Raw genomic sequence first — 57,671 nt, 5'->3', positions numbered from 1 at the left:
TATGCACATGGACGGGTCAGTTCATCCATTGATCAGGGTGATATTGACTATCTGCGCCGGATTGAGGGCAGCGATACCTATGCGCTCGTTGAAGCCGGGAAGGCGGCGATTGAAGGCTCAGATGAGATAACCAAACACCTCAACTCGACGGCATCGGGACGCGCGGCAATTGTTTCAGATTATGGTATCGCCGTTGCCCGACAGTTTACGTTCGGCGATGTGCCGGTGTCGATTGGCGTTACGCCAAAATTGCAAAAAACCTGGCTCTACAATTACACCACCTCTATCTATAACTACGACAGCAGCGACTGGAACAGTAGTCGTTATCGTAATGATGACACTGGTTTTAACGTCGACGCCGGGATTGCGGCGGACTTTGGTGAACACTGGACGGTGGGGATAAGCGGGCAGAACCTCATTTCACGCGATCTGGATACCAAATCGATCACTATCACCCACGGCATGACGGGTGAAACGCGAAACTACAAAGACACGTACCAGATTCGCCCGCTGGTCACCGCCGGTGTGGCGTGGCAAAACGAGCTGCTGACGCTGAGTGCAGACGGTGATTTGACCGAAACCAAAGGTTTCAAAAGCGAGGAAAACTCACAGTATGTCGGCGTTGGTGCTGAAGTCCGGCCGCTCGACTGGCTGGCCGTGCGTGCCGGTTATCGTGCTGACGTGAAAGATAACGACAGCAACGTCTTTACCGGCGGCGTCGGGTTTGCCCCGTTCAACCGCGTACATCTTGACTTGATGGGACTGTATGGCGAGGACGAAACCTGGGGCGCAGGCGCGCAGGTCAGCGTGACGTTCTGATGGGGATAACCGGAGACATTACGTCTCCGGTTTTGCCTGTGCTATAGTAGCGCCCCCAATTTACAGGATGCTCAAAAAACCACCATGTCACCAGAATCACAATCTGCCTTTCCCGCTCACCGTTTTTCCATCGCGCCTATGCTCGACTGGACGGACAGACACTGCCGCTACTTCCTGCGCTTATTGTCTCGCCAGACGCTGCTCTATACCGAGATGGTGACGACGGGGGCGATTATTCATGGCAAAGGCGATTATCTGGCATACAGCGAAGAAGAGCATCCGGTCGCTCTGCAGCTAGGCGGCAGCGATCCGGCAGCGTTGGCGCACTGCGCGAAGCTGGCTGAAGCGCGCGGCTACGACGAGATCAACCTCAACGTCGGCTGTCCGTCCGATCGTGTACAAAATGGCATGTTTGGCGCCTGTCTGATGGGCAATGCACAATTGGTGGCAGACTGCGTGAAGGCGATGCGTGACGTGGTGTCGATTCCGGTGACCGTGAAAACCCGCATTGGTATTGACGACCAGGATAGCTATGAATTTCTTTGCGATTTTATCAATACGGTGTCTGGCCGCGGTGAGTGCGAGATGTTCATCATCCACGCCCGTAAGGCCTGGCTCTCCGGGTTAAGTCCGAAGGAAAACCGTGAAATCCCGCCGCTGGATTATCCGCGTGTATATCAACTGAAACGCGATTTCCCGCAGCTGACGATGTCCATTAATGGCGGCATTACGTCGCTGGAACAGGCGAAGGCGCATCTTGAACATATGGACGGCGTGATGGTCGGGCGCGAAGCCTATCAGAACCCTGGCATTCTGGCCGCTGTCGATCGCGAAATATTTGGCTCCTCAACTGCTGATGCCGATCCGGTTACGGTGGTGCGGGCCATGTATCCTTATATCGAACGTGAACTGAGCAAGGGCACGTATCTTGGTCATATTACGCGCCACATGCTGGGGCTGTTTCAGGGGATCCCGGGGGCGCGCCAGTGGCGTCGCTACCTGAGCGAAAACGCCCATAAAGCCGGTGCCGATGTTAATGTGCTGGAGCATGCGCTGAAGCTGGTGGCCGATAAGCGTTAGATTTTCACTAAAAAGTAGTCAATTTCACCACGCCCTGCAAAGTTTTGCGGGGCATTTTGCTGAAAAATCAAGAAATTAAGTTTGGCATGATTTTTGTAATGGTCTGGGCAGGAATTCATTATGGGAGAGCATCATGCTGGAACTACTTTTTGTGCTTGGCTTCTTTATCATGCTGATGGTCACCGGCGTCTCGCTATTGGGCATTCTGGCCGCGCTGGTTGTTGCCGCGTTCGTGATGTTCCTTGGCGGCATGTTTGCACTGATGATCAAACTCTTGCCGTGGCTGCTGTTGGCTGTTGCGGTGGTGTGGGTGATTAAAGCGATTAAGTCGCCAAAAATCCCACAATATCAGCGCAATAACCGTTGGCGTTACTAAAGATGTGAGGGATGCGTCACAACCTGTAACTTTGGCGTCAGAACCAAATAGGAATTGACTACCAAATCTGTCAGTATTGCGCGACTAACAGATTCATCGAGCTGTACCCTACATACAGCCGAACTAAAAAAGAAAGGGCTTCCCAATGGGAAGCCCAATTTCTTTCAGGAGCAAGGGAATCAAGGGATCAGCAAACTCGAACCCTGCGTTGCCCGACTCTCCAGCACTTCATGCGCGCGCCGTGCCTCTTTCAGCGGATATTTCTGACGGTCTGGCACATCCACTTTGATCACGCCGCTGGCGATCAGCGAAAACAGTTCGTTACTGGCTTCGGTCAACTCTTCCGCGTTGGTGATGTAGGCCTGAAGAGAAGGGCGCGTGGCGTATAGCGAACCTTTCTGATTCAGAATCCCCAGGTTCACGCCGGTCACCGGGCCTGACGCGTTGCCAAAACTGACCATCAGCCCCCGACGCTGCAGACAGTCCAGTGAGGCTTCCCAGGTATCCTTACCGACCGAGTCATACACCACGCGGACTTTTTTGCCGCCGGTTATCTCTTTAACCCGTTCGACAATGTTCTCTTCGCGATAGTTAATCACCTGCCATGCGCCGGCATCCAGCGCTCGCTGTGCCTTTTGCGCGCTGCCAACGGTGCCAATCAGTTTCGCGCCCAGCGCTTTCGCCCACTGACAGGCAATCAGCCCTACGCCGCCAGCGGCCGCATGGAACAGGAACGGTTCGTCGGGCTTGATTTCGTAAGTTTTGCGCAGCAGATAAAAAACGGTTAGTCCCTTCAGGAAAGAGGCGGCAGCCTGCTCGTAAGAGATGGCGTCAGGCAGGATAGCGGCTTTATCGGCCGGTACGTTGTGAACCGAACTGTAGGCGCCGAGTGCGGACTGCGCATACACCACGCGATCGCCTGCTTTAATATGACGGACGCCGTTGCCGACTTTGCTGACGATGCCAGCAGCTTCGGTCCCTAAACCGCTGGGCAGCGCGGGGGGCGGATAGAGCCCACTGCGAATATAGGTATCAATAAAGTTAATGCCGATCGCTTTGTTTTCGACCTGGATTTCGTTTGCTGCGGGATCGGCAGGGGTAAAGTCCACGGCCTGAAGCACCTCAGGGCCACCATGCTTGTGAAATTCAATTCGTGTTGCCATGATTTCTCCAGTATCATCGGAAGATTAGCGTCAACTCACTTTTATCTCGGTAACTCCATTCACTATGGCAGGAAATAAACCCTTCAACAAACAACAGACTGATGTCCGTGATCGCGACCCACAGGTTGCCGGACTGAAAGTACCGCCGCACTCGATTGAAGCGGAACAGTCGGTGTTGGGCGGTTTAATGCTGGATAACGAGCGCTGGGACGATGTCGCCGAGCGCGTGGTAGCGGAAGATTTTTATACCCGCCCACATCGTCACATCTTCACAGAAATGGGGCGGTTGCAGGAAACCGGCAGTCCGATAGACCTGATTACGCTCGCGGAATCGCTGGAGCGGCAAGGGCAACTGGACAGCGTCGGCGGTTTTGCGTATCTGGCTGAACTCTCCAAAAATACGCCAAGTGCCGCGAATATCAGCGCCTATGCGGATATTGTTCGCGAACGTGCGGTGGTGCGCGACATGATTGCCGTCGCCCATGAAATTGCGGATGCGGGTTTTGATCCGCAGGGGCGCACCAGTGAGGATCTGCTCGATCTCGCCGAGTCCCGCGTCTTTAAAATCGCGGAAAGCCGCGCCAATAAAGACGAAGGCCCGAAAAACATTGCCGATGTGCTCGACGCGACCGTTGCGCGTATCGAACAACTGTTCCAGCAACCGCACGACGGGGTGACGGGGGTTAACACCGGCTATGACGATCTCAACAAAAAGACCGCAGGCCTGCAGCCTTCGGATCTGATAATCGTCGCGGCGCGTCCGTCAATGGGTAAAACCACATTTGCGATGAACCTCGTCGAAAATGCGGCGATGTTGCAGGATAAACCGGTTCTTATCTTCAGTCTTGAGATGCCCTCAGAACAGATTATGATGCGTTCTCTGGCCTCGCTGTCCCGCGTGGATCAGACCCGTATTCGTACCGGGCAACTGGACGATGAGGACTGGGCGCGCATTTCCGGCACGATGGGCATTCTGCTGGAAAAACGTAACATCTATATTGATGACTCCTCCGGTCTGACGCCAACGGAAGTGCGCTCCCGCGCGCGCCGTATCGCTCGCGAACATGGCGGTATCGGGCTGATTATGATTGACTACCTGCAATTGATGCGCGTGCCGTCGCTGTCCGACAACCGTACGCTGGAGATTGCTGAAATTTCCCGCTCGCTGAAAGCGCTGGCAAAAGAACTGCATGTGCCGGTCGTGGCGCTGTCGCAGCTTAACCGCTCGCTGGAACAACGTGCTGATAAGCGCCCGGTCAACTCCGACCTGCGTGAATCCGGCTCCATTGAACAGGATGCCGACTTGATCATGTTTATCTATCGTGACGAGGTTTATCACGAGAACAGCGACCTGAAAGGGATTGCGGAAATCATCATTGGTAAGCAGCGTAACGGCCCCATCGGGACGGTGCGACTGACCTTTAACGGACAATGGTCGCGCTTCGATAATTATGCGGGACCGCAGTACGACGACGAGTAAATCCTCGTCATCCTTTGTGCCGCAGCGGCGTTGACCGTCTTGCTGTGACGCAAATGATTGAGAAGATTATTTCTTTATTAAGGCAAGGAATGACAATGCAAGCGGCAACTGTAGTTATTAACCGCCGCGCTCTGCGACACAACCTGCAACGTCTGCGTGAACTGGCGCCTGCCAGCAAGCTGGTTGCGGTCGTGAAAGCGAACGCTTACGGACACGGTCTGTTAGAGACCGCGCGAACGCTCCCCGATGCTGACGCTTTTGGTGTGGCGCGTCTCGAAGAAGCTTTACGTCTGCGAGCAGGGGGGATCACGCAACCCATCCTGCTGCTGGAAGGCTTTTTTGAGGCATCCGATCTGCCCACCATTTCCGCACAACACCTGCATACGGCGGTCCATAACCGGGAACAACTGGCCGCGCTGGAAGCCGCCGAACTGGATGAACCGGTGACCGTGTGGATGAAACTCGACACCGGCATGCATCGTCTGGGCGTGCTTCCTGAAGAAGCGGACGCCTTCTGGCAGCGCCTGACGCAATGTAAAAACGTGCGCCAACCAGTTAATATCGTCAGCCATTTTGCCCGTGCGGACGAGCCGGAATGTGGAGCGACCGAACGGCAGCTTGATGTGTTCAATACTTTTTGTGAAGGCAAAGCGGGTCAACGCTCGATTGCCGCCTCCGGCGGGATTTTACTCTGGCCGCAGTCGCATTTTGACTGGGTTCGTCCTGGCATTATTCTCTACGGCGTGTCGCCGCTGGAAAACCAGTCCACAGGGGCCGATTTTGGCTGCCAGCCGGTCATGTCGCTGACTTCCAGCCTGATTGCCGTGCGCGAGCATAAAGCGGGCGAGCCGGTAGGCTATGGCGGAACATGGATCAGCGAACGTGATACACGTCTTGGCGTCGTGGCGATGGGCTATGGCGATGGTTATCCGCGCGCTGCGCCATCCGGTACGCCGGTGTTGGTGAACGGTCGCGAAGTACCGATTGTGGGTCGCGTAGCGATGGACATGATTTGCGTTGATCTCGGGCCGCAGGCGACAGACCTGGCCGGTGACCCGGTGATTTTATGGGGAGAGGGACTCCCGGTGGAACGCATTGCGGCGATGACTAAAGTCAGTGCTTACGAGCTGATTACCCGCCTGACTTCACGGGTGGCAATGAAGTATATCGATTAAGCGGGCGTGTGGAGTGCCGGATGGCGATGTAAACGCCTTATCCGGCAATATTCCCACCAGGCGCTCGATCTTCCTCTCCATCCGGTTTATTGTGTCTTAACCTCTGCCTGTAAACCTGGAGAACCATCGCGTGTTTCAAAAAGTTGACGCCTACGCCGGCGACCCGATTCTGTCGCTCATGGAGCGGTTCAAAGAAGATCCGCGTAGTGACAAAGTGAATCTGAGTATCGGTCTGTATTACAACGAAGACGGGATTATCCCGCAGTTGAAAGCGGTGGCGGAAGCCGAAGCGCGTCTTAACGCGCAGCCGCACGGCGCTTCGCTGTATCTGCCGATGGAAGGGTTGAATACCTATCGTCATACTATCGCGCCATTGCTGTTTGGGGCTGATCATCCGGTTCTCCAGCAGCAGCGTGTGGCGACGATCCAGACATTGGGCGGTTCTGGCGCGCTGAAAGTGGGGGCCGATTTCCTCAAGCGCTATTTCCCGGATTCCGGCGTGTGGGTCAGCGATCCGACGTGGGAAAACCATATCGCGATTTTTGAAGGTGCTGGATTTACCGTCAGCACCTATCCCTGGTACGACAATGCCACCAACGGCGTGCGTTTCAACGATCTGCTGGCGACCCTGAAAACGCTGCCTGCGCGCAGTATCGTCCTGTTGCATCCTTGCTGCCATAACCCGACGGGTGCGGATTTAACGCACGCGCAATGGGATGCGGTGATTGAGATCCTGAAAGCGAATGATCTGATCCCGTTCCTCGACATTGCTTATCAGGGCTTTGGCGCTGGTATGGATGATGATGCTTATGCTATCCGTGCGATTGCCAGCGCCGGACTGCCTGCCCTGGTCAGCAACTCATTCTCGAAAATCTTCTCTCTGTACGGCGAGCGTGTCGGTGGGCTTTCTGTCGTCTGTGAAGATGCCTCCACCGCAGGCCGCGTACTGGGGCAACTGAAGGCGACCGTACGTCGTAATTACTCCAGCCCGCCGAACTTTGGGGCGCAGGTGGTCGCGACGGTGCTCGGCGATGACGCGCTGAAAGCCAGTTGGCTGGCGGAAGTGGAGGCAATGCGAACCCGTATTCTGGCCATGCGTCAGGAGCTGGTGAACGTGCTAACCGCCACCATTCCGGGCCGTAATTTCGACTATCTGCTGCAACAGCGCGGCATGTTCAGCTACACCGGGCTAAGCGCGGCTCAGGTCGATCGCCTGCGCGACGAGTTTGGCGTCTATCTGATCGCCAGCGGGCGTATGTGCGTGGCCGGTCTGAACGTGGCGAATGTGCAGCGTGTAGCGAAGGCCTTTGCTGCGGTCATGTAATTCCTCTCAGGCCGGTTGAACCGGCCTTTTTCCTTCTATATGTGATCCTCCTCTTTTTCCAGGGTTAAACCGCAGAAAATCCTTCCTTTCATCTGCCGCTGGGGTTATGGTCAGAGAGTTTGTCGAATAGTCGTACTAATAAAATCATAACTAAATGACTTAAAAGGGAAAAATATGCGAAAGATCACACTGGCGTTGAGCGCCATCTGCTTACTTTTCACGTTGAACCATCCTGCCAGCGCGCTGGCTTCTTCACCTTCCCCATTAAATCCCGGTACTAACGTTGCGAAACTCGCGGAACAAGCTCCTGTTCACTGGGTTTCCGTGGCGCAGATCGAAAACACGCTGACCGGTCGTCCGCCAATGGCCGTCGGTTTTGATATTGATGATACTGTGCTGTTTTCCAGTCCTGGTTTCTGGCGTGGAAAGAAAACCTGGTCCCCGGACAGCGAGGCGTATCTGAAGAACCCGGCATTCTGGGAGAAAATGAACAACGGCTGGGATGAGTTCAGTATTCCAAAAGAGGTCGCGCGTCAGTTGATCGACATGCACGTCCGTCGTGGCGACAGCATCTTTTTTATCACCGGTCGTTCGCCGACCAAAACCGAGACCGTATCGAAAACGCTGGCAGATAACTTCCACATTCCGGCGGCAAATATGAATCCGGTGATTTTTGCCGGAGACAAGCCGGGTCAGAACACCAAAACGCAGTGGCTGCAGGATAAAAATATCCGCATGTTCTATGGCGACTCGGATAACGACATTACCGCCGCGCGTGATGCGGGCATCCGTGGGATCCGTATTCTGCGCGCCTCAAACTCGACCTACAGACCGTTGCCGCAGGCTGGTGCGTATGGTGAAGAGGTGATCGTAAATTCGGAGTATTAACCGGCGGCTGAGCGTCTGCTGTTTTTTTAAACAAAATTGATCTGCCAGCTTTTACCTTTTGCTGTCTTGCTGCACACTGAATAGATGACATTTCAGTGGAGTATTACGCTTGCGAGGGGATTAACGATGACCAATTCGGAGTTACTGCAATACTGCATGGCGAAAATCGGCGCGGAGCAGAGTGTGCACAGTGACTGGAAAGCCACACAAATCAAAGTTGAAGATGTGCTCTTTGCCATGGTGAAAGAGGTGGAAGGTCGCCCGGCGGTATCTCTGAAAACCAGCCCCGAACTGGCGGAATTGTTACGCCAGCAGCACAGTGATGTGCGTCCGAGCCGACATCTCAATAAGGCACACTGGAGCACCGTCTACCTCGACGGCTCGCTGCCGGATTCACAAATTTATTATCTGGTGGATGCTTCGTACCAACAGGCGGTGAATACGCTGCCGGAAGAGAAACGCAAGCTGCTGGTACAGCCGTAAAAAACGCCGTTCAGTGTGGAAGATGAACGGCGTTTTGTCTTTTACAGCATCGGTTTCAGGAAGCGGGCCGTGTGTGAGGCTTCACATTCCGCCACGGTTTCCGGCGTACCGGAGACGAGGATTTCCCCACCGCCGCTACCGCCTTCTGGACCGAGATCCACGATCCAGTCCGCCGTTTTGATGACGTCCAGGTTGTGCTCAATCACTACGATGGTATTGCCCTGATCGCGTAACTGATGGAGCACGTCCAGCAATTGCTGGATATCGGCAAAATGCAGACCCGTAGTCGGTTCATCCAGAATATAGAGCGTCTGGCCGGTGCCGCGTTTCGACAGTTCGCGCGCCAGCTTCACACGCTGGGCTTCACCGCCGGAGAGCGTTGTCGCCGACTGGCCGAGACGAATGTAGGTCAAACCGACATCCATCAGGGTTTGCAGCTTACGTGCCAGCGCCGGGACGGCATCAAAGAATTCACGTGCTTCTTCGATAGTCATATCCAGCACTTCGTGGATGGTTTTGCCCTTGTACTTAATCTCCAGCGTTTCGCGGTTATAGCGCTTGCCTTTGCACTGGTCGCACGGCACGTAAATATCTGGCAGGAAGTGCATTTCGACTTTAATTACGCCATCGCCCTGACAGGCTTCGCAACGCCCGCCGCGAACGTTAAAACTGAAACGCCCCGGCGTATAGCCGCGTGAACGTGATTCCGGTACGCCAGCAAACAGCTCACGTACTGGCGTAAACACGCCCGTGTACGTTGCCGGGTTGGAACGCGGTGTGCGTCCAATCGGGCTCTGATCGATGTCGATGACCTTATCGAAATGTTCCAGCCCCTGCACATCGCGGTACGGCGCCGGTTCGGCGATCGTCGCACCGTTCAACTGGCGCTGTGCAATCGGGAACAGCGTATCGTTAATCAGGGTCGACTTACCGGAACCGGACACGCCGGTGATGCAGGTGAACAGGCCGACCGGCAGCGTTAACGTCACGTCTTTCAGGTTGTTGCCGCGCGCGCCGGTCAGTTTCAGCACTTTCTCCGGGTTTGCGGGAACGCGCTGTTTCGGCACTTCAATCTTGCGTTTGCCGCTCATGTACTGGCCGGTCAGGGACTCCGGCACCGCCATAATCGCTTCCAGCGGACCTTCGGCAACCACTTCGCCGCCGTGGACGCCGGCACCCGGACCGATATCAATCACGTGGTCGGCGGCGCGAATCGCATCTTCATCGTGCTCCACCACAATTACGGTATTGCCGAGATTGCGCAGGTGGATCAGCGTCCCCAGCAGACGTTCGTTATCGCGCTGGTGAAGGCCTATGGACGGCTCATCCAGCACGTACATCACGCCGACCAGACCGGCGCCAATCTGACTTGCCAGTCGAATACGCTGGGCTTCGCCGCCGGAGAGCGTTTCCGCAGAACGGGACAGCGTCAGATAGTTGAGGCCAACGTTGACCAGGAACTTGAGGCGGTCGCCAATCTCTTTGAGGATTTTCTCTGCAATCTTCGCCCGCTGACCGGCGAGTTTGAGATTGTTGAAGAAGTCCATCGCATGGCCGATGCTCATGTCGGAAATGGTCGGCAGCGGTGTATTTTCAACGAAGACGTGGCGCGCTTCGCGCTTAAGACGGGTTCCTTCACAACTGGCGCACGGGCGGTTGCTGATGAACTTGGCTAACTCTTCACGAACGGCGCTGGATTCCGTCTCTTTATAGCGGCGTTCCATGTTGTGCAGTACGCCTTCAAACGGATGGCGACGCACGGAGGTATCGCCACGATCGTTCATGTATTTGAATTCAATACTCTCTTTACCAGAACCGTACAGCACCACTTTGTGTACGTTTGCGCTCAGGCTGGCCCACGGGGCTTCAACATCAAACTTGTAGTGTTCTGCCAGCGATTTCAGCATCTGGAAGTAATAGAAGTTCCGGCGATCCCAACCGCGAATGGCCCCGCCCGCTAGCGACAGCTCAGGGTTCTGGATCACGCGATCGGGGTCGAAATATTGCTGTACGCCGAGCCCATCGCAGGTCGGGCAGGCGCCCGCCGGGTTGTTAAAGGAGAACAGGCGCGGTTCCAGTTCGCGCATGCTGTAACCGCAGATTGGGCAGGCGAAGTTGGCGGAAAAGAGCAGTTCTTCTGCTTTTTCGTCGTCCATATCGGCAACCACCGCCGTCCCGCCGGACAGCTCCAGCGCGGTCTCAAACGATTCCGCCAGACGAGTGCTGAGATCGTCACGCACTTTGAAACGATCGATCACCACCTCGATAGTGTGTTTCTTCTGCAATTCCAGCTTTGGCGGATCGGAGAGGTCACACACTTCGCCATCGATACGGGCGCGGATATAACCCTGGCTTGCCAGGTTTTCCAGCGTTTTGGTGTGCTCGCCCTTACGCTCTTTAATCACCGGGGCCAGCAGCATCAGGCGTTTGCCCTCCGGCTGCGACAGAACGTTATCCACCATCTGGCTTACGGTCTGCGCCGCCAGCGGAACATCGTGATCCGGGCAGCGCGGTTCGCCAACGCGGGCAAACAGCAGACGCAGGTAGTCGTGGATTTCGGTAATGGTGCCGACCGTCGAGCGCGGGTTATGGGACGTCGATTTCTGTTCAATTGAGATGGCGGGAGACAGCCCCTCAATATGATCGACATCCGGCTTTTCCATTAACGACAGAAACTGACGCGCATAGGCAGAAAGGGATTCAACGTAACGACGCTGCCCTTCGGCATACAAGGTGTCGAAAGCGAGCGAGGATTTGCCTGACCCCGAAAGCCCGGTCACGACAATCAGTTTGTCGCGGGGGATGACGAGGTTGATGTTTTTGAGATTATGGGTGCGGGCGCCCCGAACTTCGATCTTATCCATTCACCTTTCCCGGATTAAACGCTTTTTTGCCCGGCGCAGCAGGGTGCTACCGGCGATCACAAACGGTTAATTATGACACAATAAAACCTGAATGGATATACAGTATTGGAATGCAAAACGCAGAGTCTTATGTAACAATGTCCGGCTGAGGTTGTTTCGCGGAATCCGCGTCGCAACATAGTAAATTCGCTATTGGTAATGCTACAATCGCGCGTTTACACTTATTAAGAAACGTTTTCAGGAGACTCGATCATGGCCAGCAGAGGCGTAAATAAGGTTATTCTCGTGGGTAATCTGGGCCAGGACCCGGAAGTACGCTACATGCCGAATGGTGGCGCAGTTGCCAACATCACGCTGGCTACTTCCGAATCCTGGCGTGACAAGCAGACCGGTGAAATGAAAGAGCAGACAGAATGGCACCGTGTTGTGCTGTTCGGCAAACTGGCGGAAGTAGCCAGCGAATATCTGCGTAAAGGTTCTCAGGTCTACATTGAAGGTCAGTTGCGTACCCGTAAATGGACCGATCAGTCCGGCGTAGAGAAATACACCACGGAAGTGGTGGTGAACGTTGGCGGTACCATGCAGATGCTGGGTGGTCGTCAGGGTGGTGGCGCACCGGCAGGCGGTCAGCAGCAACAGGGTGGTTGGGGTCAACCTCAGCAGCCACAGGGTGGCAACCAGTTCAGCGGCGGCGCGCAGTCTCGCCCGCAGCAGCAGTCTGCCCCGGCAGCACCGTCTAATGAACCACCAATGGATTTCGACGACGATATCCCGTTCTGATCAAGCCAGTTTAGCGCTGTGCTAAATAAAAATAGAAAAGCCCCGTTTCTGACGGGGCTTTTTTGTACGCATAAAACCCCAGCCAGGCTGGAGGTTCCGGAAAGCTTTCAATTTTGAGACAGTTATTAAAACCCCTTTTGATTTGTTAAAACCCCTTGCGGTCTGGCAACTGCAAAAGTTAAACAAGAAATCAAAAGGGGATCCCAATGAGGGACGAAAAGAGCTTAGCGCACACCCGATGGAACTGTAAATATCATATAGTTTTTGCGCCAAAATACCGAAGACAAGCGTTCTACGGAGAGAAACGCAGGGCGGTAGGCAGCATCTTAAGAAAGCTGTGTGAGTGGAAAAACGTACGAATCCTGGAAGCGGAATGCTGTGCAGATCATATCCATATGCTTGTGGAGATCCCACCCAAAATGAGCGTATACGGCTTTATGGCGTATCTGAAAGGGAAAAGTAGTCTGATGCAAATGTCAGATCGTATGCGCCTGTTAGGGCGCGGCTAGTAACAGAGCCTTATCGGCGCATCAGAAAAACCTCCGGCTATGCCGGAGGATATTTTTTTGTCAGTTTTTCTCACGCTACGTAAATAAATCTGCAGAGTTATCAGGAAGATAAATAAACTGCCTGAGATCAAATCGTGACGACGATTATCGATTATCCTGCGTTCGCAACTTTCACCCATTAAGACTGAACCTTGCCGGGCTTTTCAGGGAAACACGATCAGCCTGTCAGCGAACATAAGGAAATTAGAATGAACAAATCCATTTTAATGCCGGTTGATATTCTGGCGATGGACCTTTCTGACAAAGCGATTGCCTGGGCCGATCACATGCTCAATAAAGAAGAGGGCGTGCTACATCTGCTGCACGTTTTCCCTAAGCTGCAGGCGTCGCCAATGCGCGGCTTTGCTTCGGATATCAAAAAATACGAAGAGTACATGACCAACGATGCGCAGGAGAAAATGCTCGCGCTGGCGAGAAAATTCAAAACGCCGCTGGAGAGGATTCGCTTTGAAGTCCGACACGGCAATATTCGCGATGAGGTGAATGACGCGGCAGCGGCGCATAATGCCGAAATGATTATTATCGGCTCACGCAAACCGGGGATTGCCACCCATCTGCTGGGCTCGGCAGCCGCTAATATTTTGCGTTACGCAAAGGTGCCGGTAATGGTTGTTCGTTAATCCGTCATCGTAGACGAAAAAGGCCTCCGGTTTTGGGAGGCCTTTTTATTGCCGGATACCGCCGGTTAGTTCCGGCGGTATTTGCGGGTGAGGGGTTTCTCAATCTCAACAATGAAGAACAGCGCGATGCCGATGGCAAAGGTAATTCCCCAGTAGCGCAGCGGCAGAGCTTCAGTACCAAACAACATCTGCAGGAACGGCACGTAGATAATCGCCAACTGCAGCAGTAACAGAATACCGCTGACCAGCCAGATGCCTTTATTCATCAGCAGACCGCGACCCAGCGAGAAGCCATCGGAAACGCGGCAGTTGAGCATGTACACCCACTGCGCTGTCACCAGCGTTTGCAACAGGACGGTGCGGATGAATTCCGGGCTGTGACCGCGCGGCTGCAGCCAGGCTTCCAGCATAAAGGCACAGGCGGCAATTAGCGTACCGACAAATCCTACGCGCCAGATAGCAAAGCCATCCATCACGTTCTCATTACTCTGGCGCGGTGGGCGGCGCATGATGTTGCGCTCACCGGCTTCAAACGCCAGACCGAATGACAGCGTGGCGGAGGTTGCCATGTTCATCCACAGGATCAGCACTGGCGTCAGCGGGATCAGATTACCCGCCAGCAGCGCGACGATGATCAGCAGACCCTGCGCCAGGTTAGTGGGCATGATAAACAGGATGGTTTTCTTCAGGTTGTCGTAGACGCGGCGCCCTTCCTGTACCGCGCTGGCAATGGTCGCGAAGTTATCATCCGTCAGCACCATGTCGGCGGCCTCTTTCGTCACTTCGGTACCTTTAATACCCATCGCGATGCCTACATCGGCCTGCTTCAGCGCCGGCGCGTCGTTGACACCATCCCCGGTCATACCGACGATCTCGCCTTTTTCTTGCAGGGCTTTTACCAGACGCAGCTTATGCTCCGGGCTGGTACGGGCAAAGATATCGTAGGTGACGGCCGCTTCGGCAAGTTCAGCCTCATCCATCTGCTCGAGTTCATAGCCCGTCACCGCATGTGTGCTGTTATGGATACCCAACATGCCGCCAATGCTCATGGCGGTTTGCGGGTGATCGCCGGTGATCATTTTGACGCGGATCCCGGCTTGCTGGCAGGCACCGATCGCCGCAATGGCTTCCGGGCGCGGCGGATCCATCATCCCGGCGATGCCGAGGAAAATGAGCCCCTCACTCAGACAGTCATGGGTCAGCGCATCGGCATCAGCATGCGCAGGCTTCCAGGCGGCAGCCACCATCCGCAAACCTTCTTTGGCATAGCGGGCGATTTCGGCCTCCCAGTGCGGCTGGGTAAAGGCTTCCGTGCCGTTCGCGGTTTGTTGCAACCGGCAGAGTTTAAACAGCACATCCGGTGCCCCGGTCACCAGTACGCGCTCGTCGTTGCCGATGCGATAGTGCGTCGCCATATATTTGTACTGGGAATCGAACGGGATTTTACTGCGCAGTTCGCTCTCGACGGCAGGCAGCATGGCCTTGGCGGCCAGCACTTTCAGCGCCCCTTCCGTTGGTCCGCCGGTAATTCCCCAGTGCCCCTGTTCATCGCGAATCAACTGGCTGTCGTTGCACAGATCAATAGTACGCAGATAGCTTTCAAGCAGGCTGCCAGGCGCAATCTCTGCCTGCGCGTCGTTTTCCTCGACGTGGATCTCGCCCGTTGGTTCGTAGCTGTTGCCCTGCACGCGATAATTTTTATCCGCCGTGATGATGGCTTTAACCGTCATCTCGTTCATGGTCAGCGTGCCGGTTTTGTCGGAACAAATCACCGACATGGCACCCAACGTTTCAACGGTAGGCAGTTTGCGGATGATGGCGCGTTTGCGGGCCATGGTCTGTACGCCCAGCGACAGGATGATCGAGATAATCGCCGGTAAACCTTCCGGAACGGCCGCGACAGCCAGGCTAATTAACGAAAGCAGCAGTTCACCCATCGGCATATCGCGCAGCAGCAGACTGAAGATAAACAGCCCGAGCATCATGGCGAGAATAAGGGCGAAAATCGCTTTACCGAGTTTATCCATCTGCACCAGTAGTGGCGTACGGTGCTTTTCGATCTCCGTCATCATCTGGTTGATATGGCCCAGTTCCGTCGCCTCGCCGGTGGCGATTACCACGCCAAGCCCCGCCCCGGCGCTGATGGTGGTGCCAGAGAACAGCAGGTTTTTGCGATCGCCCAGCGGCAGTTCGCCACTCAGCGCCTCTGCCGTTTTGTCCACAACGGTGGATTCACCGGTCAGGATAGCCTCTTCAACCCGCAGGTTATGGGCTTCCATGACACGAAGATCGGCGGGAATACGGTCACCCGCACGCAGTACCACGATATCGCCGACAACCAGATCGGTCGTCGCGACCGTCTCATGTTGTCCGTTACGGACCACGACAGCGGATGCGGAGAGCATATTGCGGATGCTTTTCAGCGATTTTTCCGCGTTGTTTTCCTGAATATGGCCAATCAGGGCGTTGATCACCGCGACGCCGAGGATGACGGCTGTATCCACCCAGTGCCCCATTACGGCGGTGAGGGCCGCTGCGGCGATCAGGACGTAGATCAGAACATCGTGAAAATGGGCCAGAAAGCGTAGCCAGGCGGGTTTACCCGCTTTTTCCGGTAGTGCGTTAAGGCCATCTCTGGCAAGACGTGCGCTGGCCTCATTGTGAGTCAGCCCGGAAGGTTGGCTCTGCTGATTTTTCAGAACCTCCTCAACGGTTAGCTGGTACGGCTTTTTTCCAGCGCATGGCGCAGAATGGAGACGATTGCTGTTCGGCATTCTGGTCAAAGTAAATTTCCTCAAAGAATAAAATTTTAATATTTTGAAACACGCGCATACTATTTGAATAATGCCTTAAGATGTTTGATATTAATCAATGGTATTTCGGTAAATATTATTTTATCTTTGAGTGAAGATGATATTTTCCCTTGTTTTTTATGAGGGTAAATGGAAGTGTAAATTTAGGAAAGGAGGTGTTTATGTTTGGAATATACAATGCCAAGAGATTGATTTTATTGATTATGTTTGCAATCGCTGTGGCGGCGATTAGTGGTATTTCAACCTATTTCTTTGTAAAATATCTGGGGTGAGAATAATAAAAACAGTCTTCCTTACATAACTTTTAAATCCTGAAAAATAATGACATTAGGGAAATCAGAGACAACGGGAAATATATTATGAAACGCAGCCTGCCGAATAAATGGGCCGCGCCATATAAGCGAATAATCGAGGCGGGCTTGCTGAAATCGAAGGGGAATCGAGTGTGTCCACAACAAACACCGACGGGATTATCTGGAAACAATAAAAAAGCCTCCGTCAGGGAGGCTTAGGTGAAATCAGGTCAATACCATCGGCCATTCCGGCGGCGTCTGGCTCATTACTTCAACCATCACGGATTCAATGTTGTTCCAGATGGCGGAGAGATCCATCAGGGTGATGCCGAGTAATCCCGTCGCAAACCAACAGGCGGCGACAACCCCGAGCCCACTGCTGATCACTGCCAGACCAATGTAATCTGAGCGACGAAAGCGAATATTCAATGTGCTGGCGAGAAACATGAGCACAGCGCTCAGCAGCTGCCAGCGTAGAAGAACCACGCCAGTGGTTAGGGTAGCCATGAAAGATTTCCTCTGAGAATAGCAGGTGCCCTGGACAGCGCGGCGTTTTCACGGGAGGCGTGGCGCACTCTGGCTATCGATGGGCATTCACATCAACACCGAATGAAACATTGTTTTTGTTTCATAATATTTGTGAACTATATCACGGTTAGGCGACCGTTCGCCAGCCTGTCGACTTCTTTTTTGCCTGCTTTATAACCTTAATAAAAACATGGTTATTGATTCAATGATCGACACACTTTCACCGTGGTGCAACCGAAAAGCGCGACGTAATAAAGAGGCAATGGCTTTACCTTGTTTGTATTGTCAAAAAATAAGCAGACGAAGAAATTTAACTTAATTTCATTTTGCGAATGAGCCAACAAAACTTTCATAAAACACGACTCCTTTCGCTGAATGGATTACCCTTAATAAAATTAATCGTCACTGCGGGTTTGCTTTATGGTCGAATATTATCACCATCCTGCAATATCAGACTTTTGCTAATAAAAGTCTGTTGCTAATATTGATAGATTCATGCAACGTAACCACCTGTGTAATTTAGCATCCTGTCTTGATGATAACAGGCATATGAAATGCAGGGATATAGGGCTGAAATGAATCATCGGGTGCGACGCAAGGTGCTGAGGTTCCTCGGGATAATCATGGTGGTTTTGCTCCCCGTGATGCTGGCGCTATGGTTTGCCCACCTGCAAGCAATGTCTCAAACCAGTAAGCAACTGAGCATTTTTGCTCATCTGGCTTTAGATAAAACAGAACTGGTCGTTTTACAGGCAGACTTAGCCCGCGATGCCGCTGAACAGTATCAGGGACAAGCGTGTACGCCGGCGCATCAACAACGAATGTTGAATATTATCCGAGGGCGCCTGTATATCAACGAGTTAATTTATGCGCAAGGCGATCGTTTTTTATGCTCAACGGTAATGGCACCGTCAGCGCCCTATATTATGCCAACGGCAAACTATAAACGAAAACCCAATATCGCTATTTATTACTTTCGCGATACGCCTTTTTTCACCGGTTATAAAATGACGTATATGCAACGCGGAAACTATGTTGCCGTGATCAATCCATTGTCATATAGCGAAGTGATGTCCGAAGACCCCGAGCTGGCCTGGGGGGTCTATGACACGGTAACCAACACCTTTTTCTCCCTTAGCGAACAGGCCTGGGCGGCTCAACTGTTGCCACTGGTCCAGCGTAATCAGTCTGTCTTCCGGCAGGACGACCGTTTTTATACCGTCGTCCAATCGGATAAACGCCCCATAGCGGTCATTGTGTCGACCTCGATGCAGCGGTTTTATCAGAATCTGTATCAGCAATTGCTGATCGCGCTTCCGTTGGCGGTCATCAGCAGTATTTTGCTATTAATGTTCTGGTCTCGGGCGCGTCGGCAATACTACTCGCCGCGGCGCATGCTCCAGCGCGCGCTTAAACAGCGTCAGCTTTGCCTGCACTATCAGCCGATCATTGATATCAAAAACGAGAAATGCGTGGGGGCGGAAGCGCTGCTGCGCTGGCCGGGTTGTAAAGATCAGGTGATGAGTCCGGCGGAGTTTATCCCGCTGGCGGAAAAAGAGGGGATGATCGCGCAGATTACCGACTACGTGGTGGAAGAAGTGTTCAGTGATATGGGGACGTTTCTGGCTGCAAATCCACAGTTGTATATCTCTATCAACCTTTCCGCATCGGATTTCCACTCTTCACGATTGATTGCCATGATCGCGGATAAAGCGCGCGAACATGGCGTGCTTGCGCAACAAATAAAAGTCGAAGTGACCGAGCGAGGATTTATCGATGTGCCGAAAACCACGCCGGTGATCCAGGCATTTCGTCAGGCAGGCTATGAAGTGGCGATTGATGATTTCGGCACCGGCTACTCTAACCTGCACAACCTCTATTCCCTTAACGTTGATATTCTTAAGATCGACAAGTCCTTTATCGATACGCTGACCACCAACAGTACCAGCCATCTGATTGCGGAACATATCATTGAGATGGCGCAAAGCCTGCGTCTGAAAACCATCGCAGAAGGCGTGGAGACGGCGGATCAGGTGAGCTGGCTGCTTAAACGCGGGGTGCAGTACTGTCAGGGGTGGCACTTTGCGAAGGCGCTGCCGCCGCAGGACTTCATTCACTGGCTGCAACAACCGCCCGCACTCCTGATGCAGCGCGGGCAGTAATACTACAGGCGGTGGCGGTAGTCGCTGGGGGTGCGATCAAATTCCCGGCGAAACACGCGGGAAAATGTCTGTTGCGACACATAACCTAAATCCATCGCAATATCGAATATCGGTCGCTCGGTGTTGCGCAGCTCAACGGCGGCCAACAGCAGTCGGCGCTGACGGATATAGTCACCCAACGTCTGGCGCATTACTGTGCGGAACATCCTCTGTAAATACCACTTTGAATAACCTGATTTTTTCGCGACCACATCAATGTTCAGCGGTTGGTCGATATGTTCATCAATCCATTCAATAAGGGTCTGAATAATTTGCTGATGGGACATATTGCTGCTTCCTTCTCAGTGTTCGATTCGTCTATTTGTCTGCGGGCGAGTATAATTCCTCAAGTTAACTTGAGGTAAAGCGATTTATGGAAAAGAAATTACCGCGTATAAAAGCGATGCTCACGCCGGGCGAAGTGGCAAAGCGTAGCGGCGTGGCGGTGTCCGCATTGCATTTCTATGAAAGCAAGGGGCTTATCAGCAGTATCCGCAACAGCGGCAATCAGCGCAGATACCGGCGTGACGTGTTGCGTTATGTCGCGATTATCAAGATTGCTCAGCGGATCGGCATCCCACTGGCGACTATCAGTGAAGCGCTGGGCGTGCTGCCGGAAGGTCATACCCTCAGCGCTAAAGAGTGGAAGCAACTCTCCTCGCAATGGCGCGAAGAGCTGGACCGTCGCATTCATACGCTGGTGGCGCTGCGTGATGAGCTGGATGGTTGCATCGGCTGTGGCTGCTTGTCGCGCAAAGACTGTCCGTTACGTAACCCCGGAGATCGGCTGGGCGAAGAGGGTACGGGCGCGCGTCTGCTGGAAGATGAACAAAACTAAAGCGCCGCAAGGGCGCTTTAGTTTGTTTTCCGGTCTTTGTCTTTCTCTCTATCCCGCTGGTTCACGGGAGGGTTTCCCCCGACGTCAACACCCCTCATTCGAGCACGTGGTGGAGGTTCCGGTTTGTGTTGATACTGTAAGTGTAAGCCGCGTTATCCCGTTTGCCAGTGTATCTGGCGACTTTTTAGGCGAATTTTTTTCGCCATCTCCCATAATTTACTAGAGTGAGTATGAGGAAATGACGGGAGAACATCATGCTGACGGTGCATCATTTAAACCAGTCCCGCTCACAGCGCATTCTCTGGGCGCTGGAGGAGCTATCGCTGCCTTACCAGATTGTGCGTTACCAGCGTGAAAAGAACATGCTCGCTTCGCCGGCACTGAAGAAAATTCATCCGCTGGGGAAATCCCCCGTAGTGGAAGATAACGGCGCGATCCTCGCGGAGTCAGGGGCGATTCTCGACTATTTGCAGGACACCTATGACAGCGAAGGGAAGTTTAAACCGGCTGATGCACAATCCGTTCTCCAGTATCGCTTCTGGTTGCATTACGCCGAGGGTTCGCTGATGCCGTTGCTGTTAATGAAGCTGGTCTTCACCAGTCTGGGGAAACCGCCGATGCCTTTTGGTTTGCGCACGCTGGGCGGCGCGCTGGGGCAGGGCGTACAAAAAGCGTATCTCAATCCGCAACTGGAAACCCACGCGCGCTTTATTGACGCGCACCTCGCTGAGCGTCCGTGGTTTGCCGGAGACCATCTCAGCATGGCGGATATCCAGATGAGTTTTCCTCTTTTTGCGCTACTGGCGCGCGGTGGTATTGCCGATCTTACCCATATCAGCGCGTGGAAAAAACGCGTGGAAATGCGTCCTGCCTGGCAACGTGCCATTCAGCAGGGAGGACCTTTTGCCATTCCCGGTGGTTGATGGCGGTTTTTTAACCGTCTTGCCTCCTGCATTTGCGACGCGATCCGGCTAACTATGTTGCCGGATTGCGCATTGACGATAACGTTTGCGCATCAGTTGGTGATTTCTTCAGCGTTAGTGCAAGAAATGAGTAAAAAGCGGCAAAGTTCAGTTGAAAATCCTCGTATGATCGCTGGATAATCGTTTGCTTTTTTTACAACCCGTTTTTTTATGCGCGGAGCTAAACGTTTGCTTTTTGCGACACCCCTCTTTGTCGCGATCAGAGCACAGGGAGTTGACGTTGCGCTGGCAGTGGATTGTCCACCACGCATAAGAACGAATAATAAACTCTCAGGGGATGTTTTCTATGTCTACGCCTTCAGCGCGTACCGGCGGTTCGCTCGACGCCTGGTTTAAAATTTCACAACGTGGAAGCACTGTCCGTCAGGAAGTGGTGGCAGGTTTAACAACGTTTCTGGCGATGGTGTACTCCGTTATCGTCGTGCCTGGCATGCTGGGTAAAGCCGGATTCCCGCCCGCGGCGGTGTTCGTCGCGACCTGTCTGGTGGCCGGTCTGGGCTCTATCGTCATGGGGTTGTGGGCCAACCTGCCGCTGGCGATTGGTTGCGCCATCTCGCTGACCGCCTTCACCGCGTTCAGTCTGGTTCTGGGCCAGCAGATTAGCGTTCCGGTCGCACTGGGTGCGGTATTCCTGATGGGTGTACTGTTTACCATTATCTCCGCCACCGGGATCCGTAGCTGGATCCTGCGTAATTTGCCGCAGGGCATCGCGCACGGTACCGGCATCGGTATCGGTCTGTTTTTACTGCTGATTGCGGCGAACGGCGTGGGTCTGGTTATCAAGAACCCGCTGGATGGTCTGCCCGTAGCGCTTGGTCACTTCGCTACCTTCCCGGTGATTATGTCGCTGGTGGGTCTGGCGGTAATTATCGGTCTGGAGAAACTGAAAGTGCCGGGCGGTATTCTGCTGACTATTATCGGCATTTCTGTCGTTGGTCTGATTTTCGATCCGGCGGTGAAATTCTCCGGCATTTTTGCCATGCCGTCGCTGAGCGATGAAACCGGTAAATCACTGATTGGCAGCCTGGATATCATGGGCGCGCTGAACCCGGTTGTTCTGCCAAGCGTTCTGGCGCTGGTAATGACCGCTGTGTTTGATGCCACCGGCACCATCCGTGCCGTGGCGGGTCAGGCGAATCTGCTGGATAAAGACGGGCAGATTATTGACGGCGGTAAAGCACTGACCACAGACTCCCTGAGCAGCGTGTTCTCCGGTCTGGTGGGTGCGGCGCCGGCAGCAGTCTACATTGAGTCGGCAGCCGGTACGGCGGCGGGGGGTAAAACTGGCCTGACCGCCATTACCGTTGGCGTGCTGTTCCTGCTGATCCTGTTCCTTTCCCCGCTCTCTTACCTCGTTCCGGTGTATGCCACGGCGCCTGCGCTGATGTACGTCGGTCTGCTGATGCTGAGCAACGTGGCGAAAATCGATTTCGCTGACTTTGTCGATGCGATGGCGGGTCTGGTGACGGCGGTATTCATTGTACTGACTTGTAACATCGTGACCGGCATCATGATTGGTTTTGCCACGCTGGTGATTGGCCGTGTGGTGTCGGGTGAATGGCGCAAGCTGAACATCGGCACCGTAGTGATCGCCGTGGCGCTGGTGGCGTTCTATGCCGGTGGCTGGGCCATTTGATTCCGAAAGTGATTCCGAAAAACGGGTGGCGTTTGCCGCCCGTTTTTATTTTCAGCACACACTCGTTGTCTTTTGCGATACTCTGAGAAAGGTAAAATTGAGGCACGACGCCTCTCAAACACATAAGAAACATCGCAAACAGGGAACGCATGGAAATCTTCTTCACAATACTCATCATGACCCTTGTGGTCTCGCTGTCCGGGGTATTTACGCGCGTATTGCCCTTCCAGCTCCCCTTACCCCTCATGCAGATTGCTATCGGCGCGCTGTTGGCGTGGCCCACGTTTGGTCTGCACGTAGAATTTGACCCCGAACTGTTTCTGGTCCTGTTTATCCCGCCGCTGCTGTTTGCGGATGGCTGGAAGACGCCAACGCGAGAATTTCTTGAACATGGGCGAGAGATTTTCGGTCTGGCGCTGGCGCTGGTGCTGGTCACCGTGGTCGGGATTGGTTTTCTGATTTACTGGCTGGTGCCGGGCATTCCGTTGATTCCGGCCTTTGCGCTGGCTGCCGTGCTGTCGCCAACCGATGCGGTTGCGCTTTCCGGTATTGTCGGTGAAGGGCGGATCCCGAAGAAAATCATGGGTATCCTGCAAGGTGAGGCGCTGATGAATGACGCCTCCGGTCTGGTATCTTTGAAATTTGCCGTTGCGGTGGCGATGGGCACGATGGTGTTTACCGTCGGCGGCGCGACGGTGGAGTTCTTTAAGGTGGCGATCGGCGGTATCCTCGCGGGCTTTGTGGTCAGTTGGCTGTACGGTCGCTCGCTGCGCTTTCTCAGCCGCTGGGGCGGCGATGAGCCAGCGACGCAAATCGTCCTGCTGTTCCTGCTGCCGTTCGCATCGTACCTGATCGCAGAACATATCGGCGTCTCCGGGATCCTCGCGGCGGTCGCCGCCGGGATGACCATCACCCGCTCCGGGGTGATGCGCCGTGCGCCGCTGGCGATGCGTCTGCGCGCCAACAGCACCTGGGCGATGCTTGAGTTTGTGTTTAACGGCATGGTCTTTTTGCTGTTGGGCCTGCAACTGCCGGGCATTCTCGAGTCGTCGCTGGTGGCAGCGGAGGCCGATCCGAACGTGGAAATCTGGATGCTATTTACCGATATCATTCTGATTTATGTGGCGCTGATGCTGGTGCGTTTCGGCTGGCTGTGGACGATGAAAAACTTCAGCATGCGTTTCCTGAAAAAGAAACCGATGGAGTTTGGCTCCTGGACGATACGGGAAATTTTGATCGCCTCCTTTGCGGGCGTTCGCGGGGCTATCACCCTCGCGGGTGTCCTGTCTATCCCGCTGCTGCTGCCAGATGGCAACGTCTTCCCGGCGCGCTACGAACTGGTCTTCCTGGCCGCTGGCGTGATTCTGTTCTCGCTGTTTGTCGGCGTGATTATGCTGCCGATTCTGCTGCAACATCTGGAAGTGGCCGATCATTCTCAGCAACTGAAAGAGGAGCGGATTGCCCGCGCGGCGACGGCGGAGGTGGCGATTGTCGCCATTCAGAAGATGGAAGAGCGTCTGGCGGCGGATACCGAAGAGAACATTGATAATCAGCTGCTGACCGAGGTGAGTTCCCGCGTCATCGGTAACCTGCGGCGTCGTGCCGACGGGCGTAACGATGTTGAGAGTTCGCTCCAGGAAGAGAATCTGGAACGCCGCTTCCGTCTCGCGGCGCTGCGTTCAGAGCGGGCGGAGCTGTATCACTTGCGCGCCACGCGTGAAATCAGCAATGAAACGCTGCAAAAACTGCTGCACGATCTCGACCTGCTGGAAGCGTTACTGATCGAAAATCAGTAACACCGTCATGTTGCCCGGTGGCGCTACGCTTACCGGGCATCGACCCGGGCGGCAGATTCAGCGGACCGTCGAATCCCTGACGGATATGTCCTGGAATCGCCTGGTGAGCGAAACGACGTCATTCTGAGCCATACTGATTTTCAGTCTGTAGAAAAGTAGTCAGGTCATGCGTATCCCGCGTAGTGTATGGCAACAACAGGACCGGGAGACGGCAGATTTTAAATTTGCAGCCTTCAGGCTGCTTAGTTCTATCCCGCTATGATTGGTGCATGGTAGGGCAGGATTAGGTGCTGATAGCAGCGATCGTGACGTCGATAATTAATGATGTCTTTGATTAGTGAATTAACCCCGGTTCGCGCCGGGATGGGCTTTGAGCATTAAGGTCATTCTAAACAAATCGTCACTAAAGCGAGATTTTAACTTTACTCGAATAATTGAATGATTATAATGAGCACAAATTCATACAGGAGAAATATGTTGGACAGTCACCCTTATTTATACATAAAGGCAAGCTGACGTAATTTTTTCTGCGCTGCTTGCCTACCGGCGGGCAGCAATCTCCTCATCCAGACGATTGCATCCCATAAAGTATAACGCAGCATGGCTGCGAGGATAATCGTCATGTTCATGTTTAAAAATACATTATTCCCTCCACCGTCAACGCGACGTTAATCGCCTTTCCGGCGACAATTCGTCGTGTGCTTAATAAAGCACGTAGTTAATTCTTCCAACATAAATGGAGGAAGCTATGTTGATGTTTCCTTATATCGCAAATTTACTCGCTGCGATGCTATTGGGCGCGCTGATTGGCGCTGAAAGACAGTGGCGTCAGCGTATGGCCGGCCTGCGCACTAACGCGCTGGTCGCCACCGGCGCGGCGGTTTTTATTCTGAGCTCCATTTCAACCTCTCCGGACAGCCCTGGACGTATTGCCGCGCAGGTGGTTTCCGGAATTGGTTTTCTCGGTGCCGGCGTCATCATGCGTGAAGGCATGAACGTGCGCGGCCTGAATACCGCTGCAACCTTGTGGTGCTCTGCGGCGATTGGCGTGCTGTGTGGACTGGGCCAGTTCTGGCAAGCGGCGGCGGCAACGCTGATAATCCTCTGCGCCAATATTTTACTGCGCGAAGCGGCGCAGAGAATTAATCAGATCCCCGGCGCGACAGAAGAAGAGAAATGCTACGTTCTGAATATTGTCTGTCAAAGCGAATATGAAAACGCGATTCGTCAGCTATTGCTTAATATCAGTAAAGAGATGACGCTCAGCCTTCAGGGACTGGTGTCAACAGCAGCAAAAGAACAAGGGCATAAAGAAATTCGCATCGAACTGGTGGGTAATACTGACTGCCGCAAAGCGCGAGACCTTATTATGTCAAGAGTTGGCGGGGACGAAAACATTACGTCAGTCCGCTGGTGTGTCGAGGGGAGTTAACCTCGCGGCTATTCTACTCCGACAATCATTTGTCTAAGGAGGGAATGATGAATATTCCCAGGCAATTAAAGTAATAAGCGTTTAATAACGTAAAAATGAATTATGCATAAATCATTTATGCAGGGATAACGACGTCTTAAATTTGAGGATTAATCATGACTGACATGAAAATAGTAAACCGGAAAATAAACCGGTCTGCGTCAGAAAATGATAAGCAGCATAAAAAAAGCTTCGCCATTGAAACCGAGGCATTTAACAGCCCGGATCATACGCTGGCGCGGTTAAACAGCAGTCGCCACGGGCTCACCAACGAAGATGCCCTTGAACGACTGGATGAATATGGCCGCAATGAAGTGGCGCATGAGCAGGCGCCGCCAGCATTGATCCAGCTTTTGCAGGCATTCAATAACCCGTTTATCTATGTCCTGATGGCGCTGGCCGCCGTCAGCTTCGTGACCGATTACTGGCTACCGCTGCGTAACGGCGAAGAGACCGATCTGACCGGGATCATCATTATCGTCACGATGGTTAGCCTGAGCGGGTTATTGCGTTTCTGGCAGGAGTTTCGTACCAACAAAGCGGCGCAGGCGCTGAAATCCATGGTCCGCACCACGGCTACCGTGCTGCGTCGCGGTCCCGGGAATCTGGGGTCGGTGCAGGAGGAGATTGCCATTGAGGAGCTGGTGCCCGGTGACATCATCTTCCTGGCAGCAGGGGATCTGGTTCCGGCGGACGTCCGTTTGCTGGAGTCCCGGGACCTGTTTGTTAGTCAGTCGATACTCAGCGGCGAGTCGCTGCCGGTTGAGAAGTATGATGTTCTGGCCAGCGTTTCCGGCAAAGGGTGTGACAGGCTTCCTGAGCCGAACAAAAATAAAAGCCTGCTGGAGATGGGCAATATCTGTCTGATGGGCACTAACGTGACCAGCGGCAGGGCGCAGGCGGTGGTGGTGGCCACCGGAAACCGTACCTGGTTTGGCTCGCTGGCGAAATCCATCGTTGGCACGCGTACCCAGACGGCGTTCGACCGCGGGGTAAACAGCGTCAGCTGGCTGTTGATTCGATTTATGCTGGTGATGGTACCGATTGTGCTGCTGATTAACGGCTTCAGCAAAGGTGACTGGGTTGAGGCCTCGCTGTTTGCCCTGGCGGTAGCGGTTGGCCTGACGCCGGAAATGCTGCCGATGATCGTCAGCTCTAACCTGGCGAAAGGCGCTATCGCCATGTCGCGGCGCAAAGTGATCGTCAAGCGGCTGAATGCCATTCAGAACTTTGGCGCGATGGACGTGCTGTGTACCGATAAAACCGGCACGCTGACTCAGGACAATATCATTCTTGAGCATCACCTTGATGTCAGCGGTCATGAGAGCGACCGGGTGCTGACGCTGGCCTGGCTGAATAGCAGTAGCCAGAGCGGGGCGCGCAACCTGATGGACCGGGCGGTGCTGCGCTTTGGCGAGGGCAGGATTGCGTCAGCGACCAAAGAGCGTTTTGTCAAACTGGATGAACTGCCGTTTGATTTTGTACGCCGTCGGGTATCGGTTTCGGTGGAAGATGTTCGCCACGGTGACAAAAGTCTGATCTGCAAAGGCGCTGTCGAAGAGATGCTGATGGTCGCCACACATCTTCGTGAAGGCGATAACGTTGTGGCGCTGGATGAAACCCGACGCGATCTGCTGTTAGCCAAAACGAAGGATTATAACGCCCAGGGCTTCCGCGTGCTGCTGGTCGCAACTCGCAAGCTGGATGACTCCGCTCTGACCACGCCGCTGTGCACCGCCGATGAGCAGGGACTGACGGTTGAAGGGATGTTGACTTTCCTCGATCCGCCGAAAGAGAGCGCGGGAAAAGCCATTGCCGCGCTGCGCGACAACGGCGTGGCGGTGAAAGTCCTGACCGGCGATAATCCGGTGGTTACGGCGCGTATTTGCCTGGAAGTGGGCATTGATGCCCACGGCATCCTGACCGGGGCCCAGATTGAAGCGATGACGGATAATGAACTGGAGCGCGAAGTAGAAAAGCGCGCGGTATTCGCCAAACTGACGCCGCTGCAGAAGTCGCGCATCCTGAAAATGCTGCAGAAAAACGGGCACACCGTCGGTTTTCTCGGCGACGGCATCAATGATGCGCCGGCCCTGCGCGATGCGGATGTAGGCATTTCGGTCGACAGCGCGGCAGATATCGCCAAAGAGGCATCGGATATCATCCTGCTGGAAAAGGATCTGATGGTGCTGGAAGAAGGGGTGATCAAAGGCCGTGAGACCTTCGGCAACATCATTAAATATCTGAATATGACCGCCAGTTCTAACTTCGGCAACGTCTTTTCGGTACTGGTGGCCAGCGCGTTTATTCCGTTCCTGCCGATGCTGGCGATTCATCTGCTGATACAGAACCTGATGTACGATCTCTCTCAGCTCTCGCTGCCGTGGGACAAAATGGACAACGAATTTTTGCGCAAACCGCGCAAGTGGGATGCGAAGAACATCGGCCGTTTTATGCTGTGGATTGGACCGACGTCGTCTATTTTTGATATCACCACCTTCGCGCTGATGTGGTACGTGTTTGCGGCGAATAACGTCGAAGCCCAGGCGCTGTTCCAGTCCGGGTGGTTTATTGAAGGGCTGCTGTCGCAAACGCTGGTCGTGCATATGCTGAGAACGCAGAAAATTCCGTTTATTCAGAGTCGGGCGACGTTGCCGGTGCTACTCACTACCGCGGTGATTATGGCGATCGGGATCTACGTTCCGTTCTCGCCAGTGGGAGCGATGGTCGGGCTGGAGCCGCTGCCGCTAAGCTACTTCCCGTGGCTGGTCGCGACGCTGCTCAGCTATTGCCTGGTGGCGCAGGGCATGAAGCGTTTCTATATCAAACGTTTCGGTCAGTGGTTCTGATGATAAGGAGGCGCTGAGATGAACCGTTCTCCGGACACTATCGTCGCGCTGATATTTTTCCTGATGGGGCTGCTGGTGCTGCTGTTAGCAATCTGGCAAATCTTGTTCTGAAAGGGGGGCGCGATGCGCAGAGGATCGCTGGATAAAGTCTTTATCCGGGTGGTGATTATCGCATTCATCATTATTTTGCTGACAATCTGGATTAGATAAGGGGCTTTTTGTCTCGCCTGTTTGCCGGGCAGCGGCTAACGTCATGCCCGGCCTACTGTTCACATACAGGAAATTGAGTTTTTTCAGCCCTGGAATGTGGTGGTTGAAATTTGACCATTGTTTTATTGGTACGCCAGCAGACAAACCGGCACTACGAGAGGATGGTCATTTCGGCATTTTAAGGCGGTTTTTTGTACTTTCAGCGAATAGCAGGCGGATCTTACCTGCGTCAGGCCGGAATATACCTCATCAGACCGATCTTGCGCGCATGGGTTTTCATTCCCTGAACATTCAGACCTGTCACCGCATGGCGGTAAACCATCACTTCTGCGCAAATCGATATCGCACAGGCCACCGATGGCGGGATGCTTAACGGGCAACTGAGGGCACTTGCTCCGCCCAAAAACCTTCGCAGCACGATAACCACGCTTTGGCGCTGTGTGAGAGATACACCCCTTCGCGCCAAATCATCCCCAACTGCCAGCGCAACTCGCTTTCCAGCGGGATCCAGCGCAGCGTATTTTTATCCAGCCGTTCGCAGATGGGCTCCGGCAGAATGGCAATCCCCACGCCCGCCTGCACCATCGCCGCAAGAAAGTCCCACTGTCCGCTGCGTACCGCGATACGCGGCTTGACGTCATGCTCACTGAACAACTGCATTAACTGGCGGCTCAGGGCGAAATCTTCGTTGTAGATTAACAGCGGATGCTCGGCCAGCGCTTCTGGCGATACGGACTGGCAGGTGGTCCACTGACCGGAACGTGGCACCAGTACGCACAGGGGGTGGCTGAATACGGGTAACGTCGCCAGACCACTTTCTTCTTCCACGGGTAGCGCGGTCATCGCAACGTCCAGTTCACCATTCATCACCGCCTGCTGCACCGTTAACCCGCCAAACTCGGAAACCTTGAGCTCTACGCCGGGGTAACGCTGGCGAAACAGGCCGATCGGTCCGGCCATCAGCATGCCGACCATCGGCGGAATGCCAAGGCGCAGCAGCCCTTTGTTGAGATGGTTGATGTCGCCCAGTTCGGCTTCCAGTTGACGAAACTCGGCCAGAATCGCCAGCCCGCGTTCAAACACCACGCGACCGGTATCGGTGAGCAATAGCTTGCGGCCGTCGCGGATCAGCAGCGTACAGTTCAGTTCATCTTCCAGATTTTTCAACATCTTGCTGATGGTCGGTTGGGTGACAAAGAGCTTCTCTGCTGCGCGGGTGAAGCTCTGTTGGCGCACCACTTCAACAAAATAACGCAGCGTTCTGATATCCATGAGTATTCCTTCCGACTATGCCTGTAATGATTTTAATTCATTTCAGTCATCGGCGGGGGCTCTCTATACTGGCGTTCCCTATTATTTTTCAGGATGTTCCCTCATGGCTGTGGCGATAAGCCGCGTTACGCCTGCCGTTTTGCAACGACTTCAGGTTCCGGTTCAGGTACTGCTGTATGCAGGTTTGTTTATCGTTGCGCAATATCTTGTCTCCTGGCTGCATCTGCCGTTACCGGCCAATCTGGTGGGGATGGTGTTGATGCTGGCGCTGATTGTCTGTCGCATCCTGCCGCTGAGCTGGGTTCGCGCCGGGGCGCGCTGGCTACTGGCGGAGATGCTGCTGTTTTTTGTTCCGGCGGTCGTGGCGGTGGTGAACTATGCCCATCTGCTGCTGGTGGACGGCTGGCGGATTTTTTCGGTCATTGCGATCAGTACGCTAATGGTGCTCGGTGCCACGGCATGGGTGGTGGATAAGGTCTATCGCTATGAGATAAGCAGGTTAAACCGTGACTAATCTCCAGCTCAGCGTGCTCTGCCTGGCGATTACGCTGGTTATCTATTTCGCCAATAAACGTCTGTACCGTCGTTTTCGTAAGCTGCCGTTGATGCCGCTGGTCCTCACGCCCGCGCTGCTGGTGTTGATGCTGGTGTTGGGGCATATCTCCTGGCAAAGCTATATCGGTGAATCCCATTGGCTGTTGTGGCTGCTTGGCCCGGCAACGATCGCTTTTGCCGTGCCGGTTTACGACAATTTCGCCATCATCAAACGTCACTGGATGTCACTGACCGCAGGCGTGGTGACGGCAACGGTGGTCGCGGTGACCAGTTCCGTCTGGCTGGCGCGCTTATTTACCCTGCCGGACGAAATTCAGCGCAGCCTGGCGGTGCGTTCGGTGACCACGCCGTTTGCCCTTGCGGCGGCTGAACCATTGGGTGGGCAGCCGGATTTAGTGGCGCTGTTTGTAGTGGTGACCGGCGTCTTTGGCATGGCGGTCGGGGATGCGCTGTTTTTACGTCTGTCGATTCGTGAAGGGATGGCGAAAGGCGCAGGATTTGGCGCGGCGTCGCACGGTGCGGGAACGGCGCGCTCGTATGAGCTTGGTCAGCAGGAGGGCGTGGTTGCCAGCCTGGTGATGATGCTTTCCGGTGTGGTGATGGTGCTGGTCGCCCCGCTGGTGGCAAGGCTGATGTTCTGAGAATGGATCCCCGGTCAGCGTGACCGGGGAAAAGCATGTCGATTAGTGGGCGCGGCCTTGTTCGACGCCGAAGCCCGTCTGGGAACGAATAAACTGAGCACGGAACTGCTCACGCTCGCGATTCCCTTCTGTCGAGTTATCCGTGGCAGAGAAGAACCAGATCCCCAGGAATGCCACGGTAATGGAGAACAGCGCCGGGTATTCATACGGGAAGATAGCTTTTTCGTGACCGAGGATTTGTACCCAAATGGTGGGGCCAAGAACCATCAGCACGACGGCCGTCAGCAGACCCAACCAGCCGCCCATCATCGCGCCACGCGTGGTCAGCTTCGACCAGTACATGGAAAGCAGGATGATCGGGAAGTTGCAGCTCGCGGCGATAGCAAACGCCAGACCCACCATGAAAGCGATGTTTTGATTCTCGAACAGCACGCCGAGAATAATCGCAATCACGCCCAGCACCAGTACGGTGATTTTCGACACCCGCAACTCTTCACGTTCGGTCGCCCCTTTACGGAACACGTTCGCATACAGATCGTGAGAAACCGCAGATGCACCCGCCAGCGTCAGACCAGCGACGACCGCCAGAATGGTGGCGAACGCCACGGCGGAAATAAAGCCGAGGAACAGGTTACCGCCCACCGCATTCGCCAGATGTACCGCCGCCATGTTGTTCCCGCCAATCAACGCGCCCGCCGCGTCTTTATACGCCGGATTGGCACCGACCAGCATGATGGCGCCAAAGCCGATGATGAAGGTCAGGATGTAGAAATAACCCATAAAACCGGTGGCATAGAACACGCTCTTACGCGCTTCGCGGGCATCACTGACCGTGAAGAAACGCATCAGGATGTGCGGCAGGCCTGCCGTACCAAACATCAGGCCGAGCCCCAGTGAAAGCGCGGAGATTGGGTCTTTCACCAACCCGCCTGGGCTCATAATCGCAGAGCCTTTCGGGTGAACCGCCATCGCTTCGGTGAACAGGTTATTGAAGCTAAAGCCGACGTGCTTCATCACCATAAAGGCCATAAAGCTGGCGCCGAACAGCAGCAGCACGGCTTTGATGATCTGCACCCACGTGGTTGCCAGCATGCCGCCGAACAGCACGTACATCATCATCAGCACGCCGACCAGCACCACCGCAATGTGGTAGTTCAGGCCGAACAGCAGTTCAATCAGTTTGCCCGCACCGACCATCTGTGCAATCAGATAAAGGGCAACCACCACCAGCGAACCGCAGGCCGACAGAATACGGATCGGGCCTTGCTTCAGGCGATAAGAGGCCACATCGGCAAAGGTATAGCGACCGAGGTTACGCAGACGCTCGGCGATCAGGAACAGGATGATCGGCCAGCCGACGAGGAAGCCCAGCGAGTAGATCAACCCGTCATAGCCGGAGGTAAACACCAGTGCGGAGATCCCGAGGAACGACGCCGCCGACATGTAATCGCCCGCAATCGCCAGTCCGTTCTGGAAGCCGGTGATATTTCCGCCCGCCGTATAGTAGTCGCTGCGTGAACGTACGCGTTTAGAGGCCCAGTACGTAATACCCAGCGTAAACACAACGAAAATCAGAAACATGACAATCGCCTGCCAGTTGGTTGGCTGGCGTTGTACTGCACCGCTAATGGCATCCGCCGCGTTGGCCGCGAAGGGTAGTGTGGCGGCAAGCGCCGTCAGGACTCTCTTCATAATGCGTTAACCTCGTGCAGTACTGCCTTGTTCAGACGGTCAAATTCGCCGTTCGCTCGCCAGATGTAGATGCCGGTCAGAACGAAAGAGATCAGAATCACCCCCACGCCAATCGGAATACCCCGGGTGACGCTGGTTCCCTCATGAAGCGGGGTTCCCAGCCAGCCAGGCGCAAAAGCAATCAGTAAAATAAAGCTGATATAGACCACCAGCATGATGATCGACAGTATCGTGGCAAACCGTTGCCTTTTTTCAACTAATTCCCTGAAACGCGCACTGTCTTCTATCCGCTGATAAATGGTGTCATTCATCACAGAGTCTCCAGAGGCCCCCTGAGTCTTTCATGCCACAGATGCGTTGGCCGCACTTGCCCACCCCAGTCACATAGTGAACGATGTGACCGGGGATGTGCTCGCTTGCCGCCTTCCTGTGACACGAAATCCTTTGGGGAGGTTTTTATATTTCCCCTCCCAATGAAGAGAGGGTAGGGTCAGAACTTGTAGGGGCGTAGGCCGGATCAGCGCAACGCCATCCGGCATCTTTTTATTATGATGGCATCGCGATGGCCTGCTTCTCTTCGAGCAGCTTCTCTACCACGCCAGGATCGGCGAGCGTCGAGGTATCGCCCAGATTGCTGGTATCGCCCGCCGCGATCTTGCGCAAAATACGGCGCATGATTTTGCCGGAACGGGTTTTTGGCAGTGAGTCGGTCCAGTGCAGCACGTCTGGCGTCGCCAGCGGGCCAATCTCTTTACGTACCCAGTTGCGCACGTCGGCGTACAGTTCAGGCGACGGCTCTTCGCCGTGATTCAGCGTCACATAGGCATAAATCGCCTGGCCCTTGATGTTATGCGGAATGCCGACCACCGCCGCTTCGGCAATCTTGGGATGCGCCACCAGCGCGGATTCAATTTCCGCCGTGCCCAGACGGTGACCGGAGACGTTCAGCACGTCGTCAACGCGCCCGGTGATCCAGTAGTAACCGTCTTCGTCACGACGCGCGCCATCGCCGCTGAAGTACATGTTTTTAAAGGTTGAGAAGTAGGTTTGCTCAAAGCGTTCATGATCGCCGAACAGCGTACGCGCCTGTCCAGGCCAGGAGTCGGTGATCACCAGGTTGCCTTCGGTGGCCCCTTCCTGCGGATGGCCTTCGTTATCCACCAGCGCCGGCTGCACGCCGAAGAACGGGCGGGTAGCGGAACCCGCTTTCAGTTCGGTTGCGCCCGGCAGCGGGGTGATCATGAAGCCACCGGTTTCGGTCTGCCACCAGGTATCCACCACCGGGCATTTTTCGTTACCGATCTTTTTCCAGTACCACTCCCACGCTTCCGGGTTGATCGGCTCGCCAACCGATCCCAGAATGCGCAGCGATGAGCGGTCAGTGCCCTCAATCGCCTTATCGCCTTCCGCCATCAGGGCGCGGATCGCCGTCGGCGCGGTGTAGAGAATATTGACCTTATGCTTATCCACCACCTGGCTCATGCGCGCCGGCGTCGGCCAGTTCGGCACGCCTTCAAACATCAGCGTGGTAGCGCCGCAGGCCAGCGGCCCATACAGCAGGTAGCTATGTCCGGTAACCCAACCCACATCGGCGGTGCACCAGTAGATATCGCCCGGATGGTAATCAAACACATATTTAAAGGTCGTTGCGGCATATACCAGATAGCCGCCGGTGGTGTGCAACACGCCCTTCGGTTTACCGGTGGAGCCCGAGGTATAGAGGATGAACAGCGGATCTTCGGCGTTCATCTCTGCGGGTTGATGCTCAGGGCTGGCTTTTTCAATCAGATCGCTCCACCACAGGTCGCGACCTTCCTGCCACTCGATGTTGCCGCCGGTGCGCTTGAGTACAACCACATGCTCGATGGTTTTCACGTTCGGGTTTTTCAGCGCATCGTCGACGTTTTTCTTCAGCGGAATGCTGCGACCGGCGCGCACGCCTTCATCAGCGGTAATCACCAGCTTCGAACTGGAATCAATGATGCGACCGGCGACCGCTTCCGGCGAGAAACCGCCGAAGATCACCGAATGTATGGCACCAATGCGGGCGCAGGCCAGCATCGCGACGGCGGCCTCTGGCACCATTGGCATATAGATCGCCACCACATCGCCTTTTTTAATCCCCAGATCCTGCAGCGTATTGGCGAAACGGCAGACATCGCGATGCAGTTCGCGATAGCTAATATGTTTGCTCTGCGAGGCGTCATCGCCTTCCCAGATGATGGCGGTGCGTTCGCCATTTTCCTGCAGGTGGCGGTCGAGACAGTTGGCCGCCAGGTTCAGCGTGCCGTCCTCATACCATTTAATGGAGACATTGCCCGGTGCGAAAGAGGTGTTCTTCACTTTCTGGTACGGCGTGATCCAGTCGAGAATTTTTCCCTGCTCGCCCCAGAAGGTATCTGGCTCGTTAATAGATTGTTGATACTTCGCTTCGTACTGCTCCGGATTTATCAGGCAACGATCCGCAATGTTTGCGGGAATAGCGTGTTTGTGAATTTGGCTCATGGCTTTTGTTCTCCTTGTAGGATGTTAATAATATGTCTCACAAACGTTAAATGTAGGGGCTTTGACAGTTTTGTTTAGCTTTTGCGCGACAGATCACGCAATACAGGAATTGTGCAAATTAACGGCAATACGTTTTTTGAAGGAAACCAACAAAAGTTGGTAAAATCTTTCCGTTACAGAGGGTTATGTTAATTATTCACGAACGGTGATCGAGGTCGAAAAAGAGGAAAGGAGTAGAGAAAAAACGGCTTGACTAACTCTAAAGTGGTATTTTACATACACTTACAATTGATTAAAGACAACATTTTGAGTGTGGTTTTTTGTTACATCTAGATTAGGGCAATGTCATGGCGGTGTGTGTGGTTATCGTCATGGATAGAATAAAAAAAGAACCGTCATTGAACGCAATGGCGCAATCTGGATGAGACCTCTATGGCAAGGATTACACTACGCGCACGTCGTTTCTTCAGCCTGATCGTACCGCTGTTTTTCATTTCTGCGGTTTATGCTGAGCAAACGCCCGAACCCGCAAAATCAGTTACCGTTGAAGCGAAGAATGAAGTCTTCGCCCCTCAGCATCCCGATCAATACCTCTCATGGAAAGCGACTTCAGAGCAATCAAAACGTGAAGACGCGTTAGCGGAAGATCCCCGTCTGGTGATCTTGTGGGCGGGATATCCGTTCTCCCGTGATTACAACAAACCGCGTGGGCACGCCTATGCGGTGACCGACGTGCGTGAAACCTTACGTACCGGTGCCCCAAAAAACGCTGAAGACGGTCCATTGCCGATGGCCTGCTGGAGCTGTAAAAGCCCGGACGTGGCGCGTTTGATCCAGAAAGACGGTGAAGGTGGCTACTTCCACGGCAAATGGGCGCGCGGCGGCCCGGAAATCGTGAATAACCTGGGCTGCGGCGACTGCCATAACACGGCGTCACCTGACTTTGCGAAAGGTAAACCTGAGCTGACGTTGTCTCGTCCGTATGCGGAACGTGCGATGGAGACCATCGGTAAGCCATTCGATAAAGCCGGTCGTTTCGACCAGCAGTCGATGGTTTGCGGGCAATGCCACGTTGAATATTATTTTGACGGCAAAGACAAAGCCGTGAAGTTCCCGTGGGATGACGGCATGAAAGTCGAAGACATGGAGAAATACTATGACGCCATTACCTTCTCTGACTGGACCAACTCGCTGTCAAAAGCGCCGATGCTGAAAGCACAGCATCCGGAATATGAAACCTGGAGCGTGGGTATTCACGGCAAAAACAATGTGACCTGTATTGACTGTCATATGCCGAAAGTGCAGAACGCCGAAGGAAAACTCTATACCGATCATAAGATTGGCAATCCGTTCGACAACTTCCCGCAAACCTGTGCGAACTGCCATACCCAGGACAAAGCCTCTCTGCAAAACGTGGTCGCTGAGCGTAAGAAGGCAATCAATGGGCTGAAAATCAAAGTTGAAGATCAACTGGTTCGTGCGCACTTCGAAGCGAAAGCGGCCTGGGATGCGGGCGCAACGGAAGCGGAAATGAAGCCGATTCTGAGCGATATCCGTCACGCGCAGTGGCGCTGGGATCTGGCCATTGCCTCTCACGGTATCCATATGCACGCCCCGGAAGAAGGTCTGCGGATGTTAGGTATCGCGATGGACAAAGCCGCCGATGCGCGGACTAAGCTGGCGCGTCTGTTGGCAACCAAAGGCATCACCCATGAAATCGCAATTCCGGATATCTCCACCAAAGAGAAAGCCCAGGCGGCCATTGGTCTGAACATGCAGCAGATTAACGCCGATAAACAGGACTTTATCAAAACGGTGATCCCGCAGTGGGAAGAACAGGCGCGTAAAAACGGTTTGTTAAGCCAATAACCCCATTCCGCCTCGCAAGGGGCGGATAACTCAACGGAGTGAATATGAGCGTATTACGTTCGTTATTAACTGCTGGGGTGCTGGCGTCAGGTCTGTTATGGAGCCTGAGTGGAATAACCGCCACGCCAACGCCGCAGGAATCGGAACGCTGGGAGGTGACGCCACAGCGTAGCCCGGATGCCGCGTGTCTGGACTGTCACAAGCCGGATACCGAAGGGATGCATGGTAAGCATGCGTCCGTGACCAATCCGAACAATAAACTGCCGGTCACCTGTACTAACTGTCATGGCAAGCCATCACCTCAGCACCGTGAAGGGGCGAAGGATGTGATGCGCTTTAACGAGCCGATGTATAACGTGGAGCAGCAGAACAGCGTTTGTCTGTCCTGCCACTTGCCTGAACAGTTGCAAAAAGCGTTCTGGCCGCACGATGTCCACGTGACTAAAGTGGCCTGCGCCAGTTGTCATTCGCTGCATCCGAAGCAAGACACGATGCAGACGTTAAGCGATAAAGGACGAGTTAAGATTTGCGTCGATTGCCACAGCGATCAGCGTAACAACCCGAACTTTAATCCGGCGTCTGTGCCCTTGCTTAAGGAGCATCCATGAGTTGCTCTCGTCGCCAGTTCATCACCGGCGTCGGCGCGCTGGTGGCCGTCAGCGGTACTGCAGGACGCGTGGTGGCGAAAACGTTGAATATCAACGGCGTGCGATACGGCATGGTGCATGATGAATCATTATGCATCGGCTGTACCGCCTGTATGGATGCCTGTCGGGAAGTCAACAACGTGCCGGAAGGCGTGTCGCGACTGACCATCATTCGCAGCGAACCGCTGGGCACGTTTCCGGATGTGAAGTACCGCTTCTTCCGCCATTCGTGCCAGCACTGCGATCACGCGCCGTGCGTTGACGTCTGCCCGACCGGGGCGTCGTATCGCGACGCCGCGAATGGCATCGTGGATGTGAACCCGGATCTCTGCGTCGGCTGTCAGTACTGCATCGCCGCGTGTCCGTACCGCGTGCGCTTTATCCATCCGGTCACGAAAACAGCGGATAAATGCGATTTTTGCCGTAAAACCAATCTGAAAGCGGGCAAACTGCCTGCCTGCGTCGAGTCTTGCCCGACGAAGGCGCTGACGTTTGGTAATCTGGACGATCCTGACAGCGATATTTCCCGGCTGCTGCGGCAGAAAACCACCTATCGCTACAAGCTGGCGCTGGGTACCAAACCGAAGGTCTACCGCGTTCCCTTTAAATATGGGGAGGTGAGCCAATGACAAACGCATCTGCTTTCCACTTTGAATCGCTGGTGTGGGACTGGCCCATCGCCATCTATCTGTTTCTGATCGGCATCTCTGCCGGACTGGTGACGCTGTCAATCCTGCTGCGCCGTTACCATCCGGAGGCGGGTGGAGCGGACAGTACGCTGCTGCGCACCACGCTGGTCGTGGGGCCGGGGGCGATTATTCTCGGCCTGCTGATTCTGATCTTCCACCTGACGCGTCCCTGGACCTTCTGGAAACTGATGTTCCACTATAGCTTTACGTCGGTGATGTCGATGGGGGTTCTGCTATTCCAGCTTTATATGGTGGTGCTGATTCTGTGGCTGGCCATCATCTTTCAAAAAGAGGTGATGGCTCTGCAACAGCGTTGGTTCCCCCGTCTGGGACTGGTGCAGAAAGTGTTGACGCTGTTAACGCCGTTCAACCGTGGACTCGAAACGCTAATGTTGGTACTGGCGGTGCTGCTGGGTGCCTACACCGGTTTCCTGCTTTCGGTGCTGAAATCGTATCCGTTCCTGAATAACCCGATCCTGCCGGTGCTGTTCCTGTTTTCCGGGATCTCCTCCGGTGCGGCGGTGGCGCTGATTGTGATGGCATTACGTCAGCGTGGTAATCCGCACAGTACCGAGGCGCATTTTATTCACCGTGTGGAAACCCCGGTGGTGTGGCTGGAGATCTTCCTGCTGGCCGCCTTCTTTGTGGGGCTGGCTCTGGGCGATGACGGCAAAATGCGCGCGCTGTCGGCGGCACTGGGTGGTGGCTTCTGGACCTGGTGGTTCTGGCTCGGCGTCGCGGGGCTGGGACTGATCGTTCCAATGTTACTGAAACCCTGGGCCAACCGCGGTTCGACGTTTCATGGTGTGCTGGCGGTCTGTGGTGCCAGCCTGACGGGCGTGCTGTTACTGCGCTTTTTCATTCTTTATGCTGGACAGCTCACGGTTGCATAAGCATGGCTGTGAGGGAAAGGTGATTTCTGGACGTACTCCTTCCTGAAGCCGGTTTTCTGGCACTGTTATTCAGCCTCGGGGTCAACGTGTTGACCCCGCTTGCCGTACTGGCAGGTGAACGCCAGCGCTGGCAGAGCGTAATGCGTCTGGCGAGCGTGGGCGTCTGGGCGCAATTTGCGTGCCTGCTGCTCGCCTTCTTGATTCTGGTGTTCTGCTTTCTGACCAGCGATTTCTCCGTTATCTATGTGGCCCAACATAGTCACAGCCTGTTGTCGTGGGGACTCAAGCTGGCGGCGGTGTGGGGCGGTCACGAAGGATCTCTGCTGCTGTGGGTGTTATTTCTGTCCGGCTGGAGCGCGCTGTTTGCCTGGCGCTATCGCCGCGAATCTGATCCTCTGTTTCCGTTCACACTCGGCGTACTCTCGACGATCACCGCATTGCTGCTGCTGTTTGTGGTGTTCTGGTCCGATCCGTTTGTCCGTATCTTTCCGCCAGCGATAGAAGGGCGCGATCTCAACCCGATGCTGCAACATCTGGGGCTGATCCTGCATCCGCCATTGCTGTATCTGGGGTACGGCGGCCTGATGGTCGCTGCCGGAGTGGCGCTGGCGTCGTTGCTGCGCGGTGATTTCACGACGTTGACCGCCTGGGTGTGCTGGCGCTGGGCGCTGCCCGGTTGGTGTGCGCTGACGCTTGGCATCATTCTCGGTTCATGGTGGGCCTATTGCGAACTGGGGTGGGGCGGCTGGTGGTTCTGGGACCCGGTGGAAAACGCGTCTTTATTACCCTGGCTTTCTGCCAGTGCGCTGCTGCACAGCCTGTATGTGTCGCGTGAACGCGGCATTTTTCGCCACTGGTCGCTACTGCTGGCCATTGTTACGCTTATCCTCTCTTTGCTGGGCACGCTGATTGTCCGTTCCGGTATTCTCGTTTCTGTACACGCTTTTGCGCTGGATAATGTGCGCGCCGTGCCGCTGTTTGCCCTCTTTGCCATTCTGAGTCTGGCCGCGCTCGGCTTGTACGGCTGGCGCGCGCGGGCTAACCAACAGGCCGTTCGTCTGAGCGGCTGGTCACGCGAAATGCTGATTCTGGCAGCGCTGCTGCTCTTTTGCGCGGTGCTGCTGATCGTACTGATTGGAACGCTCTACCCGATGATTTATGGCCTGCTGGGCTGGGGGCGACTCTCCGTTGGCGCGCCCTATTTTAACCGCGCCACCTTGCCGTTTGGCTTGCTGATGTTGGTGGTAATCGTGACAGCGATGGTCAGAAGCCGGAAGAGGGCCGTACACCGCCAGCTTCCGGCGCTGCTGGCGCACGCAGGTGTGCTGGTTTTTGCCGCGGGGATCCTCTTCTCCAGCGGCAGTCGTCAGGAGGTAAGCCTTAACCTGAGCCCAGGTCAGCAGGTTGAACTGGCGGGTTACACCTTCCGCTTTGAACGGCTGGATCTGGCCGCGAAAGGGAACTACACCACCGAAAAGGCGCTTATTACGCTGTGGCAGGGCGAGAAACGAATAGGTAGCCTGACGCCCGAGCGGCGCTTTTATTCCGCCCGTCGCCAGCAAATGATGGAACCTGGCATTCACTGGGATCTGCTTCATGACTGGTATGCGGTGATGGGTGAAAAAACGGGCGAGGAGCGGTATGCCCTGCGCCTGTATGTGCAAAGCGGCGTGCGCTGGATTTGGGGCGGGGGGCTGTTGATGATTGCCGGGGCGCTGCTCAGCGGCTGGCGTGGGAGAAAGCGCGATGCGTCATGAACCGCGGTTTTTGTCGGGGGGATTGCCGGATGGCGGCGCATGGTTTAAGCACGGCGCAGGCCTGATAAGCGCAGCGTCATCAGGCACCATCATTGCGTTTATCTTACTGCTGGTTATCTCCTTTTCCGCTCACGCTCAGGTGGTTGATACCTGGGCTTTTGAGAACCCGCAGCAGCAGGAAAAGGCGTTGTCGATTGCCAGCCAGCTTCGCTGTCCGCAGTGCCAGAATCAAAACTTGCTGGAATCCAATGCGCCGGTTGCGGTCAGCATGCGCCACCAGGTCTATACGATGGTGGCAGAAGGGAAAGATGAAGCTGAAATCACCGCCTGGATGACTGCGCGGTACGGTGATTTTGTCCGCTATAACCCGCCGCTCACCGGGCAGACGCTGCTGCTGTGGGCATTGCCGTGTCTGCTGTTGCTGCTGGTTGGAGGGATTTTGTGGCGCGTCAGCAGGCGAAAAGGGGGCAACGATGAGACAACCTGAACCGTCACGCCCGATGCCTGTCAGACGACTGACTCTGGCGGCAGTGCTGATGGTCATCGTCTGTCTGTGCGGCTATCTGCTGTCGCCGAAATGGCAGGCCGTGCGAGACGAACAACGACGACTGGCCGATCCGCTGCATGAATTCGCAGAAACCGCGACGCCGGAGGCCAAACTGATAGCCCTGCAAAAACAGATTCGCGCCAACCCACAGGACAGCGAAAAGTGGGCGCTCCTCGGCGAGTATTATCTGTGGCGCAATGATTACGATAATGCGCTGCTGGCTTATGGTCAGGCGCTGCGTAGCCGTGGAGAGAATGCGGAGATCTATTCGGCGCTGGCGACCGTGCTCTACTACCAGGCCGGGCAGCACATGACGCTGGCGACCCGCGAGATGATTGATAAGGCGCTGGCGCTGGATGCCGGGGAGGTGACTGCGCTGATGCTACTGGCGTCGGATGCATTTATGCAGGCGGATTACAAACAGGCGATTTTGCAGTGGCAAAAAGTCCTGGATTTGAATTCGCCGCGGGTGAATCGTGCGCAGCTGATAGACTCGATAAATATGGCAAAGTTGTTACAGAACAGACAGAAATAGATTTGTGTTTTTGCGCGATTTATCTGTTTAAAAAACAGGCAAATGAACCTCGCCGCCAAAATAATTCACGACAGTTATAATTCAAAAACGCAGATTTAAAAATCTTTCCATAACAAATAGTTATGCAATATAAACCCGATAAATTCGCGTTATTATGCAATATTTCAGCGAAAAGCCTTGTTCTTAAAGGGTTGCGCAAGATGCCTTGCAAATGGTACTGATTATACACCCGTCATACTTCAAGCTGCAGGTGTGTTGGCTTCCTGCAACTCGGACTATTTAGGGTATAGCGTTAAAAAACTCTACTAACCAACGCAACACAATTCATACCCTTTCAGTATGTATCCATTCCTGCGCGATGAACAGGAGTGGCGTTCCATTGAGGAAGTTCGTCGTTATGAAAAGTTTTAAACTCAGTCTGGCCTGGCAGATCCTGATTGCCATGGTGCTGGGCATTTTACTCGGCAGTTATCTGCATTATCACAGCGACAGCCGCGAGTGGCTGATTGCAAACCTGCTCTCTCCGGCAGGGGATATCTTTATCCATCTGATTAAAATGATCGTCGTGCCGATTGTGATCTCCACGCTGATTGTCGGGATTGCCGGTGTCGGCGATGCGAAACAACTGGGACGTATCGGCGCGAAAACCATTCTCTATTTCGAAGTGATCACGACGATTGCCATTATCCTCGGGATTACGCTGGCGAACGTCTTCCAGCCGGGTTCCGGCATTGATATGTCGCAACTGGCGACCGTGGACATTTCGAAATACCAGAACACGACGGCAGAGGTGCAGAGCCACGCGCATGGCCTGATGGGCACCATTCTGTCGCTGGTCCCGACAAACATCGTTGCTTCGATGGCGAAAGGCGACATGCTGCCAATCATCTTCTTCTCGGTGCTGTTTGGTCTGGGGCTTTCCTCGCTACCGGCAACGCATCGTGAGCCGCTGGTGACGGTGTTCCGCTCCATTTCCGAAACCATGTTTAAAGTGACGCACATGGTCATGCGCTATGCACCCGTCGGGGTATTCGCGCTGATCGCCGTGACCGTGGCGAACTTCGGTTTTGCCTCGCTGTGGCCGTTGGCGAAGCTGGTGCTGTTGGTTCACTTCGCGATCCTGTTCTTCGCGCTGGTGGTGCTGGGTATCGTCGCGCGTATTTGCGGACTGAGTATCTGGATCCTGATCCGCATTCTGAAAGATGAATTGATTCTGGCGTACTCCACCGCCAGCTCTGAAAGCGTGCTGCCGCGAATTATCGAGAAGATGGAAGCCTACGGCGCGCCAGCCTCGATCACCAGTTTTGTGGTGCCGACCGGCTACTCGTTTAACCTCGATGGCTCGACCCTGTATCAGAGTATTGCGGCGATCTTCATCGCGCAGTTGTACGGTATCGACCTGTCGCTGTGGCAGGAAATCGTGCTGGTGCTGACGCTGATGGTGACATCGAAAGGGATTGCTGGCGTGCCGGGCGTCTCCTTCGTGGTATTGCTGGCAACGCTTGGTAGCGTGGGCATCCCGCTGGAAGGCCTGGCCTTTATCGCCGGGGTCGACCGTATTCTCGACATGGCGCGTACGGCGCTGAACGTGGTGGGGAATGCGCTGGCGGTACTGGTGATTGCCAAATGGGAACACAAGTTTGATCGCAAAAAAGCGCTGGCGTATGAGCGCGAAGTACTGGGGAAATTCGATAAGACTGCCCAGTAACGGTAAACGGTCTGCCGGATGGCGCTGCGCCTTATCCGGCCTACGAGTCGACATCGCTTGTAGGCCTGATAAGCAAAGCGCCATCAGGTAATCTGAGTCAGCCGTTCGTTAATCGGTCAAACTCTTCGCAGCCGGTATCGAATCCTTCGGTACAGCTCAGATTCAACCAGTGCAGCGCCTTCTGTTTATTCTTCTCAATAAAGCCCTGTTCGCCGTTCAGAAACATCATTCCCGCCCAGTATTCGGAATACCCGGTGCGAGAGATGGCGGAACTGCGTTTGAAGTACCAGGTCGCTTTATCATCATCAGCCTGAATCCCGACACCGTTGGCGTAAATCAAACCGAGCAGCATCTGCGCATCTACGGCCACATCACTCTCCAGATTTTCAGAGGCGTTTTGCAGCAGGGAGATGGCTTTGGGGTAATCGGTTTTACCGGCCTGCGTATTCACCAGAATGCGTGCCAGCGTAATTTCGCCCGCTTTACTGCCCGCCCGGGCGGCCTTCTCCGCCAGCATTTTTGCTTCCGGGTAATCCAGACTGACCGGATTAGTGATTTTAATCTGCGCCAGCAGCGCACAGGCGTCCGCATCGCCATTGTCGGCGGATTTCTGTGCCCAGTATTCGGCTTTGCTTAAATCGCCGAAGCTAAACCAGCTGTCAGCAAGGTAATATTGCGCGCGTTTGTCACCTGCCTCTGCGGCCTGCAAATACTGGCTTCCAGGCTCAGGATCGGCAGCACGGGCAAAGAATGTCATCAATAACATCAATGCAAGAAGTGGTTTCATTATTAAGTTTTAATTAGGGTACGGAATGGACAGTATAAAGAGATCGTATGGATAAAAAAACAGCCTCCAGGGTGGAGGCTGTTGAGATGCATCAACGTTGTGGTTAGCCCATTGCGGTTTCGCGCAGGCGAGCCTTCAGCTTGTTGTATTCATCAATCACGTACTGCTCGGCGGCGGACTGATTGGCAATCGGCTCCACGCGCACGGCGCAATACTTGTACTCTGGCGTTTTGGTAATCGGGCTTAAGTTCTCGGTCACCAGCTCGTTACAGGCACCAATCCACCACTGGTAGGTCATATAGATAGCCCCTTTGTTCGGGCGCTCGCTGACCTGCGCGCGGGTGATAATTTTGCCTTTACGTGAGTGAACCCACACCAGTGCTTCATCTTCAATGCCCAGACGCGCCGCATCGGCCGCGTTGATTTGCGCATAGCCTGGTTCGTCCGCCAGCGCGGCCAGGGCCGCACAGTTACCGGTCATCGAACGACAGGAGTAGTGGCCGACTTCACGCACCGTCGACAGTACCATCGGGTACTCGTCGGTGAGTTTATCGATCGGCGCAACCCAGTCGCAGGTGAAGAACTGTGCCATGCCGTTCGGGGTATCAAACTTCTCTTTAAAGAGGTATGAGGTCCCCTGATCGGCGTCTGACGTGTCGCGGCAAGGCCACTGGATGTAGCCCAGTTCGCCCATCTTCTCGTAAGTCGCCCCGTAGAAATCCGGGCACAGATGACGCAACTCATCCCAGATCTCCTGGGTGTTGTTGTAGTGCATCGGATACCCCATCCGGGTGGCGATCTCACTGATGATTTGCCAGTCGGTTTTCAGATCCCACTTCGGCTCAACGGCTTTAAAGAAGCGCTGGAAACCACGGTCAGCAGCGGTAAAGACCCCTTCATGCTCGCCCCACGACGTCGACGGTAAAATGACATCTGCCGCCGATGCGGTTTTGGTCATAAAGATGTCCTGCACGATGACCAGTTCCAGATCCTCAAAGCCTTTGCGCACTGCGGAGAGTTCCGCATCCGTTTGCAACGGATCTTCGCCCATAATGTACGCCGCACGCACTTCGCCATGCGCCGCACGGTGCGGCAGCTCGCTGATGCGATAGCCAGTGTGCGCAGGCAGGCTGTCCACGCCCCAGGCTTTGGCGAATTTCTCGCGGTTAGCCGGATCTTTCACATACTGATAGCCCGGATAGGTATCCGGCAGCGCACCCATATCGCACGCGCCCTGAACGTTGTTCTGGCCACGTACCGGGTTAACGCCCACGCTGGGCTTACCGAGGTTGCCGGTCAGCATCGCGAGGCTGGTCAGTGAACGCACGGTTTCTACACCCTGATAGAACTGGGTGACGCCCATGCCCCACAGGATGGTCGCGCTTTTCGCACCGGCATACATCCGCGCCGCCTGACGAATTTCACTCGCGCTAACGCCGGTTATCTCCTCGACGGACTCCGGCGTATAGCCTTCGACAATCTTGCGGTACTCTTCAAAACCTTCCGTACGGGAGGCGACAAACGCCTGGTCGTACAGATTTTCTTCAATAATGACATGTCCTATCGCGTTCAACAGTGCGATATTCGAGCCGTTTCGCAGAGCGATGTGCATGTCGGCAATGCGCGCGGTTTCAATTTTGCGCGGATCGCAGACGATAATTTTCGCCCCGTTACGTTTAGCGTTAATCACGTGATTCGCCACAATCGGGTGGGAATCCGCCGGGTTGTAACCGAAGATAAACACTAAATCGGTGTTATCAATTTCGTTAATGGCATTGCTCATTGCGCCGTTACCGACCGACTGGTGCAGACCTGCAACCGATGGGCCGTGTCAGACGCGAGCGCAGCAGTCAACGTTATTGGTACCAATAACGGCGCGCGCAAATTTTTGCATGATGTAGTTGGTTTCATTCCCGGTGCCGCGCGACGAGCCGGTCGTCTGGATGGCATCAGGGCCGTATTTCGCTTTGATGGCGCTCAGGCGTTCGGCGACGTAATTCAGCGCTTCATCCCAGGAAACTGATTCCAGTTTGCCGCCACGCTGGCGACGAATCATAGGCGTTTTCAGGCGCGGGGTCAGGATCTGGGTATCGTTAATAAAATCCCAGCCGTAATAGCCCTTCAGACACAGAGTACCCTGATTGGTTTTCCCCTGCGCCGCCTCAGCCCGGACGATTTTGCCGTTATCGACCACCAGGTTGATCTTGCAACCTGATGCGCAATACGGGCAAACCGTGACGACTTTTTTCATCGGTCTCGCTCCAGTTAATCAAATCGCGCATACACGCTTGTCGACCTGAGTATGCATCTTTTATGCCACATTTTAATTGGGGGCTTTCCCTGATATTACGGATAATTTTTGGACAAAACCCTGACGAAAAACAGGCTGTCGTCATATTTGACGTGACGATTTGGCGTTGTGCCGACGGAGGCTGTAGCGGAACCCGATACGAAATTGAGATTCCTCCGCTACTCGTCGCACAGGGCGATAACTAACGTAGAAACCGTCCCCTTTTGAGGCTGGTTCTATGAAACGCACCCTGACACTCTTTTTATTCAGCCTGCTGTCGCTGGCTACCGTGCCGGCACAGGCCGATATCATTGATGATGCTATCGGCAACATTCAGCAGGCGATCAACGATGCTTATAAGCCTGACAGCGATAGCGGGCGGGATTACGAGGATTCGCGCGACGACAGGTGGCAGAACGAAATGAGCGACGATCGCCGCAGACAATATGATGATCGCCGGCGTCAGTTTGAGGATCGCAGACGGCAGCTTGATGAACGTCAGCGCCAGCTCGATCGTGAACGCCGCCAACTGGAAGATGAAGAAAGCCGAATGGAAGAGGATTACGGGCGTTAATCGACCATAATCTGCATCCCGTCATAGCCTGCTTCAAATCCGTCCGGGAGCGGGTTATCCATCAGCCAGACATCGAACGCGTGGCTGATATGCGTGAGGATGACCTGCGGGCAGCGAATCACTTCATTAAGCGCAATGACCGTATTTAAATCACAGTGATTGCGCGGCGGTTGGGGACGTGGCGGATGGCTACAGTCGATGACGATAACTTGTGGCTGATTGTTGAGCAGAAAGGTGAGCGTTTTATCGGGCAGTCCGGCGGTGTCAGACAGCCATGCCACGCGGCTGTGCGCTGTCTCCAGAAGATAACCCAACGTCAGCTTTGAGTGATTCAGCGGTAGCGGTGTGACCTGCAATCCTTGTAACTCAAACACCACAAACGGCTCGACGGTGTGGCTAAAGTCGAGAATGCCGGGATGCTTAAACAGATCGTCGCACCCCTGTTCGTCCGGCGGGCCGTACACCGGGATGGACGCCCCGACGCCCCAGCGTAGCGGAAACAATCCCTGTACGTGATCCATATGATAATGGGTGAGTAAAAACTGTCGAAAGCTGCCCGCCGGCCAGTCGTCCATCAGGTGCGGTATGCCCGCATCCAGCAGCGTCACCGTATCGTTGAATTTGACCACGCCGCTACACGGGCGTCGGCGATACGGTTCCTGCAGGCGTGCGCGGCGACAGGCTGCACAATCGCAGCCAAACGCGGGTACCCCTTGCGCACCGCCGGTGCCGCTTAGCGTGATGCTCAGACTCATCGTGATTCCCCTTGTCGTATCGTGCCGGATGGCGACGCGACGTACCTCACAATGCTTTTGTGAAGCGAAAATGACTTTGTTCGTAGCCTTCGCGCCGATAAAAACGGTGGGCGTCATGACGCTTCACGCTGGTGGACAGCTCTGTCATCTCTGCGCCTGCCTCGCGGGCTTCCTGTTCTGCCCATGCCAGTAACTGGCTACCGATTTTCAGACCCCGTGCCTGCGGCATCACCACCAGTTCCTGAATCTCGCCAATCCAGTTGGCGTGGTGTAAATGATACTGCAGATGCAGGCCAATGAGTCCAACCGCCTGGCCCTCAAGCAGCGCCAACTGATAACGCAGTCGGTCATCCTGCAAATTGGCGGTGAATCCGGCGCAAAAGGTCGGGTAATCAAACTGGGCTTGCTTCAGTTCGCAGATGAGCGCGTACACGGCCCCGGCGTCTTGTCCGGTGGCGCGACGAAGTTCACAGGCAGACATGGCGTGGCTTCTTGCGTCCCATTAACGTTAACAGCGAATCGACGGACTGGTGCAAACTGCCGTCGTTATTGAGCGTATGGCAGCCAAACGGAGCGTAGCGGGCGGCGCGTTCGAGACGCGCGGCGATCTCGGGTTCGCTTTCCCTCCCGCGCGCCTGTAAGCGCTGGCGCAAAATCGTAGGGGAGACCTGCAAGCAGACCGGCAGCAGCGCCGTGCCGTAGCGCGCCTGCGCCTGGGGTAGATGCGCGCGTGAGCCGTTGACCACCACGTCGAAGCCGCCGTTAAGCCAGAGATCGATCTCCACGCCGACGCCATAATAAAAGCCGTTAGCATGCCAGCTTAGCGCCAGCAGGTTATGCCCGGCGCGGGTGAAAAACTCTTGCTCGCTCAGGGCGACATGATTTTCGTTCCCGGCATTCGCCGCGCGAGTGATATAACGGTGCGCCACCAGGAGTTGCGCATATTCTTGCTGACGGAGTGCGGTCAGCAAACTGTCCTTCCCGGAGCCGGACGGCCCCATCAGCCAGATCAGTTTTCCCATACTCAGAACACCCTCTTTCCCTGGCGCCAGACGTGGTCGATGTGGATGTGATCGCCTTTACGGTGCGCCAGTACCAGATCGGCGCGCTTACCTTCGGCGATCACGCCGCGATCGCGGAGACTGAGCGCCCGCGCCGGGTTGGCGGTCACCAGGCGGATCGCCTGCGGCAGGGTGAAACGGTTAGCCGCGTCGTCTGCGACGCGAAACGCGGCATCCAGCAGGCTGGCGGGGTAGTAATCTGACGAGAGGATATCCAGCAACCCCAATTCTGCCAGCGTGTGCGCCGCGACGTTGCCGGAATGAGAGCCACCGCGCACAATGTTCGGTGCGCCCATCAGTACGTTCATGCCGTGCAGGCGCGAGGCTTCTGCGGCTTCGAACGTGGTGGGAAATTCGGCGATCACGCTGCCAAGCTGGTGGGATTCCTGCACATGCCCGGAGGTGGCGTCATCATGGCTTGCCAGTGCAATGTTGCGCTCGCGGCACAGTTGCGCGATGGCAGTCCGGTTGGGCTGCGACCAGCGAGCCGCCAGGGCCAGTTGTTCCTCTTCGTAACGCGTCATCTGTTCATCGGTCAGCGAATATTTACCCTGATAATATTCACGATACTTCTCGCGGTTGGCGAACTGACGCTGGCCCGGCGAGTGATCCATCAGCGAAACCAGCGTGACCGGTTCGCGGCTGATCAGCTTCTCGAACAGCGGCAGCGTGGCGTGGTGCGGCAGTTCGCAGCGCAGATGCAGGCGATGCTCGGCGCGGTTCACCCCACGCTTTTGCGTCTCCTCTACGGCGTTAATCATTTTCTCCAGGTTTTCCAGACGATCGCCGCCGTCGCGGACATCGCCAATCGCCACCGCGTCCAGCACGGTGGTGATACCGCTGGCGACCATCAGCGCGTCGTGGCTGCTCATTGCGGAATGGGCGGGCCAGTCCACTTTCGGCCGTGGGGTAAAGAATTTGTCGAGATTATCGGTGTGCAACTCAATCAGCCCCGGTAGCAGCCAGCCGCCTTCTCCGTCCAGCGCTTGCGGAAGACGGCTCTGACTTTGCGCAAACGCGCGAATCACGCCATCCTGCATTTCCAGCGATCCCTGCACCACTTCATCTTCCAGCACCAGCTTTACATTATTGATAATCATGGTGTTGTTCCCATCAGGTGCAAACGATCCGCTACGCGGTCGCGCACAGTTTGATCGTGAAAAATGCCGACAATGGCCGCACCCCGCGCTTTCGCCTCTTCAATCAGCGCCACCACGGCGGCACTGTTTCTGGCATCCAACGACGCGGTCGGTTCGTCGAGTAACAGAATCGGATAATCGACGATAAATCCGCGCGCGATGTTCACGCGCTGTTGTTCACCGCCGGAAAAGGTTGATGGGGCGAGGTGCCACAAGCGTTCCGGCACGTTCAGACGGGTCAACAGGCTTGCGGCTTTGGCGGCGCACGCCTCGCGCGGTACGCCGAGATCCAGCAGCGGCTGCATTACCACATCCAGCGCGGAGATCCGTGGGATCACCCGCAGAAACTGGCTCACCCAACCTATCGTGGCGCGGCGGACTTCCCGCACTTTGCGCGCCGGAGCGTGCACCAGATCCACCCATTCGTTGTGATGGCGAATGTGAATATGCCCCTCATCGGGCAGATAATTGGCATACAGCGAACGCAGCAGCGTCGATTTTCCGCTGCCGGAATGGCCATGTAGAACGACACATTCACCGTTTTTGACTTCCAGCGAGGCATTTTGCAGCACCGGCAGGCGCACGCCGTTTTGCTGGTGGAGCACAAAGGTTTTACTGACGTTTTCAACGCGGATCGCGTTCATTTTTAGCCTCTTTAAGCATTGGTGCATTCGATTGCCGGATAAGGCGCAGCCGCCATCCGGCAAAACAAAAAATCAGTTCTGCAATACGGACGACACCAGCAACTGGGTATACGGATGATGTGGATCGTCGAGCACGCGGTCGGTTAATCCACTTTCCACCACCTGACCCTGTTTCATCACCAGCAGACGGTCTGCCAACAGGCGCGCCACGCCTAAATCGTGAGTGACAATCACCACCGCCAGATCCAGTTCCACCACCAGCCCGCGCAGCAGATCCAACAGTTTCGCCTGGACAGAGACGTCGAGACCGCCGGTCGGCTCATCCATAAATACCAGCTTCGGGTGAGTGACGAGGTTGCGGGCGATCTGCAGACGCTGCTGCATGCCGCCGGAAAAGGTGGTCGGTAGATCGTCGATACGAGAGGCCGGAATTTCGACCTCCTCCAGCCAGCGCTGGGCGGTGGCGCGGATCTCGCCATAGTGGCGTGCGCCGGTCGCCATCAGGCGTTCGCCGATATTACCGCCCGCCGAGACCTGACGACGCAGGCCATCCAACGGGTGCTGATGTACCACGCCCCATTCAGTGCGCAACAGGCGGCGGCGGTCGGCTTCGCTCATGGCGTACAGTGAACGGTTCTGGTACTGAATCTCGCCCGACTGCGGCGTCAGGCGCGAGGAGAGGGATTTCAGCAGGGTGGTTTTGCCGGAACCGGACTCCCCGACAATGCCCAGCACTTCGCCAGGCCACAGGTCAAAGGAGACCTCGCTGAAGCCTTTGCCCGGCGCGTAGAGATGGGTCAGGTTATTAACCGAAAGCAACGGTTGCGTCATTGGCTGAGTGCCTCGCTCTGTTGGCGGCAGTAGTCGGTGTCGGAGCAGACAAACATGCGTTTGCCGGTGTCATCGAGCACCACTTCATCAAGATAACTGCGCGTTGAACCGCAGATGGCGCAGGGCTCATCCCAGGTCTGTACGGTGAACGGATGATCGTCGAAATCGAGACTTTCCACGCGGGTATACGGCGGTACGGCATAGATGCGTTTTTCGCGTCCCGCGCCAAACAACTGAAGGGCGGGCATCATGTCCATCTTCGGGTTGTCGAATTTCGGGATCGGCGACGGGTCCATCACATAGCGTCCGTTGACTTTCACTGGGTAGGCGTAAGTGGTGGCGATATGGCCGAAGCGGGCGATATCTTCATACAGCTTCACCTGCATGATCCCGTACTCCTCCAGCGCATGCATAGTGCGGGTTTCCGTTTCGCGAGGTTCGATAAAACGCAGCGGTTCAGGGATCGGCACCTGGAAGATCAGGATCTGATCTTCCGTCAGCGGCGTTTCCGGGATCCGGTGACGGGTCTGGATTAACGTGGCGTCTTCCGTGCGCTCGGTGGTATTGACTCCGGTGACGCGTTTGAAGAAGTTGCGGATCGATACCGCGTTGGTGGTGTCATCTGCGCCCTGATCGATAACCTTCAGCACGTCCGGTTCACCAATCACGCTGGCGGTAATCTGGATCCCACCGGTTCCCCAGCCGTAAGGCATCGGCATTTCGCGGCCACCGAATGGCACCTGATAGCCGGGGATCGCCACCGCTTTGAGGATCGCGCGACGGATCATGCGTTTGGTTTGCTCATCCAGATAAGCAAAGTTGTAGCCGAAGAGGTTAGTGGTCACGGGCGGCCTCCTGTTGCAGGCGTTTGAGCAGTTCCAGCTCGGCCTGGAAATCGACGTAGTGGGGGAGCTTGAGGTGCGAAACAAAACCCGCCGCCTCGACGTTATCCGCGTGCGCCAGCACGAACTCTTCGTCCTGCGCCGGTCCTGTGACCGTTTCATCGTAGTCGGGTGCCTGTAGGGCTCTGTCCACCAGCGCCATTGCCATCGCTTTGCGTTCGCTCATGCCGAACACCAGTCCGTAGCCGCGGGTAAAGTGAGGCGCATCGTTGTCCGGGGCGACAAAGCCGTTGACCATTTCACATTCGGTCATCAGCACTTCGCCGACGTTGACCGCAAATCCCAGCTCTTCCGGTACCGTTTCCAGCGCAACGTACCCACTACGGATTTCGGCTGCGAAGGGGTGATTGCGCCCGTAGCCGCGTTGGGTGGAGTAGGCCAGCGCCAGCAGATAGCCCTCATCGCCGCGCATCAGCTGTTGCAGGCGTGATGCACGGGAGCAGGGGTAAACCGGCGGCGTGCGGGTGATGTCATCCGGCGTGGCGCCGTTATCTTCTTCGGGCTTCGCCAGCCCTTGATTCGCCAGCAGCGAAAAGACGTGCGGGGCGGCGTCCTGTGTACTTTCTGTAGTCCGCAGCGGCGGCGTTTCGCCATTCGCCAGCAGCGTAAAATCGAGCAGACGATGGGTGTAGTCGTAGGTTGGTCCTAACAGCTGTCCGCCCGGAATATCCTTATAGACTGCTGAGATACGGCGTTCCAGGCGCATTTCCCCACTGTTCAGCGGTTCGCTTACCGCCAGCTTTGCCAGCGTGGTGCGGTAAGCACGCAGCAGAAAGATGGCTTCGACGTTATCGCCGCTGGCCTGCTTGAGCGCCAGCGCCGCCAGTTCGCGATCGGCAATACCGCCTTCGGTCATGACGCGATCAACAGCCAGATTCATCTGTTGTTCGATCTGCGCCACGCTCAGTTCGGCAACGGTATCGTCGCCCCGGCGTCGCTGCTCCTGTAACGCATGGGCGTTGGCTATCGCCTTCTCGCCCCCTTTGACGGCTACGTACATCAGCACACCTCCACATGGGTGGTTCTCGGGATAGCCAGCAGCCGTTCGCCGCAGGTGAGGATGAGGTCAACGCCCAGCGGGAACGGATGCGGACGTTCGGTGAGTTCGTGGATCAGGCAGTCTGGTAACTGTGGTGCGATCATTCGCTCTTCGGCGATACCAGCCCCGGTCAGGCGTAACATCCGCCCACCGCTCAGACTGGAAACCTGCACGATGAGCGTGGCGCTGTTTTCTGGCGCGACCGCAGAACCGGCAGAAAGCGCATTAAGCTGTTCGCTGCTGATGCGCTCGTCGGCTACGGCATAGGCCGCCAGTTGGGGTTGTTCGACCATCGGAGCATTGGTGTGAAAACGCAGGTTCTGGCTGGCGATGTCGTTATTCATCGCAGGCGACAGCCACACCGGCGTATCGCCGTCGACTAACGTCAGCAGGACGCTGGTGGTCGCCAGATTCAACGGCTGCCAGCCGTGTTTCAATTGATGTAAGGCAACAATCACCCCCGGTTCGCTCATCGCTTTCAGCAGACGGCGAAAGCTTTGTTGGGCGTCCTGGACGGGCAGGGTAAAGGCGGTCTGTAGGGTCATTCGTTATCTCCGCGCACCAGCGTAAAGAAGTCGACCCGGCTGGCGTTGACCTCGGCGCGACGGGCGGTGATTTCCGCATCGCGTTCTGCTTCCAGCGGGCGAATTAAGGTTTCCATCAGGTTCTGGAAATGTGTCTGTTCCTGCAGTAAAGCGTCGATAACGGCGCACTGCTCGGCGTGGCGTTTGTTGCGTCCCAGCAGGTAGCTGTAACCCAGCGTGCCGCTTTTCAGGCGAACCACCGCGCGGGTCAGCGTGGTGTCTCCGGCAAAGAAACGGTTGCCGGTGCCGCCCATGCGCGCCTGAATTTGCATCAGTCCGCATTCCGGGGGGCGAATCAGTTCATATTCCGGTGCCAGCTTTAACGCCTGGAGTCGCGCATTCAGGGCATCGGCCTTGCTGTAAGCCAGCGCGCGCATCCAGCGCTGGCGGGTGGCGGTATCGAAATGCATTCAGTGCTCCATAGTGAATTCGATCATGTCGGCGCGGGTCAGGCTGACGGAATACTCCATCGCACGTTCCTCGCCTTCACGGTGGTTCAGGGTGCGCACGCAGAGCAGCGGCGCCATGTTGGGGATTTCCAGCACCTTGCTCTCTTTCGCCTGCGCACGCCGGGCGCTGATGCGCGTCTGGGTGCGCTTGAGCGTCAGGCCGGACTGTTCGCGCAAATAGTCGTGCAGCGAGCCGTGGTTAAAACCCTGCAGCAGCGGCCAGAGGGTCAGGTCGGAAAAGTAATGGTCAATCAGACACAGGGCGATGCCGTTTACCCGCCGCAAGGTGCGCAAGTGGATGACGTTATCGCCTTCCTGCACGCTGAGCGCATCGGCAACGTGACGGGAGGCCGGGCGCAGTACCGCCAGCCGTTTTTCGCTGGTGGGATGACTTCCCTGATCCAACAGGTTCTGACTGAAGCGTGCCTGGGCGTTAAGCGGATAATCGAACGGGCGCATCAGCACCAGTACGCCGACGCCCTGACGACGCTGGACCCAGCCGCGTTCCACCAACTGGTCGATGGCGCGGCGCAGGGTGTGGCGATTAACCTCATAACGCGCGGCAAGCTGATGCTCGGCGGGCAGATAATCGCCGCAGCGGTAATGTTGACGTAGCTCCTGCTCAAGTCTCGCGGCAATCTCCTGATAACGCGTCGGATAACTGGTCGGATGTGTAGACAAGTGCATAGCAATCAATGCCTCGCTAATCAGATAAAGTGCTTACGTAAACGCTGGGAGAGAAAATCCAGCAGGCTGACGGTCACAATGATTAACACCATCAGGGCGCAGGTTTGCTGGAACTGGAAACCGCGAATTGCCTCCCACAACGTGACGCCAATGCCGCCTGCGCCCACCATCCCGACGACAGTTGCTGAACGGACGTTGGATTCAAAGCGGTACAGCGAGTAGGAGATCAGCAGCGGCATCACCTGGGGCAGTACACCGTAAAGAATTTCTTCAATTTTGTTAGCGCCAGTGGCGCGAATGCCTTCAACCGGACCGGGTTCAATGGCTTCCACCGCTTCGGACAGCAGCTTGGAGAGCACGCCGGTGGTATGGATAAACAGCGCCATGACGCCCGCAAACGGACCGAGGCCGACAGCGACCACAAATAGCATCGCAAACACCATTTCGTTAATGGCGCGGCAGGCATCCATCAGACGGCGCATCGGCTGGTAGATCCACCAGGGCACGAGGTTGTCGGCGCACATCAGGCCGAAAGGAATGGAGAGGATCACGGCCAGCGCGGTTCCCCAGACGGCGATTTGCAGGGTCACCGCCATTTCGCCGAGGTAGTCCTGCCACTGGCTAAAGTCCGGCGGAAAGAAGTCGGCGGCAAACGTCGCCATGTTGGCGGAATCCTGAATCAGCGTGAGCGGGGCCATTTCGGCGCCTTTCCACGACACGACCAGCACGGCGAGCAGAATGGCCCAACTGACGAGCGAGAACCAACTGCGCTTTGGCGGGGCAACGGTGATGGTTTGCATGTTTAGCTCCGTGCGTACGTTATTGGCGGAAGGCGGCTCCACCTTATCCGGCCTACGTTTGTAGGCCCGGTAAGCGAAGCGCCAGCGGGCGTCAGGTTTACTGCACCGCTTTGGTGACGCTGGTCATGGCGCTCAGCGCCGCAGTCAGACGGTCAAGATCGTCCAGTTGCGCTTTAATCGCAGACGATTTGCTGGTCTTCTCTTCAGCGTTCAGTCCTTTGTTGTCCTTCACGCCCTGCATCTCTTTAAACAGGGCGAGCTGGCGAATCGGCACCAGTTGCAGGTCGCTGGAGGCGCGGAACGGCGCCCAACCCAGGCGTTCCAGTACGGTTTTTTCTTCCGGCGTTTTGCCGTAGTTCATGAAGAAGTCGTACACCTTGTCCTTGGTGGCTTCAGAGAGGTTCTTACGCCAGACAATCGGATCGCCTGGGATCAGCGGCGACTTCCAGATAACCTTCAGCGCTTTCAGCTTGTCCGGCGCGGACGTTTTCAGCTTATCGAGGTTCTCGGTGTTGTTGGTGGCGACATCCACCTGCTTGTTGGCGACCGCAAGGGCGTTAGTTTCATGACCGGCGTTGAC

At 55.3% G+C, this 57,671-nt stretch carries 52 protein-coding genes and 2 pseudogenes (2 of these 54 running past the window's edge); 30 read left to right on the top strand and 24 right to left on the bottom strand.

The features are described from left to right. From traF to pspG, 3 genes are all read left to right on the top strand, one after another. Window positions 1-819, top strand: partial view of a conjugal transfer protein TraF gene (gene traF, locus HVX64_RS21215; protein WP_044253349.1) — the 3' portion only. The gene continues 492 nt to the left of window position 1, outside the view; 819 of the gene's 1,311 nt are visible here — the last part of the coding sequence; the start codon falls outside the window, past its left edge; it ends in the stop codon at window positions 817-819. An 84-nt stretch (window positions 820-903) separates the two neighbouring features. Next, window positions 904-1,899: a tRNA dihydrouridine(20/20a) synthase DusA gene (gene dusA, locus HVX64_RS21210; RefSeq protein ID WP_042999037.1), complete on the top strand. Its 996-nt coding sequence runs from the start codon at window positions 904-906 to the stop codon at window positions 1,897-1,899. A gap of 133 nt (window positions 1,900-2,032) precedes the next feature. Further along, window positions 2,033-2,275, top strand: coding sequence for an envelope stress response protein PspG (gene pspG / locus HVX64_RS21205; protein WP_044257370.1), 243 nt, complete (start codon window positions 2,033-2,035; stop codon window positions 2,273-2,275). 179 nt (window positions 2,276-2,454) lie between these two features. Here the strand turns inward: pspG and HVX64_RS21200 are convergent, their stop codons facing one another. After that, window positions 2,455-3,438 carry a quinone oxidoreductase gene (locus HVX64_RS21200; RefSeq protein WP_044257369.1) on the bottom strand — a complete coding sequence of 328 codons (984 nt, stop codon included), beginning with the start codon at window positions 3,436-3,438 and terminating at the stop codon, window positions 2,455-2,457. A gap of 64 nt (window positions 3,439-3,502) precedes the next feature. Between HVX64_RS21200 and dnaB the strand changes: the two genes are divergently transcribed. The 5 genes from dnaB (at window position 3,503) to HVX64_RS21175 (ending at window position 8,788) form a co-directional block, all read left to right on the top strand. Next, window positions 3,503-4,918, top strand: coding sequence for a replicative DNA helicase (gene dnaB / locus HVX64_RS21195; protein WP_042321088.1), 1,416 nt, complete (start codon window positions 3,503-3,505; stop codon window positions 4,916-4,918). 95 nt (window positions 4,919-5,013) lie between these two features. Next, entirely contained in the window at window positions 5,014-6,093 is a 1,080-nt protein-coding gene (gene alr, locus HVX64_RS21190) for an alanine racemase (protein WP_042999040.1), read from the top strand. Between the two features lie 130 nt (window positions 6,094-6,223). Beyond that, entirely contained in the window at window positions 6,224-7,417 is a 1,194-nt protein-coding gene (tyrB, locus tag HVX64_RS21185) for an aromatic amino acid transaminase (RefSeq protein ID WP_044257367.1), read from the top strand. Between the two features lie 174 nt (window positions 7,418-7,591). Further along, complete coding sequence (gene aphA, locus HVX64_RS21180) at window positions 7,592-8,305, top strand: acid phosphatase AphA (protein WP_042999042.1); 714 nt, start codon at window positions 7,592-7,594, stop codon at window positions 8,303-8,305. 126 nt (window positions 8,306-8,431) lie between these two features. Continuing rightward, window positions 8,432-8,788, top strand: a complete 357-nt coding sequence (locus HVX64_RS21175) for an MmcQ/YjbR family DNA-binding protein (protein ID WP_042999043.1) — start codon at window positions 8,432-8,434, stop codon at window positions 8,786-8,788. 41 nt (window positions 8,789-8,829) lie between these two features. On the opposite strand, the gene uvrA is transcribed toward HVX64_RS21175, so the two are convergent. Beyond that, window positions 8,830-11,652 carry an excinuclease ABC subunit UvrA gene (gene uvrA, locus HVX64_RS21170; protein WP_042999044.1) on the bottom strand — a complete coding sequence of 941 codons (2,823 nt, stop codon included), beginning with the start codon at window positions 11,650-11,652 and terminating at the stop codon, window positions 8,830-8,832. 252 nt (window positions 11,653-11,904) lie between these two features. On the opposite strand from uvrA, the gene ssb1 reads away from it, so the two are divergent. The 3 genes and pseudogenes from ssb1 (at window position 11,905) to HVX64_RS21155 (ending at window position 13,621) form a co-directional block, all read left to right on the top strand. Next, window positions 11,905-12,432 carry a single-stranded DNA-binding protein SSB1 gene (gene ssb1, locus HVX64_RS21165; RefSeq protein ID WP_042999045.1) on the top strand — a complete coding sequence of 176 codons (528 nt, stop codon included), beginning with the start codon at window positions 11,905-11,907 and terminating at the stop codon, window positions 12,430-12,432. A 206-nt stretch (window positions 12,433-12,638) separates the two neighbouring features. Beyond that, window positions 12,639-12,902, top strand: a pseudogene (tnpA, locus tag HVX64_RS21160) (IS200/IS605 family transposase); the annotation flags it as partial. A gap of 287 nt (window positions 12,903-13,189) precedes the next feature. Then, a complete protein-coding gene (locus HVX64_RS21155) occupies window positions 13,190-13,621 on the top strand; it encodes a universal stress protein (RefSeq protein WP_042999046.1) in 432 nt (143 codons plus the stop codon). Between the two features lie 65 nt (window positions 13,622-13,686). On the opposite strand, the gene HVX64_RS21150 is transcribed toward HVX64_RS21155, so the two are convergent. Both HVX64_RS21150 and HVX64_RS21145 read right to left on the bottom strand, forming a co-directional pair. After that, entirely contained in the window at window positions 13,687-16,395 is a 2,709-nt protein-coding gene (locus HVX64_RS21150; protein ID WP_181825446.1) for a cation-transporting P-type ATPase, read from the bottom strand. Between the two features lie 557 nt (window positions 16,396-16,952). Next, entirely contained in the window at window positions 16,953-17,234 is a 282-nt protein-coding gene (locus tag HVX64_RS21145) for a YjcB family protein (protein WP_042999048.1), read from the bottom strand. Between the two features lie 596 nt (window positions 17,235-17,830). Here HVX64_RS21145 and HVX64_RS21140 point away from each other — a divergent pair. Continuing rightward, the gene (locus tag HVX64_RS21140) at window positions 17,831-19,417 is read left to right on the top strand and encodes an EAL domain-containing protein (RefSeq protein WP_044257366.1); all 1,587 of its coding nucleotides are present in this window, start codon (window positions 17,831-17,833) and stop codon (window positions 19,415-19,417) included. Window positions 19,418-19,419: 2 nt separating this feature from the next. On the opposite strand, the gene soxS is transcribed toward HVX64_RS21140, so the two are convergent. After that, window positions 19,420-19,743: a superoxide response transcriptional regulator SoxS gene (gene soxS / locus HVX64_RS21135; protein ID WP_042321117.1), complete on the bottom strand. Its 324-nt coding sequence runs from the start codon at window positions 19,741-19,743 to the stop codon at window positions 19,420-19,422. Between the two features lie 86 nt (window positions 19,744-19,829). Between soxS and soxR the strand changes: the two genes are divergently transcribed. The 8 genes from soxR to mgtU all read left to right on the top strand — a co-directional run bounded on the left by soxR (window position 19,830) and on the right by mgtU (window position 29,239). Continuing rightward, window positions 19,830-20,294 (top strand): redox-sensitive transcriptional activator SoxR, encoded by a 465-nt coding sequence (gene soxR / locus HVX64_RS21130; protein ID WP_042321119.1) that lies wholly within the window; start codon window positions 19,830-19,832, stop codon window positions 20,292-20,294. A gap of 254 nt (window positions 20,295-20,548) precedes the next feature. Beyond that, window positions 20,549-21,217, top strand: a complete 669-nt coding sequence (locus HVX64_RS21125; RefSeq protein ID WP_044257364.1) for a glutathione S-transferase — start codon at window positions 20,549-20,551, stop codon at window positions 21,215-21,217. A gap of 346 nt (window positions 21,218-21,563) precedes the next feature. Further along, the gene (ghxP, locus tag HVX64_RS21120) at window positions 21,564-22,913 is read left to right on the top strand and encodes a guanine/hypoxanthine transporter GhxP (RefSeq protein WP_042321123.1); all 1,350 of its coding nucleotides are present in this window, start codon (window positions 21,564-21,566) and stop codon (window positions 22,911-22,913) included. A gap of 149 nt (window positions 22,914-23,062) precedes the next feature. Next, on the top strand, window positions 23,063-24,709 hold the full coding sequence (locus tag HVX64_RS21115; RefSeq protein WP_044257360.1) for a Na+/H+ antiporter: 1,647 nt from the start codon (window positions 23,063-23,065) through the stop codon (window positions 24,707-24,709). Window positions 24,710-25,445: 736 nt separating this feature from the next. Then, window positions 25,446-26,141, top strand: a complete 696-nt coding sequence (locus HVX64_RS21105) for an MgtC family protein (RefSeq protein WP_042999052.1) — start codon at window positions 25,446-25,448, stop codon at window positions 26,139-26,141. A gap of 155 nt (window positions 26,142-26,296) precedes the next feature. Further along, on the top strand, window positions 26,297-29,029 hold the full coding sequence (mgtA, locus tag HVX64_RS21100; RefSeq protein ID WP_042999053.1) for a magnesium-translocating P-type ATPase: 2,733 nt from the start codon (window positions 26,297-26,299) through the stop codon (window positions 29,027-29,029). Between the two features lie 18 nt (window positions 29,030-29,047). Continuing rightward, window positions 29,048-29,140, top strand: coding sequence for a protein MgtR (mgtR, locus tag HVX64_RS21095; RefSeq protein ID WP_094030729.1), 93 nt, complete (start codon window positions 29,048-29,050; stop codon window positions 29,138-29,140). 12 nt (window positions 29,141-29,152) lie between these two features. Then, entirely contained in the window at window positions 29,153-29,239 is an 87-nt protein-coding gene (mgtU, locus tag HVX64_RS24250; RefSeq protein ID WP_252997361.1) for a magnesium transporter protection protein MgtU, read from the top strand. A gap of 369 nt (window positions 29,240-29,608) precedes the next feature. On the opposite strand, the gene HVX64_RS21090 is transcribed toward mgtU, so the two are convergent. Then, window positions 29,609-30,511, bottom strand: a complete 903-nt coding sequence (locus HVX64_RS21090) for a LysR family transcriptional regulator (RefSeq protein ID WP_042999054.1) — start codon at window positions 30,509-30,511, stop codon at window positions 29,609-29,611. A gap of 103 nt (window positions 30,512-30,614) precedes the next feature. On the opposite strand from HVX64_RS21090, the gene HVX64_RS21085 reads away from it, so the two are divergent. After that, window positions 30,615-31,025 carry a CidA/LrgA family protein gene (locus HVX64_RS21085; RefSeq protein WP_042999055.1) on the top strand — a complete coding sequence of 137 codons (411 nt, stop codon included), beginning with the start codon at window positions 30,615-30,617 and terminating at the stop codon, window positions 31,023-31,025. Beyond that, window positions 31,018-31,707: an LrgB family protein gene (locus tag HVX64_RS21080; protein ID WP_044257358.1), complete on the top strand. Its 690-nt coding sequence runs from the start codon at window positions 31,018-31,020 to the stop codon at window positions 31,705-31,707. Before HVX64_RS21085 ends, HVX64_RS21080 begins: the two co-directional genes overlap by 8 nt. Before the next feature lie 42 nt (window positions 31,708-31,749). Here HVX64_RS21080 and actP read toward each other — a convergent pair whose 3' ends face one another. The 3 genes from actP to acs all read right to left on the bottom strand — a co-directional run bounded on the left by actP (window position 31,750) and on the right by acs (window position 35,904). Next, complete coding sequence (gene actP, locus HVX64_RS21075) at window positions 31,750-33,399, bottom strand: cation/acetate symporter ActP (protein WP_042999057.1); 1,650 nt, start codon at window positions 33,397-33,399, stop codon at window positions 31,750-31,752. Next, window positions 33,396-33,710, bottom strand: coding sequence for a DUF485 domain-containing protein (locus tag HVX64_RS21070; protein ID WP_042999058.1), 315 nt, complete (start codon window positions 33,708-33,710; stop codon window positions 33,396-33,398). The genes actP and HVX64_RS21070 overlap by 4 nt, the downstream gene beginning before the upstream one ends. Window positions 33,711-33,945: 235 nt before the next feature. After that, the gene (acs, locus tag HVX64_RS21065) at window positions 33,946-35,904 is read right to left on the bottom strand and encodes an acetate--CoA ligase (protein ID WP_044257356.1); all 1,959 of its coding nucleotides are present in this window, start codon (window positions 35,902-35,904) and stop codon (window positions 33,946-33,948) included. A gap of 432 nt (window positions 35,905-36,336) precedes the next feature. Between acs and nrfA the strand changes: the two genes are divergently transcribed. The 7 genes and pseudogenes from nrfA to gltP all read left to right on the top strand — a co-directional run bounded on the left by nrfA (window position 36,337) and on the right by gltP (window position 44,549). After that, window positions 36,337-37,773, top strand: a complete 1,437-nt coding sequence (gene nrfA, locus HVX64_RS21060) for an ammonia-forming nitrite reductase cytochrome c552 subunit (RefSeq protein ID WP_044257352.1) — start codon at window positions 36,337-36,339, stop codon at window positions 37,771-37,773. Between the two features lie 44 nt (window positions 37,774-37,817). Further along, on the top strand, window positions 37,818-38,381 hold the full coding sequence (nrfB, locus tag HVX64_RS21055) for a cytochrome c nitrite reductase pentaheme subunit (RefSeq protein WP_042999062.1): 564 nt from the start codon (window positions 37,818-37,820) through the stop codon (window positions 38,379-38,381). Further along, the gene (nrfC, locus tag HVX64_RS21050; RefSeq protein WP_042999063.1) at window positions 38,378-39,049 is read left to right on the top strand and encodes a cytochrome c nitrite reductase Fe-S protein; all 672 of its coding nucleotides are present in this window, start codon (window positions 38,378-38,380) and stop codon (window positions 39,047-39,049) included. Before nrfB ends, nrfC begins: the two co-directional genes overlap by 4 nt. Then, a complete protein-coding gene (nrfD, locus tag HVX64_RS21045; RefSeq protein WP_044257350.1) occupies window positions 39,046-40,002 on the top strand; it encodes a cytochrome c nitrite reductase subunit NrfD in 957 nt (318 codons plus the stop codon). Before nrfC ends, nrfD begins: the two co-directional genes overlap by 4 nt. Window positions 40,003-40,028: 26 nt before the next feature. Then, window positions 40,029-42,246: pseudogene (gene nrfF / locus HVX64_RS21040) on the top strand (heme lyase NrfEFG subunit NrfF). Beyond that, the gene (gene nrfG, locus HVX64_RS21030; protein WP_042999067.1) at window positions 42,233-42,841 is read left to right on the top strand and encodes a heme lyase NrfEFG subunit NrfG; all 609 of its coding nucleotides are present in this window, start codon (window positions 42,233-42,235) and stop codon (window positions 42,839-42,841) included. Before nrfF ends, nrfG begins: the two are co-directional and overlap by 14 nt. A 397-nt stretch (window positions 42,842-43,238) precedes the next feature. Beyond that, complete coding sequence (gene gltP, locus HVX64_RS21025) at window positions 43,239-44,549, top strand: glutamate/aspartate:proton symporter GltP (RefSeq protein ID WP_042999068.1); 1,311 nt, start codon at window positions 43,239-43,241, stop codon at window positions 44,547-44,549. 97 nt (window positions 44,550-44,646) lie between these two features. Here the strand turns inward: gltP and yjcO are convergent, their stop codons facing one another. After that, window positions 44,647-45,336, bottom strand: a complete 690-nt coding sequence (gene yjcO, locus HVX64_RS21020; protein ID WP_042999069.1) for a Sel1 family TPR-like repeat protein YjcO — start codon at window positions 45,334-45,336, stop codon at window positions 44,647-44,649. 103 nt (window positions 45,337-45,439) lie between these two features. Then, complete coding sequence (gene fdhF, locus HVX64_RS21015) at window positions 45,440-47,587, bottom strand: formate dehydrogenase subunit alpha (protein WP_082010077.1); 2,148 nt, start codon at window positions 47,585-47,587, stop codon at window positions 45,440-45,442. 277 nt (window positions 47,588-47,864) lie between these two features. On the opposite strand from fdhF, the gene yjdP reads away from it, so the two are divergent. Next, window positions 47,865-48,200: a DDRRRQL repeat protein YjdP gene (gene yjdP / locus HVX64_RS21010; protein ID WP_042999071.1), complete on the top strand. Its 336-nt coding sequence runs from the start codon at window positions 47,865-47,867 to the stop codon at window positions 48,198-48,200. Here yjdP and phnP read toward each other — a convergent pair. The 13 genes from phnP to phnD all read right to left on the bottom strand — a co-directional run. Next, complete coding sequence (gene phnP / locus HVX64_RS21005; protein WP_044257343.1) at window positions 48,197-48,955, bottom strand: phosphonate metabolism protein PhnP; 759 nt, start codon at window positions 48,953-48,955, stop codon at window positions 48,197-48,199. The genes yjdP and phnP overlap by 4 nt on opposite strands. A 46-nt stretch (window positions 48,956-49,001) precedes the next feature. Further along, window positions 49,002-49,436 (bottom strand): aminoalkylphosphonate N-acetyltransferase, encoded by a 435-nt coding sequence (gene phnO, locus HVX64_RS21000; RefSeq protein WP_044257341.1) that lies wholly within the window; start codon window positions 49,434-49,436, stop codon window positions 49,002-49,004. Further along, window positions 49,423-49,977, bottom strand: coding sequence for a ribose 1,5-bisphosphokinase (gene phnN, locus HVX64_RS20995; protein WP_044257339.1), 555 nt, complete (start codon window positions 49,975-49,977; stop codon window positions 49,423-49,425). The genes phnO and phnN overlap by 14 nt, the downstream gene beginning before the upstream one ends. Window positions 49,978-49,979: 2 nt before the next feature. After that, a complete protein-coding gene (gene phnM / locus HVX64_RS20990) occupies window positions 49,980-51,116 on the bottom strand; it encodes an alpha-D-ribose 1-methylphosphonate 5-triphosphate diphosphatase (RefSeq protein ID WP_044257337.1) in 1,137 nt (378 codons plus the stop codon). Next, a complete protein-coding gene (gene phnL, locus HVX64_RS20985; RefSeq protein WP_044257335.1) occupies window positions 51,113-51,799 on the bottom strand; it encodes a phosphonate C-P lyase system protein PhnL in 687 nt (228 codons plus the stop codon). Before phnL ends, phnM begins: the two co-directional genes overlap by 4 nt. Window positions 51,800-51,871: 72 nt before the next feature. Continuing rightward, window positions 51,872-52,630, bottom strand: coding sequence for a phosphonate C-P lyase system protein PhnK (gene phnK, locus HVX64_RS20980; RefSeq protein WP_044257334.1), 759 nt, complete (start codon window positions 52,628-52,630; stop codon window positions 51,872-51,874). Then, window positions 52,627-53,418 (bottom strand): alpha-D-ribose 1-methylphosphonate 5-phosphate C-P-lyase PhnJ, encoded by a 792-nt coding sequence (phnJ, locus tag HVX64_RS20975; RefSeq protein ID WP_231622300.1) that lies wholly within the window; start codon window positions 53,416-53,418, stop codon window positions 52,627-52,629. The genes phnK and phnJ overlap by 4 nt, the downstream gene beginning before the upstream one ends. A gap of 46 nt (window positions 53,419-53,464) precedes the next feature. Then, window positions 53,465-54,532 (bottom strand): carbon-phosphorus lyase complex subunit PhnI, encoded by a 1,068-nt coding sequence (locus HVX64_RS20970; RefSeq protein ID WP_044257330.1) that lies wholly within the window; start codon window positions 54,530-54,532, stop codon window positions 53,465-53,467. After that, entirely contained in the window at window positions 54,532-55,116 is a 585-nt protein-coding gene (gene phnH / locus HVX64_RS20965) for a phosphonate C-P lyase system protein PhnH (RefSeq protein WP_042999080.1), read from the bottom strand. The genes HVX64_RS20970 and phnH overlap by 1 nt, the downstream gene beginning before the upstream one ends. Further along, complete coding sequence (phnG, locus tag HVX64_RS20960; protein ID WP_044257329.1) at window positions 55,113-55,565, bottom strand: phosphonate C-P lyase system protein PhnG; 453 nt, start codon at window positions 55,563-55,565, stop codon at window positions 55,113-55,115. Before phnG ends, phnH begins: the two co-directional genes overlap by 4 nt. Then, window positions 55,566-56,291, bottom strand: a complete 726-nt coding sequence (gene phnF, locus HVX64_RS20955) for a phosphonate metabolism transcriptional regulator PhnF (RefSeq protein WP_044257327.1) — start codon at window positions 56,289-56,291, stop codon at window positions 55,566-55,568. A gap of 20 nt (window positions 56,292-56,311) precedes the next feature. Next, window positions 56,312-57,091, bottom strand: a complete 780-nt coding sequence (phnE, locus tag HVX64_RS20950) for a phosphonate ABC transporter, permease protein PhnE (RefSeq protein WP_042999083.1) — start codon at window positions 57,089-57,091, stop codon at window positions 56,312-56,314. Window positions 57,092-57,188: 97 nt separating this feature from the next. Next, window positions 57,189-57,671 carry the end of a phosphonate ABC transporter substrate-binding protein gene (gene phnD / locus HVX64_RS20945; protein ID WP_042999084.1) on the bottom strand. The gene runs 534 nt beyond the window's last position, so only the last 483 of its 1,017 coding nucleotides appear in the window; its start codon lies beyond the right edge, outside the window — the gene reads right to left on this strand; the stop codon is at window positions 57,189-57,191.

Source organism: Citrobacter sp. RHB20-C16 (genome assembly GCF_013890155.1).
GTDB lineage: Bacteria > Pseudomonadota > Gammaproteobacteria > Enterobacterales > Enterobacteriaceae > Citrobacter_A > Citrobacter_A amalonaticus.
The sequence above is the reverse complement of the archived record's forward strand: the minus strand, read 5'-3'. Positions and strand labels throughout refer to the sequence as shown.

Bases quoted from the DNA above. Each gene is read 5' to 3' on its own strand.
- dusA (WP_042999037.1), top strand. From the start codon at position 904: ATGTCACCAGAATCACAATCTGCCTTTCCCGCTCACCGTTTTTCCATC.
- pspG (WP_044257370.1), top strand. From the start codon at position 2,033: ATGCTGGAACTACTTTTTGTGCTTGGCTTCTTTATCATGCTGATGGTC.
- HVX64_RS21200 (WP_044257369.1), bottom strand. From the start codon at position 3,438: ATGGCAACACGAATTGAATTTCACAAGCATGGTGGCCCTGAGGTGCTT.
- dnaB (WP_042321088.1), top strand. From the start codon at position 3,503: ATGGCAGGAAATAAACCCTTCAACAAACAACAGACTGATGTCCGTGAT.
- alr (WP_042999040.1), top strand. From the start codon at position 5,014: ATGCAAGCGGCAACTGTAGTTATTAACCGCCGCGCTCTGCGACACAAC.
- aphA (WP_042999042.1), top strand. From the start codon at position 7,592: ATGCGAAAGATCACACTGGCGTTGAGCGCCATCTGCTTACTTTTCACG.
- HVX64_RS21175 (WP_042999043.1), top strand. From the start codon at position 8,432: ATGACCAATTCGGAGTTACTGCAATACTGCATGGCGAAAATCGGCGCG.
- uvrA (WP_042999044.1), bottom strand. From the start codon at position 11,652: ATGGATAAGATCGAAGTTCGGGGCGCCCGCACCCATAATCTCAAAAAC.
- ssb1 (WP_042999045.1), top strand. From the start codon at position 11,905: ATGGCCAGCAGAGGCGTAAATAAGGTTATTCTCGTGGGTAATCTGGGC.
- HVX64_RS21155 (WP_042999046.1), top strand. From the start codon at position 13,190: ATGAACAAATCCATTTTAATGCCGGTTGATATTCTGGCGATGGACCTT.
- HVX64_RS21150 (WP_181825446.1), bottom strand. From the start codon at position 16,395: ATGCCGAACAGCAATCGTCTCCATTCTGCGCCATGCGCTGGAAAAAAG.
- HVX64_RS21145 (WP_042999048.1), bottom strand. From the start codon at position 17,234: ATGGCTACCCTAACCACTGGCGTGGTTCTTCTACGCTGGCAGCTGCTG.
- HVX64_RS21140 (WP_044257366.1), top strand. From the start codon at position 17,831: ATGAATCATCGGGTGCGACGCAAGGTGCTGAGGTTCCTCGGGATAATC.
- soxS (WP_042321117.1), bottom strand. From the start codon at position 19,743: ATGTCCCATCAGCAAATTATTCAGACCCTTATTGAATGGATTGATGAA.
- soxR (WP_042321119.1), top strand. From the start codon at position 19,830: ATGGAAAAGAAATTACCGCGTATAAAAGCGATGCTCACGCCGGGCGAA.
- HVX64_RS21125 (WP_044257364.1), top strand. From the start codon at position 20,549: ATGCTGACGGTGCATCATTTAAACCAGTCCCGCTCACAGCGCATTCTC.
- ghxP (WP_042321123.1), top strand. From the start codon at position 21,564: ATGTCTACGCCTTCAGCGCGTACCGGCGGTTCGCTCGACGCCTGGTTT.
- HVX64_RS21115 (WP_044257360.1), top strand. From the start codon at position 23,063: ATGGAAATCTTCTTCACAATACTCATCATGACCCTTGTGGTCTCGCTG.
- HVX64_RS21105 (WP_042999052.1), top strand. From the start codon at position 25,446: ATGGAGGAAGCTATGTTGATGTTTCCTTATATCGCAAATTTACTCGCT.
- mgtA (WP_042999053.1), top strand. From the start codon at position 26,297: ATGACTGACATGAAAATAGTAAACCGGAAAATAAACCGGTCTGCGTCA.
- mgtR (WP_094030729.1), top strand. From the start codon at position 29,048: ATGAACCGTTCTCCGGACACTATCGTCGCGCTGATATTTTTCCTGATG.
- mgtU (WP_252997361.1), top strand. From the start codon at position 29,153: ATGCGCAGAGGATCGCTGGATAAAGTCTTTATCCGGGTGGTGATTATC.
- HVX64_RS21090 (WP_042999054.1), bottom strand. From the start codon at position 30,511: ATGGATATCAGAACGCTGCGTTATTTTGTTGAAGTGGTGCGCCAACAG.
- HVX64_RS21085 (WP_042999055.1), top strand. From the start codon at position 30,615: ATGGCTGTGGCGATAAGCCGCGTTACGCCTGCCGTTTTGCAACGACTT.
- actP (WP_042999057.1), bottom strand. From the start codon at position 33,399: ATGAAGAGAGTCCTGACGGCGCTTGCCGCCACACTACCCTTCGCGGCC.
- HVX64_RS21070 (WP_042999058.1), bottom strand. From the start codon at position 33,710: ATGAATGACACCATTTATCAGCGGATAGAAGACAGTGCGCGTTTCAGG.
- acs (WP_044257356.1), bottom strand. From the start codon at position 35,904: ATGAGCCAAATTCACAAACACGCTATTCCCGCAAACATTGCGGATCGT.
- nrfA (WP_044257352.1), top strand. From the start codon at position 36,337: ATGGCAAGGATTACACTACGCGCACGTCGTTTCTTCAGCCTGATCGTA.
- nrfB (WP_042999062.1), top strand. From the start codon at position 37,818: ATGAGCGTATTACGTTCGTTATTAACTGCTGGGGTGCTGGCGTCAGGT.
- nrfC (WP_042999063.1), top strand. From the start codon at position 38,378: ATGAGTTGCTCTCGTCGCCAGTTCATCACCGGCGTCGGCGCGCTGGTG.
- nrfD (WP_044257350.1), top strand. From the start codon at position 39,046: ATGACAAACGCATCTGCTTTCCACTTTGAATCGCTGGTGTGGGACTGG.
- nrfG (WP_042999067.1), top strand. From the start codon at position 42,233: ATGAGACAACCTGAACCGTCACGCCCGATGCCTGTCAGACGACTGACT.
- gltP (WP_042999068.1), top strand. From the start codon at position 43,239: ATGAAAAGTTTTAAACTCAGTCTGGCCTGGCAGATCCTGATTGCCATG.
- yjcO (WP_042999069.1), bottom strand. From the start codon at position 45,336: ATGAAACCACTTCTTGCATTGATGTTATTGATGACATTCTTTGCCCGT.
- yjdP (WP_042999071.1), top strand. From the start codon at position 47,865: ATGAAACGCACCCTGACACTCTTTTTATTCAGCCTGCTGTCGCTGGCT.
- phnP (WP_044257343.1), bottom strand. From the start codon at position 48,955: ATGAGTCTGAGCATCACGCTAAGCGGCACCGGCGGTGCGCAAGGGGTA.
- phnO (WP_044257341.1), bottom strand. From the start codon at position 49,436: ATGTCTGCCTGTGAACTTCGTCGCGCCACCGGACAAGACGCCGGGGCC.
- phnN (WP_044257339.1), bottom strand. From the start codon at position 49,977: ATGGGAAAACTGATCTGGCTGATGGGGCCGTCCGGCTCCGGGAAGGAC.
- phnM (WP_044257337.1), bottom strand. From the start codon at position 51,116: ATGATTATCAATAATGTAAAGCTGGTGCTGGAAGATGAAGTGGTGCAG.
- phnL (WP_044257335.1), bottom strand. From the start codon at position 51,799: ATGAACGCGATCCGCGTTGAAAACGTCAGTAAAACCTTTGTGCTCCAC.
- phnK (WP_044257334.1), bottom strand. From the start codon at position 52,630: ATGACGCAACCGTTGCTTTCGGTTAATAACCTGACCCATCTCTACGCG.
- phnJ (WP_231622300.1), bottom strand. From the start codon at position 53,418: ATGATCCGTCGCGCGATCCTCAAAGCGGTGGCGATCCCCGGCTATCAG.
- HVX64_RS20970 (WP_044257330.1), bottom strand. From the start codon at position 54,532: ATGTACGTAGCCGTCAAAGGGGGCGAGAAGGCGATAGCCAACGCCCAT.
- phnH (WP_042999080.1), bottom strand. From the start codon at position 55,116: ATGACCCTACAGACCGCCTTTACCCTGCCCGTCCAGGACGCCCAACAA.
- phnG (WP_044257329.1), bottom strand. From the start codon at position 55,565: ATGCATTTCGATACCGCCACCCGCCAGCGCTGGATGCGCGCGCTGGCT.
- phnF (WP_044257327.1), bottom strand. From the start codon at position 56,291: ATGCACTTGTCTACACATCCGACCAGTTATCCGACGCGTTATCAGGAG.
- phnE (WP_042999083.1), bottom strand. From the start codon at position 57,091: ATGCAAACCATCACCGTTGCCCCGCCAAAGCGCAGTTGGTTCTCGCTC.